The sequence below is a fragment of the Streptomyces albidus (ex Kaewkla and Franco 2022) genome (assembly GCF_013870515.1).
In the GTDB taxonomy this organism is placed as follows: domain Bacteria; phylum Actinomycetota; class Actinomycetes; order Streptomycetales; family Streptomycetaceae; genus Streptomyces; species Streptomyces albidus.
Window position 1 is genome coordinate 1 of sequence record NZ_JACBXA010000015.1, and the last position, 52,821, is coordinate 52,821.

Sequence of the window (52,821 nt, forward strand, 5' to 3'; positions counted from 1 at the left end):
GGCGTGGGCGGAGCTGCTGTGCCAGTGCGCGGAGCCTGGACTCGGTCGCCGGTGCCGTTCCCGTCCGGCACGGGGAACCGGGGCAACGCCTCGGCGACCGGCCGGTCGTGGCGGTGCTGGCCCCGAGCGCGGCCGGAGTCCTGGCGCAGGAGCCGGAGCCCTCGCCGTCGAAGCCCGATCCGGTCGACGGGCAACAGGCGGCGGGTTGGGGGGCGTTGAGCTGGCGCGAGCAGCAGATGGCGCGACTGGCGGCAGCGGGGATGACGAACCGTCAGATCGCTTCTCAGGTGCACCGCTCTGTCCACACGGTCAACTTCCATCTCCGCAGCGTCTTCCGGAAGTTGAGGATCACCTCGCGCGTGGAGATCTGCAGGCACCTGCCGATGGTCGGCGGCCCCATGCTGCGCGCAGGGTTGCCTCTGCTGCCGAGGAGCACCGCGGTTGTCGCGGGGAGTTCACCTTCCACGGACCGGCCGGCAGCCGAGCAGGTGGTGGTGCACCTCGGACGACGGCCGGAGACGCCAGGGGACACGTGAACGGCGCCGACTGCACCGGGCCGACCGCGTCGGTCCTGGAGATCGATCGCCCTACCGACCTCGGCACTTACGTCGAGCCGAACGTCTGGATGCGGCACCTGTGAGCTCGCCGTTCGAAGCGTAGGGACGCTTCGCCGCGGCCATGCGCCCAAGTCCGGGAGCTGCCGCAGCACTTCCTCGACCCCCTGATACCGCGGTCGTCCGGCAGCCCGTTGAGGCTCCAGCCCAATGCCGTTGCACGGACAGTGAGTTGCAACCCGATCCGGATCGACGGGAGCCGGTGGTATCTCTTGAACTCATGACGAAGCCCCGCAGGGACACCGGCAGTGACGACCCTCAGGTAGCCGAAGCAATTGCTGCGGAGTACGAGACGTTGTCGCCCGGATGCCGAGCCGACTCCGACCGGTTGCGCAGGTTCCTCGCTCCGGACTTCCACGAGTTCGGGGCTTCCGGGGTCGAGATCGAGTTCGAGGGAACCGCCGAGCGCGTCGCGGCAGAAACCGATCCGGCCGGCGAACCGATCACAGTGGAGCGCATGCGCGGGTTCCGGTTGGCAGACGGACTGGTGATGGTGAAGTACACGGCGAAGACCAAGAACCGGTGGTCGCACCGGACCTCACTGTGGCGGCGAGTGGCACCGGGGGAGTGGCAGATGTTCCACAACCAGGGCACGCCGACAAAGAGTCCGAACCCGTAGCTCGGCGCACACCACGGGCCGCACGTTCTCGATCTCGTCGTCGATGACCACGAGGAGATCGGCGGCGTCACCTTCGCCCGGCCCGGCCCGGCATCGCTTGTGCCTGCCGCTCGGCGACGAGTCGGCGAGCGGCAGGCGTTCTGCGGAGGTCGGTCAGACGAGCACGTTCTTGTGGAAGACGTTGGCGTACCGGTTGATGTTGCCGACGCTGGTGCGGGACGCGAATCCGAAGCACAGGCGGACCTCACCGCCCGACGTCCGGGTGATCGCCATGCCCTCCGGCTCGCGGAAGATCAGTGACTTCCCCGCCTTGGTGAGGGAACGTTGGACCACCTTGCCGGTGTTCAGGTCGGTGGCCGTCACGAACGAGTTGATGTCGGCGGCGTCGGCGTGGCCGTCGCCGTCCAGCGTGTACAGGTAACTGCCGAACACGGCGTAGCCCTGGAACGTCACCGATCCGTCGCCGAGCTTCGGCTGGGTGATCTTCGCGAGTTCGTCGGTGAACGTGCCGTTCTCGATGTCCATGCTGGAGAAGTCGTACAGCCGGTAGGTCATGCCGCCCGACTCCTTACGGCGGACCAGGATGCGGCTGTTGACCGGGTCGGTGGCGCAGGTGATCGTGTCGCTGCCGGTGAAGAACTTCTTCACCCCGGACGGAGCCTCGCCGTCGACGAACTTGAACCGGGCCAGCGCCGTGCCCCGGCCGCTGTCGTCGCCCGCGTCCGAGTCGCACTCGACCCACACGAAGGAGTCCGAACCTTTCGGCTCCACCCCGATCGAGACACCGTGCCCGGCGTTGTCGAGGTGCATGGTGCCGGTGATCTTGCCGGATTCGTCGAGACGGTTGACGCACAGGTCGTCGCCCGAACTGCCGTCGCGGACCTGGGCGATGAACATGCGCCGGTTCGCGGTGTCGAACGCCATGCCCTGCATCGCGTGGTGTCTCTCGTCGAGCATCACCTTGCGGAAGACGTCGTAGGAGGGCTTGGACAGATCGAATCGCTTCGACGCCGGCACGGCGGCCGAAGCCTTGCCGACCGTCAGCGCCCCGGCGGCGCCGGTTGCCAGGAGGGCCGCGCCTCCTGCCCTTAACATGCCTCGTCGTGAAAACTTCTGTCCCGACATCGGTTCCCCCGTCGTCGTGTTGGTGGTCGGCCGACCCCGATCATGGCGTACGGCAGCCGGTCGTGCAGCCAGGTGTCCGAACTCGGTGAGCTGTCGTGCGGCAGGACCGACTGCTTGATCGTGGGGTTGACACGTGCTCCCCGTATCCACGGGGAGTCCGGCGGAACTCGAGGACGTCGACTTGGGCTGCTCCAGTGCGCACCGGGCCCCATATCGGCGTTAACGCCGTTGAAACGCCCCCGGCATAGCCTGCCTCAACCCCTGGGGCCACGTGCTGGTCGTGGGGAAGAGGCGAGGAGCGCAGGGGAGACGATGCAGCTGACACCGCACGAGCAGGAACGCCTGCTCATCCATGTGGCCGCCGACGTCGCCGCACGGCGCAAGGAGCGCGGTGTACTGCTCAACCATCCCGAGGCCGTGGCACTGATCACCTCCCACGTCCTGGAGGGGGCACGGGACGGACTGTCCGTCAGGGAGCTGATGGATTCGGGCCGCGAAGTCCTCACCCGCGAAGACGTCATGGACGGGGTGCCCGAGATGCTCGGCAACGTGCAGGTGGAGGCCACCTTCCCCGACGGTACGAAGCTCGTCACCGTCCATCGGCCCATCCCCTGAACCGGACCTGGCACGAGCGGAAGGAGCGTGGCGACGTGATACCAGGAGAGATCCTCCACGGCGAAGACCCGGTGATCCTCAACGAGGGGGCCGACATCACTCGGCTCACCGTGCTCAACGTCGCCGACCGGCCCGTACAAGTCGGTTCCCACTACCACTTCGCCGAGGCCAACCCGGGATTGGAGTTCGACAGGGTCGCTGCCCGTGGCAAGCGCCTGGCCGTCGCCGCAGGAACAGCCGTCCGATTCGAGCCCGCCGTCCCTGTCGAAGTCCGACTCGTGCCGCTCGGTGGCCGGCGCGTGATCGCCGGACTGCGCGGAGAGACGAGTGGAGCGCTCGAAGACGGCGAGACCGTATCCCTGGCCGGAGATGCCGATGACCGATGAGGGCAGCGCGCTTCCCCGGGCGCTCTACGCGGACCTGTTCGGCCCGACCACCGGCGACCGGGTACGGCTCGCCGACACCGATCTCCTCATCGAGGTCGAAGAAGACCGCTGCGGAGGCCCAGGACGAGCGGGAGACGAGGCGGTCTTCGGAGGCGGCAAGGTCATCCGCGAGTCCATGGGACAAGCGCGCACGACACGCGCCGAAGGTGCGCCCGACACCGTCATCACCGGTGCCCTCGTTCTCGACCACTGGGGCGTGATCAAGGCGGACGTCGGCATCCGAGACGGCCGGATCACCGCGCTGGCCAAGGCCGGGAACCCCGACACCATGGACGGCGTGCACCCCGAGCTCGTCATCGGACCCGAAACAGAGATCATCGCCGGAAACGGCAAGATCCTCACCGCCGGCGGCGTCGACACCCACGTGCACTTCGTCTGCCCGCAACTCATCGACGAGGCCCTGGCTTCCGGAGTCACAACCCTTCTCGGAGGCGGCACAGGACCGGCGGAGGGCACCAAGGCAACCACGATCACACCCGGTCCGTGGCACCTGGCTCGAACCTTCGCCGCCATGGACGACATGCCGGTCAACATCGGGCTGCTGGGCAAGGGGAACACCGTCTCACCGGAGGCGCTGCACAGCCAGCTGCGCGGCGGCGCCGCGGGATTCAAGATCCACGAGGACTGGGGAGCGACCCCCGCCGCCGTCGACGCGTGCCTCACGGTCTGCGACGAGACCGGCGCCCAACTCGCCGTTCACACAGACACGCTCAACGAAGCAGGCTTCGTCCAGGACACCCTGGCCGCCATCGCAGGCCGAGGCATCCACGCGTATCACACCGAGGGCGCGGGAGGAGGCCACGCACCCGACATCATCACCGTCGTCGGCCACCCCAACGTGCTGCCCTCCTCGACCAACCCCACCCGGCCCCACACCGTCAACACCATCGACGAACACCTCGACATGCTGATGGTCTGCCACCACCTCAACCCGGCCGTCCCGGAGGACCTCGCCTTCGCCGAGTCCCGCATCAGGCCCTCCACCATCGCCGCCGAGGACGTCCTGCACGACATGGGCGCCATCTCGATCATCTCCTCCGACTCCCAAGCCATGGGCCGCATCGGCGAGGTGATCCTGCGAACCTGGCAGACCGCACACGTGATGAAGAAGCGACGCGGTTCCCTGCCGCGCGACGGCCGCTCCGACAACGCCCGCGCCCGCCGCTACGTCGCCAAGTACACGATCAACCCTGCCGTCGCACAGGGCCTCGACGCACACCTCGGATCCGTCGAGCCGGGCAAGCTGGCGGACTTGGTGCTGTGGGAGCCGGCCTTCTTCGCGGTGAAGCCCCAACTCGTGCTGAAAGGCGGGCAGATCGCCTACGCGCAGATGGGCGACGCAAACGCCTCCATTCCCACACCCCAACCCGTACTGCCCCGCCCCATGTTCGGAGCCACGGGCCGAGCTCCGGCCGCCAACTCACTCAACTTCGCCAACCCCGCGGCGCTGGAGGACGGGCTGCCCGAACGGCTCGGCCTCGGCAAGCAGTTCGTCGCCACACGCGACACCCGCGCCGTCACCAAGGCGGACATGCGCGAAAACGATCGACTCCCCGACGTCGCCGTCGACCCCGACACCTTCACCGTCACCATCGACGGTGTGCCCGTCGACCCCGCTCCCGCCGAAGAACTCCCCATGTCCCAGCGCTACTTCCTCTTCTGACGCGGCACACGGAAGGACGCGCCGATGATCTCCAACGCAACCAACACGCCGGTCAGGGCCGCGAGATGACCACGGCAGCCCTTCTCGTCCTCGCCGACGGACGATTCCCCGCCGGAACACACGCACACTCCGGAGGAGCAGAAGCCGCGGTGCGCGCCGGCCGCATCGTCGACTCCGCCACGCTCGCCGACTTCTGCCGAGGCCGCCTGCACACCTCGGGCCTGGTCGCCTCCGGCCTCGCCGCCGCAGCCGCCGGCGGCCACAACCCCCGCGACCTCGATGAGGCAGCCGACGCCCGAACTCCCTCACCGGCCCTGCGCCGTACGTCTCGAAAGCTCGGCCGGCAGCTGATGCGGGCCGGTCGCGCGGTCTGGCCCTCGGCAGCGCTCGACGACCTCGCACAGGCCTGCCCCGGCGGTGCACACGAGCCCGTGGTACTCGGCCTCCTCGCTCTCTCCGCCGGGCTTTCCCCGCTCGATGCCGCCCACGCCGCGGCCTACGAGTCGGTCTCGGTCCCGACTACCGCTGCAGTGAGGCTTCTTGGCCTCGACCCCTTCGAAGCCTCAGCGGTACTCGCCCGACTTGCCCCATCCATCAACAAGATCGCCGAAGGGGGAACACAAGCCGCGCGCAGCGGCATCGACGCCCTCCCGGCCGCCGCCGCACCGCTGCTGGAGATCACGGCGGAGGACCACGCCACCTGGCCCGTGCGCCTCTTCGCTTCGTAGATCCGCCGCGGCGAACGTCTCGTCGCCGCTGGCGCCCGGAGCGCCACTCATCCATCAGCAACACGATGCCCCTGCAAGGAGTCGCCGCAATGCACCTGGACCCTCCCGCCCCGTTCCCGCATCGACACACCCACAGCGCCCAGCCGGCCGGCGCAGAGCCCGCCCTCCGCAACGGGGGACTCCGGGCCCTGCGCGTCGGTCTCGGCGGGCCCGTCGGCTCGGGGAAGACCGCCACCGTGGCGGCGCTGTGCCGGGCACTGCGCGAGGAGTTCTCCCTCGCCGTGGTGACCAACGACATCTACACAAGAGAAGACGCCGCGTTCCTGCTGCGCGCCGCAGTGCTGCCGCCAGAGAGGATCGCTGCCGTCGAGACCGGTGCCTGTCCGCACACGGCGATCCGCGACGACATCTCGGCCAACCTGGAAGCCGTCGAGGACCTGGAGCACGCCGCGGCCTCCAGCGGAGGGCTCGACCTGATCCTGGTCGAGTCCGGAGGCGACAACCTCACCGCCACCTTCTCCAAGGGCCTCGTCGACGCCCAGATCTTCGTCATCGACGTGGCGGCTGGTGACGACATACCCCGTAAGGGCGGCCCCGGCATCACCACCGCGGACCTCCTCGTGGTCAACAAGACCGACCTCGCTCCGCACGTCGGCTCCGACCTGGCAGCCATGGCCCGCGACGCCGAGGCACAGCGCGGCAGCCGCCCCGTCGCCTTCACCTCGATCAAAGCTGAGGACGGCGTGTCACCGATCGCCGACTGGACGCGTGCCCGGCTCGCGGCCTGGAAGCAGGAGACCGTAGCCCTGTGAGCCGGGTTGCAGCCGGAGACGGGCCAGCGACGACGGCCGGGGGAGTCGGCACAAAAACCAGTTCACCGCTGCCTCGTGCCTTCGCAGTACGAGCCGATGCCCGCGTCACGGCCGTCGCGGACGGCCGCGGCGGGACCGCCGTCCCGCTGGTCAGCGGCACGGGACCACTCACCCCCCGCCTCACGCGAGCAGCGCAGGACGGGGCGTCAGGCGAAGCGAGAGTCACCCTCGTCGGCGCAATGAGCGCCCCGCTCGGCGGCGACCAACTGACCCTGGACGTGCGGGTGGAGGCCGGAGCGAGGCTGCGGATGGACACCGTCGCGGCCACTCTCGCACTGCCAGGACGCCACGGTGACGCCGCTTCATACGACATACGGCTGACCGTCGGAGAGCACGCACAACTGCGGTGGCTGCCCGGGCCCCTCATCTCGGCCTTGCGCAGCCACCTGCACCAGACCATCCACGTCGATCTCGCGCCAACCGCTCACCTGGAACTGCGGGACGTCTCCGTGCTCGGGCGCACCGGCGAGGAACCAGGCCGCCTCACCACCGGACTCACCGTCCACCGCTGCGGCCGCCCACTCCTCGACCAGCAACTCGACACCGGCCCTGGCGCGCCCGGCTGGGACGGCGGCGCCGTACTGGGCGGGCACAGGGCCGTGGGTCAACTGCTGGTCGTCGACCCGGATATGTCCCATGAGCCCGCGCCGCAGTGCCTGCTCGGCCCCGATGCGGTCGTCACGCCGCTGGAGGGACCGGGGGTGCTCGTCACCGCGCTCGGTGCGGACGCCCTGGCCGTGACACCGCTGCTGAGATGGCCGCCGAGGCCTGCAGATTGACCGGGAGACAGGGTCAGCGGTCCTTGGTCGTCGGCCCGGGCGGAGCGGACCATGTGAGCCGCGGGGTCACGGTCCGCACCCGTTGCGAAGGGCCAAGTGAGTCGCCACCTGCTCCCCGCAGTGCGGGTACTCCGGATCTCCGTCCGGCCAACGCCAGTTGTTCTCCGCCCCCGTCGCCCTCGCCAGCCGCTCCGCCAGGACTTGCCCTGCCAACCGGTGCGCTTCCCACTGCTCGTCGGTCGCCGGCAGACGCGCCCCCACTCGCTGTGACGGCCGTGCCGGTCCGACCATGCCCTGCAGATCGGTGCCCAACTGCGGGGAGATACAGAGGTATTCGGAGTTCAACGAGCCAGGCAGCTCCCGCGCGGGCTCTGCCCGCCCGCTGAGGCACAGTGAAGCGTCCCCAGACCGGGAAGGCGCCGTAGTCGTGGAACACGTCCAGCCGGTACAGACCCTCCGGGCGACCCAGGGGGCACCGGTAGGGATGACGCCGGAATTCGTCCACGACCACCTCCATGACCGCGCTGCTCGACTCAGGCACGACGGGGCACCGCCAGCAGGTCCAGGACCTGGATGACCGACAGCCTGATGCCGCCCCGTCGCCGAGGCGGCATCACCGGACAGCTCGGCGAACCATGCGGCTACAGCACTAGAACAGGTGGGCCTGTTCCACGTGCTTCACCTCGATGTGCTTCTTGCCGAAGGCCCTGTTGAGGATGGGCTCCGCTTTCGCGGGGTCGTCGACGCCCACGGACACGAATCCCGAATCGTCCACGACGACTCTGCGCATGGTGAAGCTGCCGTCCCAGCGGTGCATGTCCGCGCTGATCCGGGCAGCCAGGGCGTCCAGGTCCCCTCTGCTGACATCGGAGTCGCGCGAGGGTTCCCCGACGGCCGACACGGTCTCACCGCCGAGGTCACCGACCTGGATTGCACCGAGGACCAAGACGGCCGTCATGACGCCGCCGCCGGCGAACTTGACACTCCTGCGCTTCTGCATGAGCCCCCTTCCGGGCCGATCAGCGGTCGGACGTGGAGGTTCGCGGACGGGTTCCGTGCGACGCGCGGATCCGTTGGCCGCACGCGCCGGAGGATCACCCGGCGTCGCTGCGGCGGTAGACAGTCGCCTCCCAGGGTGCGAGTTCGCTCAGGCGCTCCGAGCGCGGGCCGACGTTGCTCATGAGCACTTCGGCGTCGGACCACTCGGCCGCGTCAGGCAGTTCGACGGAGACCGGGCTGCCGGTGAAGTTGGCGAGGACGAGCAGCGCGGTGTCACCCAGCCGCCGCGTGAACGCGTACACGCGGTCGTCGTCCGGGAGCAGCATGGTGAAGTCGCCGTGGGCGACGACGGGTTCGTCGTGGCGTAGGGCGATGAGCCGCTGGTAGTGCTGGAAGACCGAGGCAGGGTCGTCGAGTTGAGCCGCCGCGTTGATCTCGGTGTGGTTCGGGTTGACCGCGATCCACGGGGTTCCGGCCGTGAAGCCCGCGTTCGCAGACGTGTCCCACTGCATGGGCGTACGGGAGTTGTCGCGGCTCATCGGCCGCATGGCGGCGACCACTTCGGCCGAGCCCGCGCCGGCGGCGACCGCCTCGGCGTGGTGGTTCAGGGACTCGATGTCGCGGAAGTCGTCGATGGTGTCGAGCGGCGCGTTGGTCATGCCGAGTTCTTCACCCTGGTAGATGTACGGCGTGCCGCGGTGCAGGTGGAGCACCGTGGCCAGCATGGTCGCCGAGCGGACCCTGTGCTCGCGGTCGTCGCCGAACCGGGACACGATGCGCGGCTGGTCGTGGTTGTTCCAGTAGAGGCTGTTCCAGCCCGTCTCGGCCAGGCCGTCCTGCCACCGCCCGAGCGACGCCTTGAGGTCGCGGAGCTTCAGTTCACGGCTGTCCCACTTGCTCGTCCCGTGGTCGAGGCCGACGTGCTCGAACTGGAACACCATGTCGAGTTCGCGGCGCTCCGGGTCCGTGAACAGCCGGGCCTCCTCGACGGTGACACCCGGCATCTCACCCACGGTCAGGATCGGCCGGTCCCGGCCGGCGAAGACCTCGCGGTGCATTTCCTGCAGGTAGTCGTGGATGCGGGGCCCGCACAGGAACGAAGGTCCGCCGTCGCCGTAGGTGTCGCCGTCGCTGACGACGCCGTCCGGCAGCGCGGGGTCCTTCGAGATCATGTTGATGACGTCCATCCGGAAGCCGTCGACTCCGCGGTCGAGCCACCACCGCATCATCTCGTATATGGCAGCTCGGACTTCGGGGTTCTCCCAGTTGAGGTCAGGCTGACTGCGCGAGAAGAGATGCAGGTAGTACTCACCGGTGGTCTCGTCGAAACGCCAGGCCGGCCCTGAGAAGACCGCCCGCCAGTTGTTCGGCTCCGCCCCGGGCGTGCCCGGGTCCGTGCCCTCTCGTGCCGGCCGCCACCAATACCAGTCGCGCTTGGGGTTGTTGAGCGAGGACCGGGATTCGGTGAACCACGGGTGCTGGTCCGAGGTGTGGTTCACCACGAGGTCCATCACCAGCTTCATGCCACGCTCGTGCACCCCGGCCAGCAGCTCGTCGAAGTCGGCGAGGGTGCCGAACGCCGGGTCGATGTCGCAGTAGTCGCTGATGTCGTAACCGTTGTCGTCCTGCGGCGACCTGTAGACGGGGGACAGCCACAGCACGTCGACGCCCAGCTGGGCGAGGTGGTCGAGACGTCCGGTGATGCCGCGGAGGTCGCCGATTCCGTCACCGTTGCTGTCCGCGAAGCTGCGCGGGTAGATCTGGTAGACGACCGCGGTCTTCCACCAGGTCCGGTCGGTGTCGTGCGCGTCGGTTTCGGTGGTGAGGATCGAGGTCAAGGTGCTCTCTCAGTCGTGCGTCGATGCGGCCGGCAGCGGATGGAGACGACGATCCGGTGTGTCCGTACCGTCGGATCGCTCGTGGCGGTCGCCGGTCGGTCGTCGTCTCCTCGCTGCCCCGTGTCTGGTCGTGACCGGGTTCCCCGGTCGTGTGGTCAGTCCTTCACGGCCCCTGAGGCGATGCCGGCGATGAACTGCCGCTGCCCGACGACGTAGACCACGAGTACGGGCACGATCGCGATCATGGACGCCGCGAAGACCAGCCCCCACTGGGTGGAGTGCTGCCCCTGGAACGCGGCGATCGCGATGGGCAGCGTGCGCTTGTCCGGGTTGTCGATGACGGTCAGGGCCCACACGAACTCGTCCCACGCACCGAGGAAGGTGAAGATCGCAGCCGTGGCCAGCGCCGGGCGCACCAACGGCAGGTAGAGGCTGACGAACTTGCGCACCGGTCCGGCGCCGTCGATCGTCATCGCGTCGTCCAGCGCCTGCGGCACCCGTTCGAAGAACGCGCGGAGCAGGAAGGTGGTGAAGGCGACGGCGCCGCCGGAGTAGAACAGCACCAGCCCGTTCAACGAGTCCAGCAGCCCGAGGTCCGACGCCAGGATGAACTGCGGGACGATCATGATGATGGCCGGGATCATCAGGCCGCCGAGCAGAGCGGCGAACGCGGCCCGCTTGCCTGGGAAGTCGAACCGGGCGAACGCGTAGGCCATCGTCGATGCCAGCACCAGCACGACGAACGTGGTGGACACGGCGACGTACAGCGAATTCAGAAAGTAGCGCCCGAAGTTGTTGCTGCTCAGCGCCGTCGTGTAGTTCGAACTCGTCGGGTCTTCGGGAATCAGCCGCGGCGGGATCTCGAACAGGAACGCGTTCGACTTGAACGACGTACCGGCCATGTAGAGGAACGGCAGGATCAGCACGAGGCTGCCGAGCGCGAGCAGCGTGACGCGCATCGCGGTGGAGACCCGCTCGCGGGTGTACGCGCCGGCTTGTGGAGTGGATGTCATCGGCGCGCTCCGATGGCGTCGTCGCGGAAGAGATGGAACTGGACGAATGAGATGACCGCGATCACGATGGCGAGCAGGAACGACAGCGCCGAGGCGTATCCGAAGTCGAGAAAGTCGAAGGCCTGCTTGTACATGTAGGTGAGCGGCACTTCGGTGCTGCCGGCCGGCCCGCCTTCAGTCATCAGCAAGATCGAGATGAAGACGTTGAAGCCGCCGATGATCAGCATCACGATCACGAAGAGAAGCGTTCTGCGGATGGCCGGCAGCGACACGTTGACGAACCGCTGCCAGGCGTTGGCACCGTCGATGGCCGCGGCGTCCTTGAGCTCGGAGCTGACCCCGGTGAGGGCGGCGAGGAAGATGACCATCGACCACCCGACGCCCTTCCAGATGCCGAGGGCGCACACCGCGAGCAGTCCCGTCCATCTCTGTTGCAGCCAGGGGACGTTGTGGTCGACCAGGTGCAGCATGTCGTGCAGCACCCAGTTGATCGCTCCGCCGTCGGTGGTGAACAGGTACTTGAAGAGCAGGGCCACCACCACCCAGCTCGTGACGACCGGGAGATAGAACAGCACCCGGAACAGACCCCGTGCGGGCAGTCGCGCGTCCAGCAGCACGGCCAGGAACATCCCGATCGCGATCTGGCCCGGCACGGTGACCACCAGATACACGCCGACGTTGGCCATGCTCAGCCAGAACTGGCCGTCCTGGAGGCCCCGCAGGTAGTTGTCGAAGCCGATGAACCGGCTCTCCTGCGTGGGCACGACGGCCCAGTCGTAGAAGCTGATCTGGAGCGACCGGCTGAGCGGATAGGCGACGACCAGGCAGAAGAGCGCGACTCCGGGGAGGAGGAACGCGTACGGGGTGAGGTCGGTGCGCCGGCGTGACTTCCCACGCGGCGGTGTGCCGCGCGGGGCGCCGCCGAGCAGCCCGACGGTCTTGCGTGGTGTGTCCACGATCGGTCCTGCCACCGGTCAGCCCCGGGCCAGGAGCGGATCGATCTGCGCGACCGCTTCGTCGAGCGCCTTCTTGACGGGCACCTCGCCGCGGATCGCCAACTGGACCTGCTTGCTGAGGATCTCGTCGACCTTGGTCCAGGCCGGCGTCGTCGGCCGCGGCCGCGCGGTCTCCAACTGCTTCATGTACGGCTCGTAGGACGGCTCGAGCTTGCTCATCTCCTCGCTCAGCGACTTGAGCACCGAGATCTGCCCGGTCTCGGCCATCAGCTTCTGCGCCTTCGGCGTGAGCAGGAACCGGGAGAACTCCGCGGCGAGCGCCTTCTCCTTCGACGCCGTGGTGACCACGACGCTCTCGCCGCCGACCACGCTGACGCTGTCGGCGTCGCCCTTGGGGAAGGGTGCGCCCTTCATCTTGAACTTCGGGTACTGCTTCTGCACGGGCGGGTAGATCCACGGTCCTTCAACGGTGGTCGCGTACTTGCCCTTTGCCAGCCCGTCGGCGGCGGGAGTGGCGCCGGCGCCACCGAGGACGAGCTTCGGGAGCCCCTTGGCCTTGTACAGGTCGACCAGGAGCTGCACGGCCTCGACAGACTTCTCGCCGTTGAGGTAGCCGTCGCTCTTCGTGATCTCCTTGTTCGTCATCTCGCCGCCGTTGGACCAGATGTACGGGAGCAGGTTCCAGCCGCTGGTGTCGGCCTCCGCAAGGACGAAGTCCTTGCGCGCTGCGAGCTTCGGGGCCGCGGCCCGGAGGTCGTCGAACGTCTTGGGCGGGCCGTCGACGCCCGCGGCCTTGAGCGTCGAGTCGTTGTAGAGCAGCACCTTCGTGTTGGTGTCCAGCGGCAGGCCGTAGTGCTTGCCCTTGTACAGGTTGGTCGCCAGGGGTCCTTCGAAGGTCTGCCCGCTCAGCTTCTTGAAGTCCGGAAGCGCCTCGCTGAGCGGGACCAGCACGCCGAGCTCGGCCAGCTCCGGCACCCAGATGAGGTCCGACCGCACCACGTCCGGCAGGGACTGTCCGGCCGCGGCGGTGACCAGCTTCTGATGCAGCTTGTCGTACTGAACGGTGACCGGCTTCACCTTCGCGCCGGGGTGTTCCTTCTCGAAGGCCGGGATGACCTTCTTCTCCAGCTGCTTGACCTCGTTCCCGCCCGCGCCGTACGCGTGCCAGAAGGTGATCTCGCCGGACACCTTCTTCCCCGGGGGCAACTTCTCCACGGGGTCCTTCGACTGTCCGCCGGCCCCACCGCCGGTGCCGCACGCGGCCGCGCCGAGTATCAGGGCGGTCGCCACCGTCAGTGCACGCGTTCGTTTCATGCGCCGTTCTCCTCGAGCATCGAGACCCGTGGCCGGAAGAGCCCGAGGTGGGCGGGCTGGCCTTGATAGATTGATGAGGGTCATTTATTAATGAGCTTCTGGAGCATGCTTCCGTATGCTCACGGAGTCAAGAGGGGGACGGGTGAACATTCGTGAGCCGGCGGCGACCTCACCGCTGCTCCGCCGACTCAACGCCGGTGCCGTTCTGGACGCGTTGCGCGCCTCAGGTCCCGCCACCGGCTCCGAGCTCATGGCCACCACAGGGCTGTCGCGGCCGACGGTCCACACGGTCTGCGATCACTTGATCAGCAGGGGCTGGATCCACGAGATCGAGCAGCGCCGGCCCGAGCGCGGCTCGGGTCCGGGCAGGCGCGCGCGGCAGTACGAGTTCAACGCGACGGCCGGATTCGTGCTCGGCATCGACCTCGGCCAGAACAAGGTCACCACCGTCGTCGCCGACCTGCGCGGTGACTCCCTGGCGCAGCACACCCGCCGCTTCCGTGGCACGAACATCGGAGCCCGTGCCAGGCTCAACCAGACGCACCGCGCGATCGAAGCCACCCTCGACGAGGCCGGATTGGACAAGTCCGCCGTACTGGCCATCGCCCTGGCCGTGCCGGGTCCCGTGGACGACAGGGGCCACATCGTCGCGGAGGAGGACTACCTGCCCGGACTCGCCAAGATCGACCTCCGGGAGGTCGTGGGCGACGGCTTCGACGCGCCCGTCCTCGTCGAGAACGACGCCAACCTCGCCGTCCTCGCCGAGCGTTGGCGCGGCTGCGCGCAGGACATCGACAACGTCGTCGAGCTACTGGCAGGCGAGCGGCTCGGATCCGGGCTGTATCTCGGCGGCCGACTCATCCAGGGCGGTCACGGAGCCGCCGGAGAGCTGAAGTTCCTCAGCATGGTCGAGGGTGTCGGAAACACCGACGGCATCGCTCTGCTCGCACGCACCCTCGGCGCCGAAGCAGTCGCCAAGGCCGTCGTCGAAGGGCCTGCGAAGCCGTCGGCGAAGGCACCGGCACGCCGCGCGGCCCTCGTGGAGGCCGTCGACGGCGACCCCGACCGGATGACCGCCGAGCTCCTGTTCGTAGCTGCGAGCGACGGCGACCCCTTGGCGCTCGCCGTCGTGGACGAGGTGACGGGGCGGATCAGCCGCGTCATCGCGCTGCTCCACACCTTGCTGAACCCTGAACTCGTCGTCATCGGCGGTGCGGTCGCCCTCGCCGGCGACGTGCTCCTCCAACCGCTCCGGCGCGCTGTCGGTGAACTCGTCACGGACCCACCGAAGATCATGAACTCGGCCCTCGGCGACCACGTCGTCGTCACGGGCGCAGTGTGCCGGGCACTCGACCACGCAGCGCTGGAGCTCTTCCAGGACGTCCACGGTGCCCGCAACGGTGGTTGACGCAGAAGGCGAGCCGGACCCGGTGCCCGCGACGCACACGTCGCCCGGCCGGCACCCCACCGCACCGGCCGCCACTGACCCCGACCGCTGGGCGCGCCGGGGGAGCAGGGGCTACCGGTGAAGCGGGGTCGAGGGCGGGAGTGAAGGTCATCCGCGCACAGGGCGGCGGCGTCGAGACCGGGCGGTACGTTGCAGTCATGCACGCGACCCAGGTCTCTCACCATGTGAACGCACCGCGTTCGGCGGTCTACAGGGCACTTCTCGACGCGAACGCGATCTCGAAGTGGCGGGTGCCCGCCGGCATGACCAGCTTCGTGCACGAATTCGATGCCCGCGAAGGGGGAGCGTTCCGTGTCTCGCTGACGTACGCCGACCCTGCCGGCGAAGGCAAGTCGGCCGCACACACCGACACCTACCACGGTCACTTCGCCGAACTCGTCCCCGACGAACTGGTCGTCGAAGTCCTCGAGTTCGAGACCGCGGATCCCGCTCTGCGCGGAACGATGACGATGACCACCGCACTCACCGACGCGGACGGCGGCACGGACGTCCTCGTTCATCACGCTGGAATCCCCGACAGCGTCCCCGCCGCCGACAACGAGTTGGGCACGCGCATGGCGTTGGAGAACCTCGCCCGCCTCGTCGAGGCAGACGTATCCGCCGGTGGTGAGCACTGAGCCGCCGGTGTCCGCTTCGCACACGGCCGGCCCGTGATCGAGAGTCGGCTCCTGCGGTGAAAGTGCCCTTCACCGCCCTTCATCGCCCGTGAGGCTGTCGAGCCAGGACTGCCAGGCGGCGGTGCGGGACTCGCGGTCCACCGTGACGCCGTAGAAGTACTGGACCGTGCTCACCATGTGGTGCAGGTCGTCGGCCATGAAGCGGTAGAAACCGTGCTCGGTGCGGATGCCGAGCAGCATCGTGTCGCGCTGGTCCACCACACCCTCGATGGGTTCGAGGCCCTCCGGGGTGAGGCGAACCCGCTCGCCCAGCGCCGGAGCCGCGCCGAGCCGAGCGATCAGGTCGGCCCACAACGTCTCGCCGGGCAGAGTGGTGAACCCGGTGGCGACCACGTTGGCCACCGGCAGCCCCGGGAAGTACCGGAAGTACTCGGCCAGGTTGTGGAAGAACATGCCCCAGCCCTTGCCGAAGCCGTCGTACTCGGCCTCCCAGTCGTCGCCGAAGAATCCGCGCTGGACAAGGCGGAGAACAGTGGTGCCGCCTTCCCTGCCCTCGACCAGGAACTCGAACGTCATCGAGGGTTCGCCGTCCGGGCCGGGCGCTCCGTAGACGACCCGCCTGCCCGGCTCCCACTCCAGCACCTGGCCGGCCTGGGTGTTGCCGCCGCCGAAGTCCCCCTCCAGCTCCCCGTCCGTGTGCTCGTGCGGCACGAACCAGACCGACATGCCCTCCGGGGTCGAGATCGCCTGCCAGACCTGTTCCGGGGAGGCGGCGAGCTCGATCTCCTTCTCCAAGCGGCGTTCGTCCACGCTGATCAGTCCTGCTGGGCGAGGACGATGAAGTTGCCGCAGGTGTCGTCGAACACCGCCTGCGCGCCGAAATCGGTCTTCGTCGGCTCCTGGGTGAACCTGACCCCGAGACCCTTCATCCGCTCGTAGTCCTTCTGCAGGTCCGTGCTGCCGAGCATCGTGTACGGCATGCCCGCGTCGTAGAGCGCCTTCTTGAACACCTGCGCGGCAGGCTTGCCGTCGATCTGGATCCCGGGGTTGCCGTCCGGTTCGAGCAGCAACTCGACGCCGTCCGGCGCGTCGGGCGAGACGACGGTCAGCCACTTGGCGTCGCCGACCGGGATATCGGTCTTCTTCACGAAGCCCAGCGCGTCGGTGTAGAACGCCAGGGCCTTGTCCTGGTCGTCGACCAGGATGCTGGTCACCGGAATGAACATGATCAACCCCTCTCTTCTGGTTTCTCTTCTCGTTGAACTGTGGGATGCACGGCGACCACGATCCGGTGCGCCCGCCCGCCGGCAGCGGACTCGTCGTGGTACTTCGAGACCAGCGACGTCACCGCCCCCGCCAACTCCTCGGCGAACGCGGCGCGGTCGGCCGCGGAGGCGAACCGGACCTCGCCGTCGACTGCGAACGTCGCGAGCCGCTTGCGGGCCCTTGCCGCGCCAGTGATCAGCTCGCCCACGTCCCGTACGAGCCGCGCGGCCACCGCGAGCAGCCAGCGCGCCGACATCTGGTCGCGGGACCGCGCGGGGTCGGGCTCGACCGCGGCGAGGACGCTCGGCGAGATCACGTACGAGGTCGCCGTCGCCCGCAGCATGCGCTCGGTGCAGTTGCCCTTGCGCCGCTCCTCGACCAGCTCGACCAGCCCGTGCCGTTCCAGCGCGCGCAGGTGGTAGTTGACCTTCTGCCTGGTCAGCCCGACCCGCTGCGCCAGTGTGGTGGCCGAGCCGGGTTCGGACAGCTCGGCGAGAAGCCTGGCGCGCACCGGGTCCAGCGAGACCTCGGCCGCTCCGGGATCGTCGATGACCGCTACGTCGTGCATGGCCACACCGTCACACCGACAACTTTTTTTGTCAAGGCTGGCGCCTGCACGCCCGGCCGGCTCGCCGCATGCCGAGTCCGCAGGTCGCGCAGGGGAGTCAGGGCCGTCACCGGCGCGGCGAGCATGCCGTCAGCGGCCGTGCACTGGGCCCGACCGGAGTGCCTTGCCCGGGCGCCCACGACCCCTGAACGGCTGGGGACTTGCTCGTCCAGCGGTCCGAGAAATCGTTCGCCGCGGCCCGTTGAGGCGTGCTGAGGTGGCTCCGTGACCACTTCTCCGCCGCCCTCGCCGTACGACGGATCGCAGCCCGGCGGCGATCCGTCGCCCGGAGCGCTCGTTTGGGCCGCCGGACTCCTCGGCTCGGGCACCGGTTCCGCCGTGCGCGCCATTCGTCCCCTGAGCGGCGGGAGTCACGCCTCCACACACCTGCTGCAGGCCGCCGACCCGGAACAGCAGGCCGTGCTGCGGCGTTTCCCGCGCGGCGACGACTCCGCGGCCCGCGAGGAGAAGGTCTTGACCGCACTCGACGGCATGGGCGGTTTTGCCCCGCGTCTGCTCGGCGTCGACCCGCACGGTGAACACTGCGGTCTACCCGCCGTCCTGATCACCCGCCTCCCAGGGCGGGCAGACATCACCCCCGCCGATCCGGACGCCGCCGCTGCTGAACTAGGGCGCGCTCTCGCCCGCCTGCACGCCGTCCCCACCACCCGGCTCACCGAGTTCCGTGACGGCGTCACCGCCATTCGCAGCAGCTCGGGCCCGGCGGCGGAGGTGCTGGACGGGCACGCCGACCGGCTCGCCGCCCAGCCGCGAGTGCTGACCCACTTCGACTACTGGTCGGGGAACGTGCTGTGGAAGGGCGGCGAACTCACGGGAGTGATCGACTGGGACGGGGCGGGCCTGGCGCCGCGCGGGTTCGATGTCGGCTGGTGCCGGCTCGACCTCGCCCTGCTGTACGGCCCCGACACCACCACCGCCGACACCTTCTCGGCCGCCTATCGGGAGGCGTCCGGCACCCCGCTGCTCGACCCGGCGCTGTGGGACCTCCACACCCTCGCCCGCTCCCACCGCACCGTCGAGACATGGGTCCCCAACTACGCCGGCCTCGGCCGCGCCGACCTCACCGCCCGGGAGCTCCGCCGTCGCCACACCGGGTGGACGGCCCGGTGTCTGGGCGCTGTCGACGTCGAGGCGTCGGACCACCGGGGGAGCCGACGGAGTTGATCAGTCCTTCAGAGCCGGTCATCGCCGGCGCATCCGTCCTTAGGCGCGGCCCCGGGCCGTACGATTCGCTGCCGCCGGGCCGTTGAGCCCGGCGCGGCCGCTCAGCGACCGTCGTGGAGGTTGCGGCGCAGAAGCGGGAGCAGACGTTCCCAGTGGCGCTCCAGCGCGGGCGGGCTGTACGAGGCGGTGTCGGACATGGTGAAGCCGTGCGGGCCCGGATACACCTCGGTCGTGTAGGTGACGCCCGCCTCGTCCAGGGCCTGGTCCAGCCGGACGATGTCCTCCGGAGGCATGGACGTGTCGTTCTCGGCGTGGCCGAAGTGGAGTTCGGCGGTGATGCCGCCGACGTCCAGGTGCGGGCTCTCCGGCGTGTCGTTGGCGAGGCGGGCACCGTGGAAGCCGGCTGCCGCGGCGACCCGCTCGGGGTTGGCGGAAGCGGTGCGAAGGGCCAGGGCCGCGCCCATGCAGTAGCCGGTCACGCCCACCTTGCCGGCGCTGACCTGCTCCTGGTCCGCCAAGAAGTCGAGATAGGCGCGCGAATCGCGGATCGCGTCGTCCGGGGTGTGCGCCGCCATGACGGGCATGACCTTGGCGATGAACGCCTCACGCCCCTCCTGCTCGCGCATGTCGGGCAGCGGGAAGAGGGGCGCCCGGCCCTGACGGTAGAAGACGTTCGGTGCGAGGACGTAGTAGCCGTGAGAGGCGAGTTGTTCCGCCAACTCCCGGATGACGGGCCGCAGTCCGATCACGTCCATGTACATCAGTACGGCCGGGTACTGCCCGCCTCCGGCCGGGTACGCCGCGAAGGCGTCCGCCGTGCCGTCCGGAGCAGGGATGTCGATGCCGAGGGACGTGGTTTCCATCGTTCTGAGATCCTTCCGCTGCGGCAGCTGAGCCGCAGTCCGTACTATCACTGCCGCTCGGCACGCGGTGCGGGCGGCCCCCGGAGCGCGGCTCGACCGGCGACGGCCCCGGGCCGTGCCCCGTCTCACGTGCCGGTGCCGGCCGCCGTCGTACGCGCGACGATCACCTCGATGCCGTCCAGGATCCTGTCGAGCCCGAAGCGGAAGTCCTCGTCGGGCTCCTGCCCTTCGGCACTCATTTCGAACACCCCCGCGTCGAGGACCCCGTGCAGCGCCGGGAACTCCTCCGGGCCGGTGAGCATCGAGAGCTGTCGGGTGTAGGCGGACAGGACGGTCTCCTCGGTGTCTCCGGACGCGCGCATGGCCGCCGCCAGCTGGCTCTCCAGGAGCGCCTGACTGCGCACGAACTGAGTGACCAGCAGCAGTGAACCCAGCTGTTGACCAGGGGCGAGGCCCGCGGCGCGCAGGCAGCGCAGAGCGGCCTCCATCCAGCGCACCGAGTTCGGCGTCACGGGCGGCCCACTGATCGCGATCTCAGCGGACCACGGGTGGCGGCGCGCGACCGCCATCTGCTCCTCGGCCCAACGGACAAGCCCCGACCGCCAGTTCTCGTCGTCCGCAATCGCGGGCGCGGGGCCGATGACGGCGTCCCCCATCAGCGTCACCAGCTCTTCCTTGGCCGACACATAGCGATAGAGCGACATGGTCGCGACGCCGAGCTCCTGGGCGACCCTGCTCATCGACACGGACCCGAGCCCGTCGGCGTCCGCGACGGTGACGCCCGCTTCCACGATCTCCGTGAGGCTCAGCGCGCGCTTCGGCCCCTTCTTCGGCTGCTCCCGGAAACCCCAGGCCAGTTCGATGCTGGCGGGCAGCCCGGTCGCGGTGTTCTCGCTCATGGCCTCGCTTCATGCAGACGTTGACAGCCGCCGATTCTCTGCGTACAACATACACAGTAGCTAATGCGTATGACATACGCAGAGATGAGGGGCGGGGCATGGACGAAGCGATCGAAGCAGTGGGGGTGGTGAAGTCCTATGGCGCGGTGCAGGTTCTCAAAGGTGTGGATCTCTCGGTACGAAGCGGCAGCGTGGCCGCACTTCTCGGTCCGAACGGCGCGGGCAAGACGACCATGGTGCGGATCCTGGCCACACTCACCACGGCGGACGCCGGGGAGGCGGCCGTGGCGGGCTGCGACGTCCGGCGAGAGCGCAGCGAGGTGCGCCGCAGGATCAGCCTGACCGGGCAGTACGCGGCACTCGACGAGCTGCAGACCGGCATGGAGAACCTGCGCATGATGGCCGGGCTGACCGGCATGAACGGACGGAAGGCCAAGGCTCGCAGCGCCGAACTGCTCGGGCAGTTCGACCTCGAACATGCCGCGGACCGGCGGGTGAAGACCTACTCGGGCGGCATGCGCCGCAGACTGGACATCGCCGCCGGCCTTGTCGGCAGCCCTTCGGTGATCTTCCTGGACGAGCCGACCACCGGGCTCGACGTGCGCAGCAGGCACACGATGTGGTCCGTGGTCTCACAACTGGCCCGCTCAGGTGTGACGGTGCTGCTGACCACGCAGTACCTCGAAGAGGCCGATCACCTCGCGGACCGGGTCGCGGTGCTCGATCAGGGCAGGATCGTGGCCGAAGGCACCCCGGCTCAGCTCAAGCAGCGGGTCGGCGGGCACAGGCTGGACCTGACGACGACCGACCACGCCGCCTTCAGCCGCTTGCGCGCCGAGTTGGGCGCGAGGGCGATGGCGGCTGACGCGCGGGAGCTGACGCTGAGCGTCGCGACCGACGGCACAGCGGCCGAAGTGCGGAGCCTGCTCGACGAGTTGGACCCCGCTCATGATGCGATCGACCGGTTCAGCACCCACGGAACCTCCCTGGACGATGTGTTCATCGCGCTGACCGGACGCGCCGCGGTCGCCGGCGACGGCGGCGGACCCGCAAGTCCCGGAGGCTCCGAAAGAGAGGCCGCTCATGTCTGACGCGACCAGCACGAGGGAGGCCGGTCACGCGGTGGACGACGCCGTCCGGCACTTCGCGCCGCTCCAGCAGACGTTGATCATGTCGCGGCGCAGCGTACGGCTGACCATGCGAGAGGTCGACGGGCTGCTCACCTCGCTCTTCCTGCCCGTCATGATCATGCTGCTGTTCGTCTACCTCTTCGGTGGCGCCATCGAGACGCCGACAGCCCAGTACGTCGACTTCGTGCTCCCCGGCGTGCTGTTGATGTGCACGGGGTACGTCGCCGCGTTGACGGCCACGAGCGTCACGCGGGACATGAAGGAAGGCATCATCGACCGCTTCCGGTCGATGGGGGTCGCGGGCGGCTCCGTGCTGACGGGCCACGTCGCATCGAGCCTGGTGCGCAGCTGCTTTGCGTCCGTCCTGATCGTGATCACGGCGCTCCTGATCGGCTTCCGCTCGGACGTGGGTGCGCTGAAGTGGCTCGGCGTGGCGGGCACGCTGGCGATGTTCGTGTTCGGCATCTCGTGGCTGGCGGCGGTGTTCGGGCTGCTGGCCAGGACCCCCGAGGGCGCGAGCGGGTTCAGTTTCGCCATCATGTTCCTGCCCTACGCCAGCAACGGATTCGTGCCGATCGAATCGATGCCGGGATGGATTCAGGGCTTCGCCGCGAACCAACCGGTGACGCCAGTCATCGACACGCTGCGGGGCCTGCTCCACGGCACCCCCGTCGGGTCGAGCGCCTGGACGGCTGCTGCCTGGTGCGCGGGCATCACCGCGGTGTCGCTCGTCCTCACGGCGTGGCTCTTCCGTCGCCGTACCGCGTGAGGCTGGCTCCCTGAACGGGCGGGTGAGCAGTCGTCAGCTCCAGCCTGACGACTGTTTCGCGTCAACTCACGCCTGACAAAAGCAGGTTGCCAGGTTCTGCATGACAAGTCCCATGCCGTCAGCCGTAGCCTGACGGCATGACGGACACGGTGGACCCCTCACTTCTCACCGACCCCGGGCCCCTCTCGCCTCGCGACGAAGCCCGCCTCGCGCACGTCGGCACCCTCCTCGGCCTCGTCGAAGCAGCCCTGAAACAGGTGCCGGTCACTCCCGATCCCGACACCGAGCCGGGTGCGCTGCTGTCCGCCGCCTTGCAGATCAAGAAGCGCGCCGCCCAGCTGGTCAGTACGGCGGTCGTGGCGGAGCGGGAACGCGGCACCTCCTACGCCGTGCTCGGTCACGTCGCCGGAATGTCCCGGCAGAGCGCCCACACCAAGTGGGCCAAGGAACTGGACGCCTGGGCCAGGACCGGCCGCACCCGCAAGCCCCCTGAGAACCGCACTCCGCTCCAGGTGGCCGTCATCTACGAACCGTCAGTTCCGGCCTGGACGCCGTGCGGCTGCCCGGCTCCACGGGCGAGGACCAGATGCGCCGTGAGCGGGCCACCGTCCTCCACGAGCAGCGAGCCGTGCTGTTCGGAGAACTGAAGGCCCTGCGCGCGGAGTACGACCGCCTGCGCGGTGGCGCCCCGCGCGCCCGGGTGGAGAACCTGCACGCGACTGCGGCGACCTACGAGGAGTTGGCCGAACTCTACGATCAACTCGTCCCGCTGGAGCCCGCACTCGTCGAGGAGCACAGGGACGCAGCCGAACAGCACCGCCGCGAAGGTGCCCAGGCCCGTGACCACGCCGAGCTGATCGGGATGAAGGCAGGAGTCCCACAGAACTGACGCTGTCCTGGGCCCGGCCGTACGGATGGGAGGGCACCGGCGTCGTGCCCGTACCCGTCCCTGGTCGCGAACCACGGCGTCTTCGCCGATTCACCGATGTCGGGAAGGCGTCGGCCGAGCCCGGCGTCGACGGCAGAGTGAGTGCTTGATCGTCAGGCGGGTGCCTCAGGTGTCGGCCATCGGCTCGCGTGCCGTCTCCCGGACGACACATGCGCCGATCAGGGTGAACAGCATGGCGGCCGCGCAGTACACGACGACGATGTTCTCGGTGCCGGTGGTGCTGACGAGCCAGGCCACCACCAGCGGAGCGGTCCCGCCGAACAGGGCGTTCGCCAGGGTGTAGGCCACCGACAGCGCACTCATGCGCACCGTCGTGGGGAAGAGCTCGGACAGCAGCGTCGGCACCATGCCCATGACTCCTGCGGCGAAAATCCCGAAGAGTGCCTGGGAGAGAGCGACAGCCGCCAGGGTTCCACTCTGGGCGATCTTGAAGATCGGATAGGTGAGGATCAGCAGGCACAGTGCCCCGCCGATGATGAACGGCTTGCGTCCGAACCGGTCGGACAGCCGGCCCCACAGCAGGTTCGCCGCGGAGTAGACGAGCAAGCCGATGAGGGTTCCGCCCAGTGCGACCGGAAGCGGCACTCCGCGCTCGGAGTTGAGGTAGGCCGGTATGTAGTTGTGGAAGACGTACGTGGTGACCGTGCCGCCGGTGACGATCGCGGCACCCAGCAGGATCTGCTTCCCGTGACGGCGCATGGCCTCGGCGACGGGCATCGACGGCTTGCTGTCCATCGCGTGGCGGAGGTCGGAGACGTGCTGGTACTCGGGTGTCTCTTCCAGCTTCATCCTGAGGTAGAGGCCGATGGCGCCGAGGGGCAGCGCGAGGGCGAACGGGATGCGCCAGCCCCATGAGTGGAGCTGGGCGTCGTCGAGCACGGAGCTGAAGAGGAGGACGGTCGCGGTGGCGGCCGCCGAGCCGAGGCCGACGGTGGCCATCTGCCACGATCCGTACCGGCCGCGCCGGCCTGGTGGCGCGTACTCCACGATGAAGGTGGCCGAGCCGCCGAACTCGCCGCCGGCCGTGAAGCCTTGGAGAGCCCTGATGACCAGAAGGAGCAGCGGAGCTCCCATGCCGATCTGTGCGTAGCTGGGCAGCAGTGCGATGGCGGCCGTGCCGACCGACATGGCGAGAACCACCGCGGCAAGGACGTTGCGGCGTCCGGCGCGGTCGCCGAGATTGCCCAGGACCACGGCGCCGAACGGACGGGCGACGAACGCGACGCCGAAGGTGGCGAAGGTGGCGATCAGCGCCGCCTGAGGGTCGGCGGAGGGGAAGAAGACGCGGGCCAGAATGGTCGCCGAAGCTCCGTACAGGACGAAGTCGTACCACTCCACGAAGTTGCCGATGGCGCCGGCAACGACGGCCCTGCGGGAAACGGCCTTCTCGGGCCGCCGCACGGCGGGCGCTTCGGCGAAGTCACTGTCACTGATGGTTGGTTCGTGCGCCATGGTTGCTCCTTGTCCTGTGCGACGCGCCCGTGTCACCCGATGTCGTCGGCGGAATCGAGACGCCCGGTTCTGGCGATGCGCTCGAAGACGTACGCACTGCGTTTGGGCACGCGGGCGAAGTCCTTGTCCCGGTCGACTGCGATGAGGCCGAACTTCGGTCCGTACCCCGCGGACCACTCGAAGTTGTCGAACGCCGACCAGTGGAGATAGCCGCGGACGTCGACACCTTCGGCGCGCGCCTGGGCGAGGGCGGCGAGGTGGGAGGTGAGGTAGTCGACGCGCTCCGCGTCGTCCTCGGTGGCCATGCCGTTCTCGGTGACGTAGAGGGGCAGGCCGGTCTCGGCGGCCCGATGGAGCATCTGCCGGAATCCGTCGGGGTGCACCGCCCAGCCCATCTGCGTCGTTCGCGTCCCGGCGGGGGGTTCGGAGAAGAACGTCGGGCAGGCCGGGTCGACCCATTGCTTGCGGTAGTACTGAACCCCCAGCCAGTCACCCCGGTCGGGACCGACGAGCCCGTCGAGGTACACGTCGACGATCTCCTCCCGCATGGCGCGGTGGAACGCCTGGCAGCTCTCGTCGTCCTCACGGGCGGGTGCGAGCAGCGGCAGTTGCACGACGAGACCCGTCCGGGACTCACCCGCGCCGGTTCGCATCGCCCGCACCGCTGCCCGGTGCGCCGCAAGCAGCACAAGCCCGACGCGCTGCCAGAGCGCGGCGTTGGTGACGCCGGGCGGATACCGGCCTTCTAGATATCCGTGCAGGGCCACCATCTGCGGCTCGTTCACGGTGCAGACGAACGGCATGAGGTCGCCCAACTCGGCGGCGACGCGAGTGCAGTACCGCTCGAACACCTCGACCGCATCGGGAGCGAGCCAGCCGCCCCGGTCCGCGAACCACCGGGGGACGGTGAAGTGATGGAGCGTGACGAAGCCGGTCAGTCCGGTCTCCGCGAGTGCGGTCAGCACGCGCCTGTAGTGCGCCAGGGCCGCGGCGCTGAACTCTCCGGGGGCCGGTTCGATCCGGGACCACTCCAGCGACAGCCGGTGAGCGTTGTGCCCCAGGGACTTCAGCAGTGCGAAGTCGTCGGCGTAGCGGTGGTAGTGGTCGATGCCGTCGCCGGACGACTCGAGGGCCGCCGTGGAGGGGTCGTGTTCGAAGTCCCACCAGTCGTTGTTGACGTTGCCGCCTTCGACCTGATGGGCGGCTGTGGCGCTTCCCCACAGGAAGTCGGTGGGGAACTCGGCTCCGGGCTCCGGAGCACTGGCCTGGGGAGTCGTCACACTCTCTCCTCGGTTCTGCGGACGGCACGGGCGGCGAAGGGTTGCGGGCGAACATATGACCCTGAGGGACTTAAGTCCACCCTGTGGTGCAAAAGAGTTCCCCGCGGGCAGGGAATCGTCCCGGCGGCATAGAGTTGGAAGGGGTCGTGGCCCAAGAGGCTCTGGCCACGAACCAACCGGTGGATGCCGACAGGGATCGATGAGAAGAGGGAAACGACTTGGAGCGTTCGCGGCCGACGCCTCTCACCGACAGCCTGTTCTGGGTGCTCAGCCTGCTGCGGTCGACGGACGGGATCACGCGCCCGGAGCTCGCCCGGCAAACGGGACTCACGCGGAAGGTCGTCGTCCAGCGCGTCGAGGACCTGATCGTCTGCGGCCTCGCCGAGGACGGAGCGATGGCCAGGTCCACCGGCGGACGCGCGCCCCGTGAGGTCAGGTTCCGTGCGGGCGGCGGGCACCTGCTCGTCGCGGAGCTCACGGCCACCAGCGTCACCGTGGGTGTGGCCGATCTCCGGGGCGCGGTTCTGAGCCAGACCGACCAGGAGCTCGATCCTGCGGCAGGTCCGGAGGCCGCCCTCACGCGTGTCGAGGGGCTCTTCGACGAGCTCCTGACGAAACGGCCCGCCGGCGCGCCACCGATCTGGGGCATCGGCATCGGTGTACCCGGCCCTGTGGCCATCGCGACCGGGCGGCCCATCGGGGCGGTCTCAACCACCAGTTGGGTCGACTACCCCGTGCGCGACCGCTTGGCCGCCCGCTACGACGTCCCGGTCTGGGTCGACAACGAGGTCAATCTGATGGCTCTCGGCGAGACCCGCGCCGGTGTCGCCCGCGACCACTCCGACATGCTCTTCCTCAAGATCGGCAGCGGAATCGGCGGAGCCGTCGTCGCGAACGGCGCCCTCGCCCGGGGCTCCGGGGGCTTCGCCGGGGAGATCGGGCACGCGGTTGTCTCGTCCGATGTCACCGAGCCGTGCTGGTGCGGCAGAACCGGTTGCCTCACGCAGGTCGCCGGAGCCCGGGCGCTCGGCATCCAGGGCGAAGAGGCAGCGGTCGAGGGCCGCAGCCCCGTCCTGGCGGCCATCAGGGCGCAGGGACGCCGGATCGGCCCCCAAGAGGTGTTCACCGCGGCCCTCGCCGGCGACAAGACGAGCCATGAACTTCTCAGCACCGTGGGCGAGTTGATCGGCAGGGCCGTCTCGGTCGTCGTCAACATGCTCAACCCTTCGCTGTTCCTGGTCGGCGGAGGACTGGTGCGTATGGACGACCCTCTGATGACAGCACTCCGACGAACCGTCGACGACCTGTCGCTACCCGATGCGGTCCATGACCTGCAGTTCGCCGTATCGCCCCTGGGGAATGCCGCGGGACTGATCGGCGCCGCCTACATGGTCGTCGACGACCTGCTCTCTCCCCGGCTCCTGGATGTGTGGAGCGCCCACGGGTCTCCGGCCGGTCTCGCGAAGACGGTTCACGACCTTCCCAGGCCGTGAACCGGCCGACATCGTCAACGGCACTCATCTCTCCGGGACCTGCCGGCCCGGCTCGTGCCCGCCGCAGGCGGATCACCGACCTCACTCACTCAAGGCGGGAGAGCCGGCGGCCGGTCGTCCGTACGCGCAGCCGGCGCTATGCGAGGAGTTGCTGCAGTTCCTGACAGGCTCGCTCAGCCCGCTCGCCCGTCCCCCTGTGCGCGACGAGGCGAGGAAGGCTCTGAACCGGGTGGTCCAGGTACCGGGCGGCTCGGTCGGCCACCTGGGCGGCGTCCTCGACGAGTCCGTGCCCGACCAGCATCGAGACCGCCTTCGGCCACAGCTCCACGGTGTCCATGAGTTCGCGCACCGTCCTCGGGGTGGGCTCTGATCCCGAGCACGGGTCCGGCACGGTCCACGAGTGCCGCCCATGGCGCACGGTGACGGGCTCCTGTCCCGGCGGATGCACCGTGGCGCGTGTGCCGACGGGCACCACGACGTCGAGAGAGAACTGACCGTCCGCGCGCTGCCACGCGACCGAGGCCTCGCCGTAGGGCGTCAGATGCCGCGCCGAGGCGTGCGTCAGGGGAAGGCGCGGTCGTGGCCTCACGGTGATCTCCCGATAGCCGGGTGCGGCCGGCGCGAGTCCGGCGACCACGCGATGCATCCAGTCCGCCACCGCTCCGAGCGCGTAGTGGTTGAACGACGTCATCTGGCCGGGGTTGATCGAGCCGTCCGGCAGCATGCTGTCCCAGCGCTCCCAGATCGTCGTGGCACCCATGCCGACCGGGTACAGCCACGACGGGCAGCCCCGCTCCAGCAGCAACTTGTATGCCAGATCGGTCCGTCCGGACGACGTGAGCGCGTCCGTGATCATGGGCGTGCCCACGAAGCCGGTGCTGATGCGGAACCCGTTCATGCGCAAGAGATCCGCGAGCCTGCGCGCGGCGCACTCCCGTTGGGAGGCCTCGGGCAGCAGTGCCCATTCCAGGGCCAGCGCGTATGCCGTCGGCGCGTCGCTGAGCATGCGGCCCGAGCCGGTCACGTACTCGCGGGCGAACGCCTCCCGGGTGCGGGCGGCCAGCGACGCGTATCGCTCGGCCTCCTCCTCACGTCCCAGCAACTGCGCGGTCTCAGCGACGATCTCCGCAGACCGGGCGAGGTGCGCCGTGGCGACGAGATCGGGGTCCGTCTGCGCGGCGAACGGATTGTCGGGCGGTGCGGTGGGGTCCAGCCAGTCGCCGAACTGCCATCCTCCGGCCCGGACGCCGTCCGTGGTCAGCGACGCGACCTTGTCCACCCAGCCGCGCATGCTGGGGAGTTGCCGCTCGAGGATGCCGACGTCGTGATAGCGCTGATACAGCACCCACGGCACGATCGCGGCCGCGTCGCCCCAAGCGGCGGCTGTGGGGCTCTCCTTGTTCACGAGCTCCTGTGGATGAGGGATCTCCGGGATCACCCACGGCACCGATCCGTCCGCGTGCTGGTCGGCGGCGACGTCCGCGAGCCAGGAGTCCAGGAATCCCGCCGTGTCGAAGAGGAAGCTCGCGGTGGGCGCGAAGACCTGGATGTCGCCGGTCCAGCCGAGCCGCTCGTCCCGCTGCGGGCAATCCGTCGGGATGTCGAGGAAGTTGCCGCGGGTGCTCCACACGACGTTCTCGTGGAACCGCTCCAAGTCCGGCTCGGAGCAGGAGAACCATCCGGTCCGCCGCAGCTGCGTGCCCACCACGACTGCTTCCACGTCGGCTGCCTGGAGGTCGGCGACGCCGGTGACCTGGGCGTACCGGAAGCCGTGGTAGGTCAGGCTCGGCTCGAGCACCGCTTCGTCGGCGTCCGCGAGGACGTAGCCGGCGGTGGCCTCGGCTGTACGAAGCGGACGCACGCCGAGTTCACCGTTCTCCAGGACCTCCGCGTGGTGGACGAGGACCTCGTCACCCGACTTCGTGTTCCGCACGCGAAGCCGCACCCAGCCGACCACGTTCTGGCCGAAGTCCACCAGCGTCTGCCCCGACGGCGACCGGAAGACCCTCTCGGCTGCGACCACTTCGGTGATCCCCACCGGCGGTCCGGTGGGCGCTGTGAGACGGCTGAGGTCTGCCTCGACGATCTCCACGCCGTCCTTCCTGGAGTCCGCTCCTCGCAGGTCGGTGCGCTGGCCGTCGTAGATCTCGTTGACGACGATGCCGCTCTCGCGTGCCGTCCACTCCTCGTCGGTGCCGATGACCTCTCGCGTGCCGTCCAGGTAGGTCACCTCGAGCTGGGCGCACAGGGCCAACCGGTCGCCGTAGTTGGCTCGTCGGCCACCTGACAGGCCGATTCGGCCGCGATACCAGCCGTTGCCCAGCAACACCTCCAGCGTGTTCTCGCCCTCCTGGACCAGGTCCGTGACGTCGTAGGTCTGGTACCGCAGGCGGTTGTGGTAACTGGTCCAGCCGGGTGCGAGCACCTGCTCGCCCACCTGGCCGCCGTTCAACGTCGCCGCGTAGACCCCGTGTGCCGTGGCGTAGATGCGGGCAGACGCGATGCCGGAGCGCAGGGGCACGCTGCGCGAGAGGATCGGGGCCCGCTCGCCGATGGCGCCGATGGTCCTTGGGCTGATGAAGCGGCCGGTCCAGTCCCCGGGTTCGAGCAGACCCGTCTCCACGGTGGATGCGGGGCTGAAGTCCGTCCACTGATCGCCGGAGGCCACACGTACGCGTACGGACGCCCGCGTGCGAGCGGGGAGCGGCTCGAACGGCCAGGGGACCAGGACCTGTTCGTCCGAGTCGACGCGGACCGTCGTCGTGCCGTCCAGTTCCAGTTCGTACGCGGTCTGCTGCCACATCGGGTCGTCGGTGCCGATCTGCCAGGACAGGCGCGGCGACGGCGTGCCGATTCCGAGCGCGGAATCGAGGTGCTCGAAGCGAACGGGGCTGATGGTCACGGACTTAGCATTCATACCGGTGCACGCTCCGATTCGATCTGCTCCAGTGACTTGCCGGACGTGTCCGGCATGAAGAAGTAGCCCACGGTGCCGCTGATCACCAGGAACACCACCAGCAGCGCCGCGACGGGCTCGATCCCGGTGCTCGCGAGCGCGGGGACGAAGAAACTCCAGATGCCGAGAAGGACCCGGGCGGTGCCGAAGGTGAGGCCCTGGGCGGTGCCGCGCAGGATGGTCGGGAACAGCTCCTGGCTGAAGACCTTGTACATCGCCTCACCGGCAAGCGCGGCGCCCACGGCCCAGAACACGATGTTGCCGATGATCACCGGAATGGTGAAGGGGAAGATCAAGTAGATCGTGAAAGCGGTGACCTGCATCAACGCGCCGATGCCCCACATGCGCTTGCGGGTGGCGTGGGAGCGGTCGGCAAGCCGCATGAACAGCACGAGTGTCGCCACCAGTCCGAGGCCGAAGCCGAGGGCGGTGAGTCCGACGCTGACTGCCTGGCTGCCGGCGTCGAGCGACTTGATGATGTACGGGTTGAAGATCCCCTTGGTGCCGGCGGCGAGGTTCCAGAACGCGTAGATGGTCACGGTCCACAGCAGCGCCTGCAGATTCGCGCCGCTGAACAGGTTCCGGAGTTTCTGCTGGACCGGAGCCTGGGACGCGGAGGCCTTCTCCCACCGGGGGGATTCGGACAATCCCTGGCGCAGGGCCCAGGTGATGAGCGCGACCAGGACCAGGTGCAGGAAGACGATGCGGATGCCGAGCATGCCGAGCGGCGCGAGGGCGAAGGCGAGCAGCAGCACGACCAACGGCCCGGCGTTCCAGGCGAGGTGGGTGAAGCCCAGCAGCTTGCCGCGTGCCTTGGCGGGCGAGAACTCGCCCACGAGCGCCAGCGAGGCCGGTACGTCGGCGCCCACTGCGACGCCCACGATGAAGGTTCCGATGAACAGCATCGGCGAGTTGAACGACAGCGCGATCAACAGCACCCCCGCCGCGTACACGAGCAGGTCGTACTTGTAGATCCGCTTGCGGCCCAACTTGTCGCCCAACCGGCCGCCGATGAAGGCGCCGAGGGCGCAGCCGAGCGCGTTCGGACCGATCGCGGCGAGTGCCCCGACGGCACCGCTGCTGAGGCCGAGTTCGGATTGGAAGAGGGACAGCCCCGCACTGAGCGCGACGATGGAGCCGGCGTCGATGTACGAGGCCATCCCGGCGAGAATGGCCCACTTCCACTGCTGGCGGCTGATCGTTCCGTCTTCCGCCGGACTTGCGCCGACCCTTTCCGGGGATGCCATGCCGGTCTCCTAGTCCTTACTGGTACTACATATTGAAACGTATTAATCGGGGACCGTAGTTGCCGCATACATGGCTGACAACAGTCTGGACGCGCTTGCATGAATCACTTACTTCGCTCCTCGGCATGAACCGGTACACAGTTGCCCGGCCGACCCCGGGCGAGCACGCGGGAGGCATCAACGCACCCGATGAGCAGCGGTGATCACACGGACTCCGCGCCGGGGGTGCTGCTCAGGCGGCGGCCGGCAAGGGGGCGTGGGGGAGTGCACCGATGGCCTCAGCGGCCTGGGAGCCCCACTCCATACAACGTGAAACGTTTTCACGTGCGCGGGAGTAGAGTGCGAGTGTGAGAGCAGTCGGGCAGTGGTAGCCGGGGCAGACGGGAACACCCGCATGGTCAGCATCAAGGACGTGGCGCGCCGGGCGGGCGTGTCCATCGGCACCGTCTCCAACGCCCTGAACAGGCCCGACCGCGTTTCCCCGGCCACCCGCGCCCGCGTGGCATCGGCTGTCGACGAACTCGGTTACGTGCGCAGCGAATCCGCGCGCCAGCTCCGGGCCGGGCAGAGCCGCATCATGGCTCTGCTCGTCCTCGACATGGGCAACCCGTTCTTCGTGGACATCGCCCGCGGCGCGGAACAGGCCGCTCGCGCCGAAGGCTTGGGCGTCATGCTCTGCAACAGCGAGCAGGACAAGACAGCCGAGGAGCTGTACCTGTCCCTGTTCGCCGAGCAGCGCGTGCGCGGCGTGCTCATCACGCCCGCGGACGAGACCGGTACGACGATGAAGTCCTTCCAGCGGCACGGCATCCCCTACGTCTTCGTCGACCGGGTGGTTGCCGCGCACGAGGCGTGCTCCGTGTCAGTGGACGACGTCGCCGGCGGCGAGCTCGCCGTACGCCACCTGATCGAGGGCGGGCACACCTCCATCGCCTATGTGAGCGGGCCACCGCACCTCGCCCAGTGCCAGGACCGTCTGACAGGCGCACTGAAGGCCCTCAGCGACGCCGGACTCCAGCCGGACTCCCTCACCGTGCTGGAGAACAGCGCCGACGGCGTGGCATCCGGCCGCGACGCCGGCTCCCGCTTCCTCGGCGTCCACCCACGACCCACAGCGATCTTCTGCTCAAACGATCTGCTCGCTCTGGGCGTGCTGCAGACTCTGTTCGCGGCTGGCGTGCGCGTGCCCGACGAGGTCTCGATCGTGGGCTACGACGACATCGAATTCGCTGAAGCCGCCGCGGTTCCGCTGACATCGGTGCGCCAGCCGGCTGTGACGATGGGCAGGACGGCGGCCGAGCTGCTGATCCACGAGACCGGCGAGAACCCGGAACACGTCCACCAGAGGATCGCCTTCCAGCCTGAACTCGTCGTCCGCAACTCCTCCTTGCCCGGCCAGCGATGAAGGACGGTGGCCCTCAGCCCCGAAGGAGGCCGGTACGCCGCAGCCACGACTCGACGTCGGCATCGGCTTCCCGGGCCTTCTCACCGCGTACCGCGAGCCCTTCCCCGATGGTCGCCCCGGGGCAGGACGCCGCGTAGTCCCGCTCCACGGTGCCCAGTCCGCTCATCGCATACGTCGTGAACGGAAAGACCTTCTTCCCGCGGAAGTCGAACTCCTCGGTGAAGGTGGACATGATCATGGGTGCTCTGACGTTCCAGATCGGACTGCCCAGCAGCACCCTGTCGTAACGCTCGATGGAGGACGGCAACTTGGCGATGGCAGGCCGCAAGTCACCGTCCTGCTCGCGGGAGTTGCGCGCGACCGTCGTGTCGTAGTCGTCGGGATAGGGGTCGGCGGCCTCGATGCTGTGCACGTCGCACTCGATGCGCTCGCCGATCATCCGGGCGACCACCTCGGTGTTGCCCGTCTTCAGGTCTGTGCGCCCGCCGTAGTGGTAGTTCTCGCCCGGACGGGAGAAGTAGGCGAGCAGGACACGCTTCCTGGACGTGGCCTTCGCGCCGGGCCGCTGAGCGGATTCCGGTGCGCTCCCGCCACTGGGCGAGGGCGTGGAACAGCCGGTCGTCTGGGCACCGGTCATGGCGGTTGCTCCTCCCAGAAGTACGCCACGGAGGACGGCGCGTCGCCTCATCACGACGGGTTTCCTTTCTCGGCCCCGGGTTCGCCCGTCGTCTGCGCCCCCGCCGGGGATGGATACGGACGCATCGGGATCCGGACGCGCGGCAGGCCCTCCGCACGATCAGCTCTGTTGTGGTCAGGCGGCTGCTCAGGTGTGCCGGTCAGGCGTCCAGGCGCCGATTGGCGAGCCAGTCGACCATGGCCGGGTCGCGGTGATCGAAGAACAGCGAGTCCCCGGTCTCCAGGGTGGCGATCGACGCCATCTGGTCGTCGGTGAGTTCGAAGTCGAAGACGTCGAAGTTCTCCGCCATGCGCTCGGCATGGACCGACTTGGGAATCGCGACGATGCCGCGCTGGATCAGCCAGCGCAGCGCGACCTGTGCCACTGACTTGCCGTGCTCGGCCCCGATCTCGCTCAGCAGCGGGTTCGTGAAGAGGTTGTTGCGGCCTTCGGCGAACCCGCCCCACGACTGGATCTGGACCCCGCGCTCGCGCATGACCTCGTGGTCGGCGGCGCGTTGGAAGAACGGGTGGGTCTCGATCTGGTTGACCGCGGGTGTGACCTCGTTGTTGACGACGAGGTCGACGAGCCGGTCGGGGTGGAAGTTGGCGACGCCGATCGCCCTGGCACGGCCTTGGCGCTGCAGGTCCTCCATGGCGCGCCACTGGCCGTACACGTCCCCGTAGGGCTGGTGCATGAGGTACAGGTCGAGGTGGTCGAGACCGAGCTTGTTCAGCGACGTCTCGAACGCACGCTTTGTGTTCTCTTGCGCGGGGGCGTCCTGGACCCACAGCTTGGTGGTCACAAACAGCTCTTCACGCGGGACGCCGCTGTTCTTGATGGCGCGGCCGACGGCCTCCTCGTTCTGGTAGGCGGCGGCGGTGTCGAGCAGCCGGTAGCCGGCCGCGAGGGCTTCGGCGACGGCTTGCTCGGTCTGCTCCGGCGGGACCTGGTAGACGCCGAACCCGAGGATCGGCATCTCGACGCCGTTGTTCAGGGTGACGTTCTGCATGGGATCTCCTTCTGTGCGGGAAGAGCGGGCGCGCGTCCGAGTCAGCGCTCGAGCATCCGCAGGCCTGCTTCCGTATGCGTGGCTCCGGCCGCCGCGGGGAGGCCCGTCAGCCTCTCGAGTTGTCCGGCGGTGAGCCGGATTCCCTCGGCGGCGGTGTTCTCCTCGACCCGGCGGACGCGCTTGGTTCCGGGGATGGGAGCGATGTCGTCGCCCTGAGCCAGCAGCCAGGCCAGGGCGACCTGGGCCGGGGAGGCACCGGCTTCGGCTGCCACGGCCTGGACCTCGTCGGCGATGCGCAGGTTGCGCTGGAAATTCTCGCCGGTGAAGCGCGGGTTGCCGTGCCGGAAGTCGCCTTCCTCGAAACCGTCGGTCGAGCGGATCGTGCCGGTCAGGAAGCCGTGCCCCAGCGGCGCGAACGGCACAAGACCGATGTTCAGCTCACGCAGCACCGGCAGCACCCGTGCCTCCGGATCCCGAGTCCACAGCGAGTACTCCGACTGCACAGCGGTCACCGGATGGACGGCGTGTGCGTGGCGGATGGTGTCGGGCCCGGCCTCGGAGAGGCCGATGGCACGGACCTTGCCCTGGTCGACCAGCTCGGCCAGCGCGCCGACGGTCTCCTCGATCGGGACGTCCGGGTCGACGCGGTGCTGGTAGTACAGGTCGATGCGGTCGGTGCCCAGCCGCCTGAGCGAGCCTTCGACGGCGGTACGGATGTTGGCCGGGCTGCTGTCCAGGTTCCACGGGCCCCCGCCCGCATGGGAGACGAGGCCGAACTTCGACGCGAGCACGACCTGGTCGCGGCGCCCCTTGAGGGCACGTCCGAGGAGTTCCTCGTTGGAGTAGGGGCCGTAGATCTCGGCGGTGTCGATCAGCGTGACGCCCAGCTCCAGGGCGCGGTGGAGAGTACGGACGGATTCCGCCTCGTCCTTCCCGGAGTCGGTGTACCCGTGAGACATGCCCATCGCCCCGAGACCGATCCGGGAAACCTCCAGGTCACGCAGCTTGATGTAGCGCATCGTCTCTCTCCGGTTCCTCGCGTTCCAGGGTTCCACTCTGGCCTCGGCCGCCCTGTGACCGCTCGCTCTGCCGGGCTCTGCGGACATGCTCACCGCGCGGTGCGAGGGCGTCCGGAATCCACCTTGGCGTCTTTCCGCCCGCTGCGGCAGGCCGGGATCTTCGGGGGTCATGACAGGGCCCCCCTCGGCAGTGCCGAGCAGGTCAGCGCGGTGTGACACTCGAACCATGGCACCTGAGCGGACCTCCACCGGCAGCGGTGACATGGAGCTGGGCCGATTCCTGCGGGCCCGTCGAACCCGGACCAGCCCGCACCAGGTCGGCCTCACCGTCGGTACCGGTGTGCGCCGCACCCCCGGGCTGCGCCGGGAGGAACTCGCCACGCTTTCCGGGATCAGCATCGACTACTACGTACGACTGGAGCGCGGCAAGGAGACCCGCCCCAGCCCGTCCGTCCTCGACGCCCTCGCCCGGGCCCTGCGCCTGGACGACCAGGAGCACCACCACCTGCGGGAGCTTGCCGCACGCGCCGCGCGGTACGCCCCCGAGCCGCCTCCCGCACCGAGCCGTACCGTGCGCCCTCACCTGAGACTCCTGCTGGAGTCGATGCGCCCGAACCCGGCGTACGTCGTCAGCCGCAGCATGGACCTCCTCGCATGGAACCCCGGCGGCCTCGCGTTGTACGCAGGCCTGGACGACTGGCCCGCCAAGCAGCGCAACCTGGCCCGCTACCTCTTCCTCCACCCGGCCGCCCGCGACCTCTTCCCCGAGTGGAACAACCAGGTCCGCGCCTGCGTCGCCCGCCTGCGCGCGACCGCCGGCACCGCACCGGACGCCCCCGACCTGACCAACCTCGTCGGCGAACTCCTGCTCAAGAGCCCCGACTTCGCCAAGCTCTGGGAACGCTACGACGTGACCGGCCGCAAGCCGGCGCACAAGACGTTCCACCACCCGCACGTCGGCACGATCACCCTCACCGCCCAGTCCATGGAGCTGGAGGGCACCCCGGGCCAGCGCTTCGGCGTCTACACAGCCGAGCCAGGCACCCCCGACCACGACGCCATGCTCCTGCTGGACATGACCGCACCCCGGTCGGCCCCGCACCCAGCAGAGCAGGACCCGGAGCAGCCACCCCGGCACCCCTGACCCGCGGCCGTCCGACGTCGTGATCACGAACAGACAGCGGGGCACGGTCAGCGGCCGACCCGGCCGGGAGTCCCGAGTCGCGCAGTCGGTCCAAGTGGCAGGACGAGCCCCGTACTTGCAACCCTGCCGTCAGGCGGTCCACAGCCGATGGAACTCCTCGGACGTGATGACCTCGAGCGGATCCTCGTCGGGATCGATCGCCTGGTCGGTCAGGAAGCCGTGCTCGTCTTCCAAGTGCTTCCAGCTGTATCGGAAGAGCTCGCCGGCAGAGGTGAGTTCCGCTTGCTTGACGACGGTCAACTCCCTGCCGCGGTAGACGGCTTCGAAGTACCACAGTCCGCCTTCGTCGTCAGCGTGGCGAAAATGGAGACGCCGTGTCGCCGCCTCATCGAGTCCCCGGTAGCTCGCCACGACCTCTGCTTTGATGCGCGCACGGTCAGCCACACGGGCATCGTGCCAGCAGGCGCACCTGCCTGACGTCCGTACGGCCAGAGCGCCGGAAGCAACAGCGGCAACAGACGATGGGCTGCCGGTGCGGAAGGATGACGCCATGGCGGATGACTCCACAACGCTCGAACTGACCCGGTCCGAACTCCGCGAGGTCGCCGGATACGCGGTGGCGTGCGCGCGTCCTGCGTTGGCGATCTTCGAGCGGGAACGCCCTGACGATCAGCGCCCACGCGCCGCGATCGACGCGGCACAGGTCTTCGCTGACGGAGGCGAGCGGACCAAGGCGCTACGTGACAACGCGTGGGCGGCGCACCGGGCGGCTCAGGAGACCCGCGATGCGGGACAGTCCGCGGCGAGCGACGCCGCACGCGCGGCCGGCCACGCGTGCGGCGCGGCGTTCCTCCACCCTCTGGCGAAAGCAACTCAGGTCAAGCACATCCTCGGTTCGGCCGCTCATGCCGCACGAGCACTCGAACTCTCCGCCGGAGACGATCCCGCCGTCGGAGCCGGCCACATCGCGCAGTCACGGATCCTTGCGCATCCCGTAGTCGTGGACGTCCTCAGGCGCTACCCGGCCGCCCCGCACGGCGGTGGGCGGATCGGAGAGCTGATCCGTCAGTTGGACACGTCGCTCCGGTGATTCGCGCCCCTGAGCTGATGGACGTGGTCGGACGCCTGCGCGGGCGCCTGCGTGCTGTGTTCCGTACCGAACGCGAGCAGGCGGATGAATGAGGGCGGCGGAGGCGGGCACACGGAGGGTCCGTCTCTCGTGGGACGGAACCGGGGCGGCCGCAAGGCTGTGGCGGTCAAACGGCCGCCCCGCAGCAGGGTGTCGGAGGCTGCCGCCGACAGACTTGTGACGAGGTACTGCCGGGGCACCTCTGCACCCTGGAAGTCCAGCGCGGAAGTACACAGCCCACGCGTGCAATCGGGGTCGGCCGCCGAGGCGGCAGCAGGCCGGCCGTCAGGTCAGGGGACGATCCGCACCGCGCGGAAGTCGTATCCGTCCTGCCCCGGAGCCTCCCAGACGAGTTCGACGCGCTGACCGTTCTCCAGAGCCCGGAACCCGTTCGCTTCGACGGCGGAGAAGTGGGCCCAGCAACCGCCGGGAGTCTCCGAGGAGTCGAGCACTCCCCAGCCCTCTTCGTCGTTCCACTCGCGCACGATCGCAGTCGTCATGATCGCGAGGCTACGTGACCGCCCGGACACGGGAGCACGGACCCCTGTCCAGCAACGGATCCAGGCGCGTCGAACTCGGCCCTCGGCGTGAGGTGCCGTCCCAGGAGCGGAGAGGCCGATGAGTCAGGCCGCCGTCCGCGGTCTTCCTCGGGAGACATTCCATTCCTGGAAGGGAGAACCCGATGCGCCAGCCGACCGCCCATCCCGATCTTGCGAAGTTGGACGTACTCGTCGGCGAGTGGGACATGTGGGCCGCCGGCCGCACCGCCGGGCCCGTACGCAGCGTGTTCGCCTGGCTGGAGGGCGGGACGTTCCTCGTCCAGCGCACGGACGTGACTCCCGAGACCACCCTGCCCGCCGAATGGGAGGGGCACGCGCCGTTTCCCACCGTCGCCATGACCGGATACGACGACTCCGCCGGGGAGTTCACGATGCTGTACGCCGACGGACGCGGCGTCGCGCGCGTGTACGGGACCAGCGTGAGCGACGGCGTCTGGAAGCAGTGGCGCACTGCCCCCGGCTTCCATCAGCGGTTCACCGGCACCTTCGGCGACGGGGGCGACACGATCACCGGCGGCTGGGAGTGGTCCGGCGACGGCTCGGTCTGGGAGTGGGACTTCGACGTGACGTATGCGCGGTCCGGCTGACAGGTGGCCCAGCCGGACCGCGCCGCTGACCTCGGCGTGCCGGCGGGCCGGTGGGGGCGTCAGTCGGTGTCGCGCGGGTCGAACGAGCCGGTGTCGACGATCAGCGGCTTCGGGAACGCAGCCGCGATGCCGTCCCACTTCACGAACTTGAAGTTCGTCCCCTCCCGGTCGCCGTCCACCGGAGTGGCCTCGCCGTCGTGGGTGACCAGCACCCCCTTCGGAAACTGCTTTCCCAGCGGGACGTTGAGCGCCATGGCGCCGTCGGAGTGCTGCACTCCGTCGGCGGCCGGGCCGTCCGTGACGGTGAACGACCCGACGTAGGGGGCGCGTGCGCCGCGTCCGTAGACGGCGAAGGTGTCGTCGCCCTGGCTGGAGGCGAGCACGTAACCCTTGCCGTCGGCCGCGTGATAGACCGTGACGCCCTCGGCGTCGGCGCTCAGACGGCTGCCGCCGTGGCCCGGGTCGTTCGCCCAGTCCAGTACGCACTCCTCCTTCGAGGTGTCGTACGTCCAGGGCACGCCGTACTCGCGCACTCGGTCGACGAGGGCAGGGGTGCCGAACTCCTCGTCGTCGAGTTCGATCTGCCACAGGCCCACATCCTCCTGGGCCGCGTAGAGCACCTGCTTCTCCTGGTCGACGGCCATGCCCTCGACCTGGGCGCCCTCGCCCGGGTCCGCGCACGGCTTCCACGGCTTCCCGCCCGGCAGCGTGAACGAACCGGGCAGGCCGACGGCGTCCTCGGCGGCGTAGCCGATCCTGCCGTCCTGGTCCTTGAGCTTCAGCAGCTTGAGCCCGGTCTCCTCGCGCCGGGAGACGACCGCGAAGGCGTCGCCGTCGTCGGTGTACGCCGCGAGGCCGTACGCGTTGCGCTGTTCGTCCACCTCTGCCTCGTCCTTGGAGAAAACGGGGCCGACGCCGGCTGCGGTGATGTCCTTGAGCGGAGGCTTCCCCGCTGCCACGGCCGCGGGGTCGATCGCGTAGGCACGCAACCGGTCGCGGCCGCGGTCGCTCACGAGGGCCAAGTCGGTCCTGCGGCCGTCCAGTTCGAATCCGTAGACGACGTCGACGTTGTTGAACCGGCCGGGCTCCGAACCCTCACCGGGTGCGGGCGGTGCATCGACGTGCTGCAGCCTCCGCCCGTCCAGCCCGTACACGTCGAGACCGGCGTCCTTGAGCGTGGCCACGACGAGGCTGCGGCCGGAGTCCTCCGGGTCGACCCAGACCGCGGGGTCGTCGGCGTCGGCGTTCCCGCCGGCCTCGTCGTCGTGAACCGCAGCCGTCTCGACCTCGGCTTCGGTCCGCACCGGCTCCGGGGCGCCGACCGCCTCGGCAGCAAGTGCGGTGGCGACGAGAAGTAACGCCGCCAGGGCGGTCGCGCCCCGGAGGGCGGTGGAACGGGCGGTCATGGCACGGGCGGTGGAAGGTCTCACAGCTCTCCTCGGGACGGGTACAGACGCGTGAGCCTGTACCTGACTGGTGAACCGCCCTCCACCGCCGGGCATCTGAGACCCGATCAGGACATGACCGTTGTGATCACGGTGGGTCGATTCCTGAAGGGGCTCAGAAGGCGAAGACGCTGCCGCCGGTCTTCTTCATGGTGCAGGAGTTGGCGAAGGTGTGCTCCCAGGAGACCCGCTGGCCCTCCCACACGCCGTCCGCGGTGACGACGACCGGGTCCCAGATCCGCGTGCACACCGCGCCGGGCGCGCTGTCAGCCGCCACGAGCTGCTGGAACTGACCGTCGACGGCGCGTACTTCGGCGCAGGCCTGGTCGGCGGCCGGGTGGCTGCCGCTGGATCTCGGCGCGCAGCTCAGCACCACGGCCCGCTGGACTCCGGCGGCGGCCGCCTCCGAGCCCTTTCCGACGGTCAGGACCAGCGCCGAAGGTGCGTAGAGGCTCTTCGCCTCCGTGGAGTCGGCGTGTGCCACGCCGCCGCCGATGCCTGTCACGCAACCGAGGGCGACCGCAGCCGCTGCTCCCAGAGTCTTGATCCCGTACCGCATTTCGAACACTCCTTGGTGTGGGTTCCCGTATATCGGACGGACAGGACTCTGGCGCAAGTCAGGCGCAAGCGCACATCGAACGATCGGTTCCGGTCGTGAACCACCGGTGGGGTGTTGGCTGATTCTGGAAAGGGCCAGCTCGGGGGCGGTATTGGTGGCCCTCGCGAGGTGTCCAGCATATGGACAAATTGGTTGTCGTTTAATCCAAAACATCTTTCTGACCTGCGGAAAGGCCCCAACGAATGTCGTTGAGGATGACGCATCTCGACCGGAAAGCACCGCTTGTGAGAGACATCTGACGCTTGACGAGGGATGAGCGTGCCGCGTGCTGATGTCCCGACTCGCCACAACAGCCCGGCATGATGCGTGATCGTTCCGCTCACCACTTGTGCGCGGTTGTCCGCCCGGCGCATGCGGCACACCCGGTGGCTCCAACTCCCGGTGCCGAGCCCGGCGCGGGCCTGTCCGAGACCTGCTTGCAAGTCCGGATCCGGTCGGCGTCAGACGGTGAGGGACAGTCCGTCGTGGGCCGTCTCCCACCCGTCGAGGTCCAACTCGAGGGCGGCGGGGGAGAGATGCGTGAGGACGAGCCGGCGGGTGGTGAGGCGGTCCAGGTTCTCGCGGAGCGCCTCCAGATCGAGGTGCCAGCGGACGGGGGTGGGGGAGTAGCCCTCGCAGAGGAACAGAGCGGTTTCCGCCGAGGCGTCGATGAGGGCGTCGGTCCACTCGGTGTCGCCCGAGTAGGCGATGCTCGCTCCTTGGGTGTCCTCGACGCGGATCGCGTAGGCGGGGGCTCCCGAGGCGTGACGCACCTCGAAGGGGAGGACTGTCAGCCGGCCCGTCGACAGGGGTGTCCGTTCCGCGTGTTCGGCGACATGCACGGCGAACCGTCGCTCCGCGGTGCTGGAGCCGGGGAAGCACACTTCCATCGCCTCGTTGAGTCGGTCCCGGGTTCCGGGCGGCCCGACCACCGTCAAGTCCTGCGTGCGGCGCCGGAATTGACCGTCGAGGATCAGGAAGGGCAGGCCGCCGAAATGATCCGCGTGAAGGTGGCTGATCAGTACCGTCTCGATCGAGTTCGGGTCGAAGCCCTGCTGCCTCAGCGCCACCAGGCTCGTGGCGCCGCAGTCGACGAGCGTGTGGGAGGGGACCTCGGGGTCGTCCGGGCCCAGCGCGATGCACGTCTGGAACCGGCCACCTGAGCCGAAGGCGTCTCCGCTTCCCACGACCGTGACCCGCATGGTCCGCTCCTCTCCCTCGGTTCTCGGGGCTCCCCGGTGGTGAACCCGCAGGCCCGGGATTGTGCCTGCTCATCTCCGGTCCCGACAGCGGCGCGGCCGGGGCGGACGGTCACGAGCCTCAACTGCCGTCCGTCGCACCGCCGTTCAGATAGCGGCCCGGCGAGGTGCCGAGGCGTGGCCTCCGGTGACGACTACGGATCCGCAGTGCTTCCCGGCGTCATCGTGGCCGGGTTGGGCTCCGGGTTGGGCTTTCCCGCGCTGGCCGTCGCCGTGACCGAGGGCGCAACGGAGTCGGACGCCGGTCTCGCCTCGGCTGTGCTCACCGCTGTTCAGCAAGTGGGCGGAGCTGTCGGCCTCGCTGTCGCGGTCACCCTCGCCGCACACAGTGGTCCGGGCGCCGCGCCGACCGGGCCGGCGGAGGCCGCAACCGAGGGCTTCGCCATCGCTCTCACCGGCCTGGCGGCTCTCCTTGCTGCGGGTGCTGCCCTGGTGGGCTGCCTGCTGCGGTCGAACGGCGGCCCTCCTCGGGGCCGTTCCGGAGCGGATGCCGCCGCCGAGGACGTGGCGACGGGCCGACGCGAGACTGCGCAGCCGAAGTCGCCGGGCTCCCCGGGCTCCGGCAGGGGGTGAAGAACCGCATACGTCCGTTATCGTCGCCGCGTGCGACTCCTGCTGATCTCGGACACCCACCTGCCCAAGCGCGCGAAACAGCTGCCCGGCCGGCTGCGGGAAGAAGTGCCTCACGCCGACGTCGTGATCCACGCCGGGGACTGGGTCGACACCGACACCCTCGACCTGCTGGAGTCCCGCGCACGGCGGCTGATCGGGGTGTACGGCAACAACGACGGGCCCGAACTCCGCGCGCGGCTGCCCGAGGTGGCCGAAGCGGAGCTGGGTGGCCTGCGGTTCGCCGTGGTGCACGAGACCGGATCCGCCCAGGGGCGTGAACGGCGCTGCGCGGACCGGTTCCCCGGTGTGGACGTGCTGGTCTTCGGCCACAGCCACATTCCCTGGGACAGCACGGCGGACGACGGTCGCTTGCGGTTGCTCAACCCCGGCTCGCCCACCGACAGGCGGCGCCAGCCTCACTGCACGTACATGACCGCGGAGGTCGGCGAAGGCGAACTCTCCCGCGTGCGGCTGCACCGGCTCCCGCCGCGCAGCTGAACGCGCAGACCGCCGGGCGGGGGAGGGCGCTGTCAGACCCCGTGGCTACGGTCGGAGCCATGACCGATCCGACGACGCACACGCAGGGCCACGCAGCACCGGGAGAGGGCAGGCCGGTGGCTCCCGGCACACCGGCGCCGTCCGTCTTCGTCACCGACCGCCCCGACGCCGAGGACGTCGCGCTGATCTCGGACGCACTCGACGAGTTCAACGTGCGGGAGACCGGCACCGATGACCGCCGTTCGCTCGCGGTGCTCGTCAGGGACCCGGCGACGGGCCGAGTCGTCGGCGGGCTGACAGGCCGTACGTCCCTGGGCCTGCTGTTCGTGGACCTCTTCCATCTTCCGCCCGCGCTCCGCGGCACCGGCCTCGGCAGCGAGATCCTGCGGCAGGCGGAAGACGAGGCCCGCAGGCGTGGATGCCGCGCCGGCGTGCTCTACACGATCAGCTTCCAGGCGCCCGGGTTCTACGGCAGGCAGGGCTGGCGCGTTCTGGGCGAGGTCCCCTGCGATCCTCCGGGCACGAGCCGTGTGTTCATGACGAAGGACCTGACGTAGGGCGACCGGCCCCGACCCGGCTCAGAACCCGGAGGCGTACTGCCAGAAGTCCCGCACCAGGGCGGGCGGCGTCGGCCCCGACAGCTCGACCTGGCTGAGCAGCACGGTGACCGTCCCGCTGGACGGGTCGATGTGCGCCGCGGTTCCGGTGCCGCCGACCCAGCCGTAGCGTCCAGGGACGTTCCAGCGGTCGGTCTTCTCGACGTCCACCGAGCCGCCGAAGCCCCAGCCCTGACCCTCCAGGAAGAGCCGGCTCTCTTCGCGCTGAGCCGGCGTCAGGTGGTCGGTGACCATCCGGCGTACGGAGCCGGGCGACAGCAGCCGCCGCCCCCCGACGGTGCCCTCGGCGAGCAGCATGCGACCGAACGCGCACAGGTCGTCGACGGTCGAGACGAGCCCCCCGGCACCCGACTGGAAGTCAGGCAGGGTGGCCCACTGCCCGCCGGGCCCGTCGACGAGCTCGAATCCCCCCGATGGGGCGTTGCGGTAGTAGGCCGTGAACCGGTCGCGTTTGCCGGCCGGCACGTGGAATCCGGTGTCGGTCATGCCGAGGGGATCGAACAGCCGCTCCGCCAGGAACTCGTGCAGCGGACGCCCCGAGGCGCGGGCGACGAGCACACCCTGGATGTCGGAGCAGGTGTTGTAGAGCCAGACCTCGCCGGGCTGGTGCAGCAGCGGAATGCGGGCAAGCGCCGCCGTCCACTCGTCCGGCGCCGCGACGCTCTGCGGCTCCTGAGGCCCCTGCTTCAGGTCTGACAGCAGCGGTTGGACTGCGGGCAGCTCGAAGTCGGCGGGGAAGCCGTACCCGGCGCGGAAGGTGAGCAGATCGAGGACGGTGATGTCTCTGGTGGCGGGGACCGTGTCGTCGAACGGGCTGGACGGCGTGCGCACGACCGGAGGAGAGGCCAGCTCCGGCATCCAGTTCTTGACCGGGGCGTCCAGCGAGATCCGGCCTTCGTCCACCAGGATCATCACCGCTGCGGCGGCGACGGGCTTGGTGACCGAAGCGATGCGGAAGATCGAGTCCCTGGCCATCGGAGAGGTGCCGTCGGCGTCGGCGGATCCGGCGGCCCCCACTTCGGTGCGGTCACCGCGAGCCACCAGCCCCACCGCTCCCGGCACGGACCCCTTGCTGACGTGCGACTCCAGGACATCGTGCAGATCGGTCATGCGTCCCTCCAAGGTGCGGTCGGAATTGCCGACCCGCACGACGCCCGGTTTTCATCGCCGGAGCCTGAACGGCCGTATGCGTCGGGCCCGGACGATCGGGCGAGGAAAGGGGCCGAGGCGAGTCCGGTCGTCATCCACCGGCGAAAAGCTTCAGTCTCTCCTCCGGATTCCACGACAGCGAATGCGGACAGGGAGAACAGCGGAACGAGAGCGTCGGGAAAGACTCCCGAGCTGAGCACGAGGTGCCAATGAAAGGCCTGCGCACAGGCCTTGTCCACGCCCGGGACGCAACAAGCCCTCAGAGAAATTCACGTCACGTCACGACCCGCATGTGAATTCGCGTCAGTGGCGACCGTCAGGGCTGTGACGTGCGGGTTTGCCCGAACTGGGACCCTGGTGCGGCTTGTTGCACACACCCGGAATTGTTCCGTTGCCCTGAAAGAGTGCACGCGCGGGCATGACGCCACTTCAGCAACCGAAAAGCGTCGGTACCCTTTTTGTCACCTGATCTTGACGTGACGGAGGGAGGCGAACGGCGAAAGCTTTGGCGGGCCCGCCGTCGTCTCCCTCTCGTCCGTCACCAGGTACGCAACTGCACCCTCAACCTAGGAGGAGGCATCCCGATGACGTCCGTAGAAAGTACCGCAGGGAAGGCACCGGAAGACATCTCCCGTGTCACCTGGCGCACGAAAGTGTTCACTGCGGCCGCCGCAGTCGCCGTCGGAGTCCCGGCCGTTCTGCTCGGATACGGCGAGTACGTCGCGGCGATCGGCACACTGCTCGGTGCCGCCGGCGGCATCAGCGTGACGGTGGTGAACATCCGCCGCTGAGGCCGGTGTTGAGAAGTGGCCCCCGGAGCGGACTCCGGGGGCCACTCGCGTTCTTCCTGTCCGGGCCTCGTTCAGGCCGGTGATACCGGTGACCTGGGTGCTCGTGGGCGCGTGCGTCAGTCCGCCAGGTCCAGCGCCGCCCCGATGATTCCGTCTGCGTCGATCCCGTGATGGCGGTGCACGTCGGCGAGGGTGCCGCACTGCCCGAATCCGGTCACGCCCAACGACCGGCTGGGCACATGGTTGATCCCCGCCAGGAACGCCAGCGTGTGAGGGTGACCGTCGAGGACGGTGACCAGCGGCCTGGCCCGCTCGTGGGGGAAGAGCTGCTCGAGGATCCAGTCAGAGCCCTCCTGGAGTCCCTGCCGCGCACGGACGGCGCGGAAGAGGAGGTCGGGGCTGGTGACGCAGACGACGTCCGCGCCCACCCCGAGTTCGTCGAGCCGCTCCGCCGCCGCGAGAGCTTCGGGAACCATCGCCCCGGTCGCGGCGATCGTAAGGGACGGATCGCTGTGGCGGCGCAGCATGTAGCCCCCGGCGACCGTCTGCTTGCGGCGGCGCTCCCGTGCGGCCGGATCACCGGGCACGGCGGCCAGGGACTGGTCGACCGTACGGGTCGAGAGGCGCAGGTACGTCGAGTTGCCGCCGGGCTTGCCCAGGCATGCCAGACCGGCGAGCAGGCACCACTCCATGTCGACGGCGAACGCCGGCTCGTACGCGGTGCAGCCGGGCTGCTCAAGTCCGATGGAGGGGGTGATGACCGACTGATGGGCGCCGCCTTCGGGCGCGAGGCTGACCCCGGAGGGCGTCCCCACCAGGATCGACTGCCCGCCCGCGTACATCCCGAACGACCACGGTTCCAGGGCCCGTCCCACGAACGGGTCGTAGACCACGCCGATCGGCAGCAGCGGCGTGCCCCACCGGCTCCACGTGGCGCCCAACTCCCCGAGCAGACCTACCAGGTTGGTCTCCGCGATCCCCAACTCGATGTGCTGTCCGCTGGGGCGTTCCCGCCAGTGCAGGATCGTCTCGGCGTCGTCGTCGAACCAGTCCCTGCGCTCGGTCGGTGACCATGTGCCGACCTTGTTCAGCCAGCCGCCGAGGTTGGTGGTCGAGGCGACGTCGGGGCTGACCGTCACGACATGACCGGCCGCCTCCGGAGCTTCCCGCGTCAAGTCCAACAGCGCCCTGCCGAGGGCCTGTTGAGTCGATCCGCTACCGGAGGGGGTCCGCCTGAAGTCCGTCGGCAGCGCCAGGGGCTCCACCTGCGGCGTGGGGTGGCGGCGCAGGCGGTCGGCCGTACGGTCGCAGAGTTCGGCTTCGGCACTGCCGGGGGTGAAACGGGCCCATGGCTGCTGCGGATCGGCACCCACGGCGTCCGCGAGCTGCGCCATCTGCTCACCGGTCAGCAGCGCCGAGTGGTTCTGCGGATGCCCGGCGGTCGCAAGGCCGTGGCCCTTGACGGTGTAGGCGAAGATGACGGTCGGACGGGTGTCGTCGATGGACGCGTAGGCGTCCGTCAGCGCTCCGAGATCGTGCCCGCCCAGGTTGCGGATGACCGCGTCGACGGAGGCGTCGTCGAGTTGGGCGAGGAGTTCGGCGATGCGATCGCGTCCCTCGCCCGTGCCCGGCAGGCGTTCGCGCAGCTGCTCGGGGGAGCACCGAAGCAGCCTTTGGTACTCGGGGTTGGTCATCTCGTCGATGCGCGTGCGCAACGCCTCGCCGCCGGGCTTGCTGAACAACTCCTCAAGGAGACGGCCGTACTTGACGGTGATCACCTGCCAGCCCGCTGCCGCGAACATCCCCTGCAGACGCGTCGCCGAGATGTTGGGCACGACACGGTCCAGCGACTGCCGGTTGAAGTCCACGATCCAGACGACCTCGCCGAGGTCGGCCACGCCGGGATCGAGGATCGCTTCCCAGCAGGCGCCCTCGTCGAGTTCGGCGTCACCGATCAGGGAGTACTGGCGCCCCGAACTGCCGCCCTCGAAGCGGGCGTTCACATACCGGCGGGCGACGGCACCCCAGATCGGCGCGGTCGCGCCGATGCCGACCGAGCCGGTGGAGTAGTCGACCGGGTCCGGGTCCTTCTCGCGGCTCGGGTAGCTCTGCAGGCCGCCGTAGCTGCGCAGCGTGGTCAGGTAGGACTCGTCCAGCTCACCCAGCAGGTAGTTGACGGCGTGCAGCACGGGGGAGGCGTGTGGCTTGACGGACACGCGGTCCTCGCGGCCGAGTTCGTGGAACCACAGCGAGGTCATGATCGACGTCATGGACGCGCTCGACGCCTGATGGCCGCCCACCTTCAGCCCTGTGGGGTTGGGACGGACGCGGTTGGCGTGGTCGATGATCGACGTCGCGAGCCACAGCACGCGCTGCTCGACAGCCCTCAGCACATCGAGGTCCCTGTCAGCCGGGCCGGTGACCGGTGCGGGCAGCGGGTCCGCTCCGGCGGTGTTCTCCGTGGTCTTCATGCCGTCCGTCCGAAGCAGAGAAGTCAGCAGATTGCATATGAATGACAGCAGGACGATGATGAACGCACAAGCAAGGCGCGTTCAGTTGAGCAATCTGCTCAGTGTTGTCACTCGGACGAACAGCGAGGTTGAACATTGTGACAGGCGAGGAGCCCCTCGACGCCGTCGATGCGAAGTTGCTGCTCGCCCTGGCGGACGAGCCCCGGGCACCGGTGATGGCGCTGTCCCAGCGGCTCGGGCTGTCCCGCAACACCGTCCAGGCCAGGCTCGGCAAGCTGGAACGCCGGGGGGCCCTGCAGTCGTTCGAGCGTCGCATCGATCCGGCTGCGTTGGGATATCCGATGTCGGCGGTCATCACCACGCGGGTCACGCAGCGTCGCCTCGAAGAGGTCGCCGACGCGCTCAGCCGGATCCCCGAGGTGGTCGAGGTCGACGGCCTCAGCGGTGACACGGACCTCCTGGTGCGGGTCGTGGCCGTCGACGCCGACGACCTGTACCGGATCGCGGGCCAGGTCCTGGCCAGTCCGGGCGTGGAGCGTACGAGCACGGCCCTGGTCATGCGCCGGCTGGTCGGCCACCGGCTTGCGCCCCTTCTCGAACGGTCAGCGGAGCGGCCGGGATCCCCGGCGGACTGACCGGCGCAGGCGGCTCGTTCAGTGAGTCTTCGCCGACTTCGAACATGGCGGTCGGAGGCTCTGGTGTGGCGCTCGCTCGGAGCCCCCAGCGTCAACTCCCGGTGCGGTACGCTCTCGCGGCCCACGGCCGGGGACGGCATCCGCGAGGGTGGCAGCCAGGTCTCCGTTGTCTGTAGCGTGCGGAAGTGACCAGAAGCGAGCGAATTGCGGACCAGCTGGACCGGCACTGGACCAAGAACCTGCGGCCGCGGCTGCAGGGTCTTGCCGACGAGGAGTACTTCTGGGAGCCGGTGCGTGGCTGCTGGAGCATCCGCCCACGTGGCACGTCGGCCGCACCGATGCCGGAAGGTTCGGGGGAATGGACGATGGACTCCGCGTCCCCTGCCCCGGTGCCGGCGCCGGTGACCACGATTGCCTGGCGGCTGGCGCACGTCGTCGTCTCCTGCCTGGGCTATCGGGTCGGATGGCACTTCGGCGGCCAGGACGTCGACTCCCAGACATTCGCCTACGCGGGGACCGCTGACGAGGCGCTGGAACAGCTCGATGAGATGTACGGGAGATGGAACGCGGGGGTCCGCGAGCTCTCGGACGCCGACCTGGAGAACCCGCCCACGGTGGGTCCCGAGCGGTTTCCCATGGAGGGCATCGTCCTGCACGTCAACAGGGAGCTGATCCATCACGGCGCCGAGATCTCCCTGCTGCGCGACCTCTACCGCTGGCAGGACGGAGCCGCACCACGCCGAGTCTGACTTTCCGGTAGCGGTCGATCGAGCTGCGGAAACCCACGTAACTCCGTGACGCTCCGTGGCTGCGGGCTTCAGTGACGCAGGTCGCTGCCCTGGCTGGGGGGCAGCCCGGCCCGGGCCTCGACCTCTTCGGTGCTGTAGGCGCCGGGGCCGTTCCACTCGGCCAGCAGGACGGTGGCGTCGTCCCGCAGCTCGCCGTGGTGGTAGTCGAGGATCGCGCGGATCAGGCGCCGGAGCGTCTCGGGTACGGGCAGGCCCTCGGCGTGCTGCCGGATGAGGAAGTTCAGGAACCGGGCCAGGCCGAACTCCCCTCCGGCGCTGCGGGCTTCGGTGATCCCGTCGGTGTAGAAGACGATGCGGTCGCCCGGCTGCAGGGACTCCTGGCAGAGCGTGGTCTCCACGTCGAAGTGGGTGCCGAGGGGCGGGCTCGGCTGGCATTGCAGCTGGGCCACCCAGCGGCCCTCACGGATGATCACCGGGGGGTAGTGGCCGTGGTTCGTCCAGGTCAGCAGACCGGTGCGGGTGTCCAGGTCGGAGAGTACGGCCGTGGCGTAACGGTCCCCGGCGAACTGCTCGTAGAGCACCTGGTCCACCGCCTCCGCGGCCTCCACCAGTCCGAGGCCCGCGCGGCGACGGCTGCGGCAGGCGGCCATCGCGAGGTTCGCGGTCAGCCCGGCGGCGGTGTTGTGTCCCATCGCGTCGTAGATCGCGAGGTGGACGATCTCGCCGGAGGTCGCGTAGTCGAAGGCGTCACCGCTGACGGCGTACGCGGGCTCCATCATGGCGCCGATCACCACGCGGTCGTCGGCGTAGGCCCGCGGCGGCATCAGCGTCCACTGCATCTCTGCGGTGACGTCCATCGGCTCGCTCCGTACGAGACGGGCGTGGGCGTCGCTGTAGTCGCGCTTGCTCACCACGAGCAGGGCCACGAGCCCTGCCAGCGCCTTCATGCTCTGCCGCGTGTCCGTGTCATCCGTGGCGGTACGGATCCGGAGCAGCCCCAGGCGCTCGGTGCCGTCCAGCAGAGGGACCCACCACAGGAAGTGCCCCGAGTGGTCCTCCGCGTCCGGGGTGCCCAGAAGGATGTTGCCGTGCTGGTAGGACTCCCCGGGCAGGGAGCCCTCGACCTGCAGGGTCCGCTCCTCGCCCGGCCTCGCCTTCAGGCCCGGGCCGGTCAGCAGACGCAGCACTCGTTCCTGCACGTCGACCAGGTAGATGCGAACGTCCCACAGCTTCACCGCCTCCGAGGCCTCGGCGACCCGGGCGGCCACCCGCTCCAGCGGCATCACGTGGCTGTCCGCGAGCAGCTCTCTCAGGACTCGGTCCCGTGCTTCCGACACTGCTGTGCCCCTTCCGCCGACCCGGCCGGGGTGGGCCTCCTCCCATTGTCCTGCGTGCCGAGGCGGTCCGCAGCGCGTGATCGGCCCGTCGCGTATGCGCAGGTCGACGCCGACACGCCCCGTTCCCGGATCACGCGGGCGAGCGCCCCGGCGGCCCGCGGTCCCGGAGAGGCCCGTCAGCGCCTGCGCAGCGCCCCCGCGGTGACGCCGGTGCGCTCGCGCAGCAGGATCCTCAAGGTGTTCGGATGCTCGTAGCCCACCTTCCGGGCGATCGTCTCCAGCGACAGATCCGTGGTCCGCAGCAGGTGGGAGGCCTGCTCGACGCGCAGGTCCTGGACGAAGCGGACCGGTGAGGTGCCGAGCGTGCGCTGCACGGCCCGCTGGAGAGTGCGCTCGCTGACGCCGAGTGCCCGCGCTCCGTCCCTGATGCTGATCGGCTCCGAGAGGTGATGCCGCGCCCAGCGCTCGAAGGCCGCCACCGTCGGGTCGCTCTGCGCGAGAGCGCTGGGGATCGTGTACGCGGACTGGGACGGGCGCTCGTCGATCACCAGATAGCGGGCGACGAGGTCGGCGAGCGCGGGGCTGCTCATGCGGACGACGGCCAGGGCCAGGTCGACGTGACCGAAGGCGGCGCCCGCCGTCGTCACCCCTCGGGAGGCGGTCACCATGCTCGTCTCCTCCAGGTCGACGGCGGGGTAGCGCTTGCGGAAGACCGGTGCCAGCCACCAACTCGTCGTCGCCCGGCGCCCGTCGAGCACCCCGGACTCGGCCAGCAGGAAGGTCCCCGTACAGGCCGAGGCGACGGGGACGTCGTACACTGGTTCCTCCACCTCCTCACTACCTCAACCATCACTCACACCTACCGTCCGCGAGGGAGCCGGCGTAACGGTCGGCGACCGCACGGCAAAGGCGCAGCAGCGAGGGGGTGAGCACCCGCTCCGGCGAGAGGACCTGTGCCAGCGGAGCCAGCGCCCCCGGATAGTCGCTCTCGGCGACCCGCTCCACGATGAACCCGTTGATCAGGCGCCCCCCTTCGCGCCTGCCCTCCTTCTCCCCGGCGCCGAAGCGCACGCGCACCCGCACCCCGGGCTGTGCCTCCTCGTCCATCGCGGCGGGGACGGCGTAGTCGAAGTACCGGTCGAGATGGACGAGCCCCTTGTCCACCAGGACCCGGGCCACGGGCGACTCCTCAGCCAGCTCCGCACCGCGCCAGGTGCGCGGCCGCGCACGGGGCGGCTTGCGCTGCCGCACGGTCTCCCGCAGCAGCGCGAGCTGCTCCGGCGCGTCCGTCGGCTCGGCTGTCGAGGGCTCCTGCTGCCCGTTGTCGCTGCTCACAGCTTTCAGTCTTAGCAGACGGTACGGACAG

Annotated in this window: 53 protein-coding genes and 1 pseudogene; 26 read left to right on the forward strand and 28 right to left on the reverse strand. The window is 69.2% G+C overall.

The window, feature by feature from the left end:
- Together H5J26_RS30875 and H5J26_RS04745 are read left to right on the forward strand one after the other, a co-directional pair.
- The coding region (locus H5J26_RS30875) for a helix-turn-helix transcriptional regulator (protein WP_210771010.1) at positions 1-536 on the forward strand (536 nt) is incomplete at its 5' end.
- Positions 537-834: 298 nt separating this feature from the next.
- On the forward strand, positions 835-1,233 hold the full coding sequence (locus H5J26_RS04745; protein WP_181764408.1) for a DUF4440 domain-containing protein: 399 nt from the start codon (positions 835-837) through the stop codon (positions 1,231-1,233).
- A gap of 153 nt (positions 1,234-1,386) precedes the next feature.
- Here the strand turns inward: H5J26_RS04745 and H5J26_RS04750 are convergent, their stop codons facing one another.
- A complete protein-coding gene (locus H5J26_RS04750; protein ID WP_210771011.1) occupies positions 1,387-2,328 on the reverse strand; it encodes a teichoic acid biosynthesis protein C in 942 nt (313 codons plus the stop codon).
- 342 nt (positions 2,329-2,670) lie between these two features.
- On the opposite strand from H5J26_RS04750, the gene H5J26_RS04755 reads away from it, so the two are divergent.
- The 6 genes from H5J26_RS04755 to H5J26_RS04780 all read left to right on the forward strand — a co-directional run bounded on the left by H5J26_RS04755 (position 2,671) and on the right by H5J26_RS04780 (position 7,461).
- On the forward strand, positions 2,671-2,973 hold the full coding sequence (locus H5J26_RS04755) for an urease subunit gamma (RefSeq protein ID WP_181764410.1): 303 nt from the start codon (positions 2,671-2,673) through the stop codon (positions 2,971-2,973).
- A gap of 35 nt (positions 2,974-3,008) precedes the next feature.
- Positions 3,009-3,359, forward strand: coding sequence for an urease subunit beta (locus tag H5J26_RS04760; protein ID WP_181764411.1), 351 nt, complete (start codon positions 3,009-3,011; stop codon positions 3,357-3,359).
- A complete protein-coding gene (locus H5J26_RS04765; RefSeq protein WP_181764412.1) occupies positions 3,349-5,082 on the forward strand; it encodes an urease subunit alpha in 1,734 nt (577 codons plus the stop codon). The genes H5J26_RS04760 and H5J26_RS04765 overlap by 11 nt, the downstream gene beginning before the upstream one ends.
- Positions 5,083-5,147: 65 nt before the next feature.
- On the forward strand, positions 5,148-5,810 hold the full coding sequence (locus H5J26_RS04770) for an urease accessory protein UreF (protein ID WP_181764413.1): 663 nt from the start codon (positions 5,148-5,150) through the stop codon (positions 5,808-5,810).
- 89 nt (positions 5,811-5,899) lie between these two features.
- Positions 5,900-6,622 (forward strand): urease accessory protein UreG, encoded by a 723-nt coding sequence (gene ureG, locus H5J26_RS04775; RefSeq protein WP_181764414.1) that lies wholly within the window; start codon positions 5,900-5,902, stop codon positions 6,620-6,622.
- 239 nt (positions 6,623-6,861) lie between these two features.
- On the forward strand, positions 6,862-7,461 hold the full coding sequence (locus H5J26_RS04780) for an urease accessory protein UreD (RefSeq protein ID WP_419183752.1): 600 nt from the start codon (positions 6,862-6,864) through the stop codon (positions 7,459-7,461).
- Positions 7,462-8,110: 649 nt separating this feature from the next.
- On the opposite strand, the gene H5J26_RS04785 is transcribed toward H5J26_RS04780, so the two are convergent.
- From H5J26_RS04785 to H5J26_RS04805, 5 genes are all read right to left on the reverse strand, one after another.
- Complete coding sequence (locus tag H5J26_RS04785) at positions 8,111-8,461, reverse strand: hypothetical protein (protein WP_181764415.1); 351 nt, start codon at positions 8,459-8,461, stop codon at positions 8,111-8,113.
- 94 nt (positions 8,462-8,555) lie between these two features.
- On the reverse strand, positions 8,556-10,298 hold the full coding sequence (locus tag H5J26_RS04790) for a glycoside hydrolase family 13 protein (RefSeq protein ID WP_210771012.1): 1,743 nt from the start codon (positions 10,296-10,298) through the stop codon (positions 8,556-8,558).
- Between the two features lie 155 nt (positions 10,299-10,453).
- The gene (locus H5J26_RS04795) at positions 10,454-11,311 is read right to left on the reverse strand and encodes a carbohydrate ABC transporter permease (protein WP_181764416.1); all 858 of its coding nucleotides are present in this window, start codon (positions 11,309-11,311) and stop codon (positions 10,454-10,456) included.
- Positions 11,308-12,267: a sugar ABC transporter permease gene (locus H5J26_RS04800; RefSeq protein ID WP_309237777.1), complete on the reverse strand. Its 960-nt coding sequence runs from the start codon at positions 12,265-12,267 to the stop codon at positions 11,308-11,310. The genes H5J26_RS04795 and H5J26_RS04800 overlap by 4 nt, the downstream gene beginning before the upstream one ends.
- A gap of 18 nt (positions 12,268-12,285) precedes the next feature.
- Complete coding sequence (locus H5J26_RS04805; RefSeq protein WP_181764417.1) at positions 12,286-13,581, reverse strand: extracellular solute-binding protein; 1,296 nt, start codon at positions 13,579-13,581, stop codon at positions 12,286-12,288.
- Positions 13,582-13,723: 142 nt separating this feature from the next.
- Here H5J26_RS04805 and H5J26_RS04810 point away from each other — a divergent pair, with 142 nt between their 5' ends.
- Entirely contained in the window at positions 13,724-14,989 is a 1,266-nt protein-coding gene (locus tag H5J26_RS04810) for an ROK family transcriptional regulator (RefSeq protein WP_181764418.1), read from the forward strand.
- 197 nt (positions 14,990-15,186) lie between these two features.
- Entirely contained in the window at positions 15,187-15,666 is a 480-nt protein-coding gene (locus H5J26_RS04815) for an SRPBCC family protein (protein ID WP_181764419.1), read from the forward strand.
- 69 nt (positions 15,667-15,735) lie between these two features.
- Here H5J26_RS04815 and H5J26_RS04820 read toward each other — a convergent pair whose 3' ends face one another.
- From H5J26_RS04820 to H5J26_RS04830, 3 genes are read right to left on the reverse strand one after another with little or no spacing between them, the layout of a single operon-like run.
- Positions 15,736-16,476 (reverse strand): SRPBCC family protein, encoded by a 741-nt coding sequence (locus H5J26_RS04820; RefSeq protein ID WP_181764420.1) that lies wholly within the window; start codon positions 16,474-16,476, stop codon positions 15,736-15,738.
- 5 nt (positions 16,477-16,481) lie between these two features.
- Positions 16,482-16,892, reverse strand: a complete 411-nt coding sequence (locus H5J26_RS04825; protein ID WP_181764421.1) for a VOC family protein — start codon at positions 16,890-16,892, stop codon at positions 16,482-16,484.
- A gap of 2 nt (positions 16,893-16,894) precedes the next feature.
- Complete coding sequence (locus H5J26_RS04830) at positions 16,895-17,500, reverse strand: ArsR/SmtB family transcription factor (RefSeq protein ID WP_181764422.1); 606 nt, start codon at positions 17,498-17,500, stop codon at positions 16,895-16,897.
- Positions 17,501-17,764: 264 nt separating this feature from the next.
- On the opposite strand from H5J26_RS04830, the gene H5J26_RS04835 reads away from it, so the two are divergent.
- Positions 17,765-18,724 (forward strand): phosphotransferase family protein, encoded by a 960-nt coding sequence (locus H5J26_RS04835; protein WP_181764423.1) that lies wholly within the window; start codon positions 17,765-17,767, stop codon positions 18,722-18,724.
- A gap of 101 nt (positions 18,725-18,825) precedes the next feature.
- On the opposite strand, the gene H5J26_RS04840 is transcribed toward H5J26_RS04835, so the two are convergent.
- Entirely contained in the window at positions 18,826-19,587 is a 762-nt protein-coding gene (locus tag H5J26_RS04840; RefSeq protein ID WP_181764424.1) for a dienelactone hydrolase family protein, read from the reverse strand.
- Positions 19,588-19,712: 125 nt separating this feature from the next.
- On the reverse strand, positions 19,713-20,486 hold the full coding sequence (locus H5J26_RS04845; protein ID WP_181764425.1) for a TetR/AcrR family transcriptional regulator: 774 nt from the start codon (positions 20,484-20,486) through the stop codon (positions 19,713-19,715).
- A gap of 98 nt (positions 20,487-20,584) precedes the next feature.
- Between H5J26_RS04845 and H5J26_RS04850 the strand changes: the two genes are divergently transcribed.
- The 4 genes from H5J26_RS04850 to H5J26_RS04865 all read left to right on the forward strand — a co-directional run bounded on the left by H5J26_RS04850 (position 20,585) and on the right by H5J26_RS04865 (position 23,274).
- On the forward strand, positions 20,585-21,577 hold the full coding sequence (locus tag H5J26_RS04850) for an ATP-binding cassette domain-containing protein (protein ID WP_181764426.1): 993 nt from the start codon (positions 20,585-20,587) through the stop codon (positions 21,575-21,577).
- Positions 21,570-22,385, forward strand: a complete 816-nt coding sequence (locus tag H5J26_RS04855) for an ABC transporter permease (RefSeq protein WP_210771013.1) — start codon at positions 21,570-21,572, stop codon at positions 22,383-22,385. The genes H5J26_RS04850 and H5J26_RS04855 overlap by 8 nt, the downstream gene beginning before the upstream one ends.
- Positions 22,386-22,522: 137 nt before the next feature.
- Positions 22,523-23,032 (forward strand): hypothetical protein, encoded by a 510-nt coding sequence (locus H5J26_RS04860; RefSeq protein ID WP_181764427.1) that lies wholly within the window; start codon positions 22,523-22,525, stop codon positions 23,030-23,032.
- The gene (locus H5J26_RS04865) at positions 23,014-23,274 is read left to right on the forward strand and encodes a hypothetical protein (protein ID WP_181764428.1); all 261 of its coding nucleotides are present in this window, start codon (positions 23,014-23,016) and stop codon (positions 23,272-23,274) included. The genes H5J26_RS04860 and H5J26_RS04865 overlap by 19 nt, the downstream gene beginning before the upstream one ends.
- A gap of 165 nt (positions 23,275-23,439) precedes the next feature.
- Here the strand turns inward: H5J26_RS04865 and H5J26_RS04870 are convergent, their stop codons facing one another.
- Both H5J26_RS04870 and H5J26_RS04875 read right to left on the reverse strand, forming a co-directional pair.
- Positions 23,440-24,786 (reverse strand): MFS transporter, encoded by a 1,347-nt coding sequence (locus H5J26_RS04870; protein ID WP_181764429.1) that lies wholly within the window; start codon positions 24,784-24,786, stop codon positions 23,440-23,442.
- Between the two features lie 32 nt (positions 24,787-24,818).
- Complete coding sequence (locus tag H5J26_RS04875; RefSeq protein WP_181764430.1) at positions 24,819-26,066, reverse strand: glycoside hydrolase family 1 protein; 1,248 nt, start codon at positions 26,064-26,066, stop codon at positions 24,819-24,821.
- Positions 26,067-26,284: 218 nt separating this feature from the next.
- On the opposite strand from H5J26_RS04875, the gene H5J26_RS04880 reads away from it, so the two are divergent.
- Complete coding sequence (locus H5J26_RS04880; RefSeq protein ID WP_181764431.1) at positions 26,285-27,559, forward strand: ROK family protein; 1,275 nt, start codon at positions 26,285-26,287, stop codon at positions 27,557-27,559.
- Between the two features lie 136 nt (positions 27,560-27,695).
- Here the strand turns inward: H5J26_RS04880 and H5J26_RS04885 are convergent, their stop codons facing one another.
- On the reverse strand, positions 27,696-30,461 hold the full coding sequence (locus H5J26_RS04885) for a glycoside hydrolase family 78 protein (protein WP_309237778.1): 2,766 nt from the start codon (positions 30,459-30,461) through the stop codon (positions 27,696-27,698).
- An 11-nt stretch (positions 30,462-30,472) separates the two neighbouring features.
- A complete protein-coding gene (locus H5J26_RS04890) occupies positions 30,473-31,762 on the reverse strand; it encodes an MFS transporter (protein ID WP_181764433.1) in 1,290 nt (429 codons plus the stop codon).
- A gap of 394 nt (positions 31,763-32,156) precedes the next feature.
- Here H5J26_RS04890 and H5J26_RS04895 point away from each other — a divergent pair, with 394 nt between their 5' ends.
- Positions 32,157-33,167 carry a LacI family DNA-binding transcriptional regulator gene (locus H5J26_RS04895; protein ID WP_181764434.1) on the forward strand — a complete coding sequence of 337 codons (1,011 nt, stop codon included), beginning with the start codon at positions 32,157-32,159 and terminating at the stop codon, positions 33,165-33,167.
- Positions 33,168-33,180: 13 nt separating this feature from the next.
- Here the strand turns inward: H5J26_RS04895 and H5J26_RS04900 are convergent, their stop codons facing one another.
- From H5J26_RS04900 to H5J26_RS04910, 3 genes are all read right to left on the reverse strand, one after another.
- Positions 33,181-33,804, reverse strand: coding sequence for a flavodoxin (locus H5J26_RS04900; protein WP_181764435.1), 624 nt, complete (start codon positions 33,802-33,804; stop codon positions 33,181-33,183).
- A gap of 199 nt (positions 33,805-34,003) precedes the next feature.
- Complete coding sequence (locus tag H5J26_RS04905; protein ID WP_181764436.1) at positions 34,004-34,855, reverse strand: aldo/keto reductase; 852 nt, start codon at positions 34,853-34,855, stop codon at positions 34,004-34,006.
- A 41-nt stretch (positions 34,856-34,896) separates the two neighbouring features.
- The gene (locus H5J26_RS04910) at positions 34,897-35,874 is read right to left on the reverse strand and encodes an aldo/keto reductase (protein WP_181764437.1); all 978 of its coding nucleotides are present in this window, start codon (positions 35,872-35,874) and stop codon (positions 34,897-34,899) included.
- 226 nt (positions 35,875-36,100) lie between these two features.
- Between H5J26_RS04910 and H5J26_RS04915 the strand changes: the two genes are divergently transcribed.
- Positions 36,101-37,018 (forward strand): helix-turn-helix transcriptional regulator, encoded by a 918-nt coding sequence (locus tag H5J26_RS04915; protein ID WP_181764438.1) that lies wholly within the window; start codon positions 36,101-36,103, stop codon positions 37,016-37,018.
- 129 nt (positions 37,019-37,147) lie between these two features.
- Here the strand turns inward: H5J26_RS04915 and H5J26_RS04920 are convergent, their stop codons facing one another.
- Complete coding sequence (locus tag H5J26_RS04920) at positions 37,148-37,462, reverse strand: hypothetical protein (RefSeq protein WP_181764439.1); 315 nt, start codon at positions 37,460-37,462, stop codon at positions 37,148-37,150.
- 106 nt (positions 37,463-37,568) lie between these two features.
- On the opposite strand from H5J26_RS04920, the gene H5J26_RS04925 reads away from it, so the two are divergent.
- Positions 37,569-38,108 (forward strand): putative immunity protein, encoded by a 540-nt coding sequence (locus H5J26_RS04925; RefSeq protein ID WP_181764440.1) that lies wholly within the window; start codon positions 37,569-37,571, stop codon positions 38,106-38,108.
- Positions 38,109-38,437: 329 nt separating this feature from the next.
- Here H5J26_RS04925 and H5J26_RS04930 read toward each other — a convergent pair whose 3' ends face one another.
- Positions 38,438-38,647 carry a cold-shock protein gene (locus H5J26_RS04930; protein ID WP_181764441.1) on the reverse strand — a complete coding sequence of 70 codons (210 nt, stop codon included), beginning with the start codon at positions 38,645-38,647 and terminating at the stop codon, positions 38,438-38,440.
- Between the two features lie 182 nt (positions 38,648-38,829).
- On the opposite strand from H5J26_RS04930, the gene H5J26_RS04935 reads away from it, so the two are divergent.
- The gene (locus H5J26_RS04935) at positions 38,830-39,294 is read left to right on the forward strand and encodes a hypothetical protein (RefSeq protein ID WP_181764442.1); all 465 of its coding nucleotides are present in this window, start codon (positions 38,830-38,832) and stop codon (positions 39,292-39,294) included.
- Between the two features lie 59 nt (positions 39,295-39,353).
- Here H5J26_RS04935 and H5J26_RS04940 read toward each other — a convergent pair whose 3' ends face one another.
- From H5J26_RS04940 to H5J26_RS04950, 3 genes are all read right to left on the reverse strand, one after another.
- Positions 39,354-40,700: a phytase gene (locus tag H5J26_RS04940; RefSeq protein WP_181764458.1), complete on the reverse strand. Its 1,347-nt coding sequence runs from the start codon at positions 40,698-40,700 to the stop codon at positions 39,354-39,356.
- A gap of 154 nt (positions 40,701-40,854) precedes the next feature.
- Positions 40,855-41,298, reverse strand: coding sequence for a subtilase-type protease inhibitor (locus tag H5J26_RS04945; protein WP_181764443.1), 444 nt, complete (start codon positions 41,296-41,298; stop codon positions 40,855-40,857).
- Positions 41,299-41,798: 500 nt separating this feature from the next.
- The gene (locus H5J26_RS04950) at positions 41,799-42,539 is read right to left on the reverse strand and encodes an MBL fold metallo-hydrolase (RefSeq protein ID WP_181764444.1); all 741 of its coding nucleotides are present in this window, start codon (positions 42,537-42,539) and stop codon (positions 41,799-41,801) included.
- Between the two features lie 174 nt (positions 42,540-42,713).
- Between H5J26_RS04950 and H5J26_RS04955 the strand changes: the two genes are divergently transcribed.
- The 3 genes from H5J26_RS04955 to H5J26_RS04965 are packed head-to-tail and all read left to right on the forward strand — an operon-like array spanning position 42,714 to position 44,263.
- Positions 42,714-43,169, forward strand: coding sequence for a hypothetical protein (locus tag H5J26_RS04955; RefSeq protein WP_181764445.1), 456 nt, complete (start codon positions 42,714-42,716; stop codon positions 43,167-43,169).
- A 30-nt stretch (positions 43,170-43,199) separates the two neighbouring features.
- A complete protein-coding gene (locus tag H5J26_RS04960) occupies positions 43,200-43,706 on the forward strand; it encodes a metallophosphoesterase family protein (RefSeq protein WP_181764446.1) in 507 nt (168 codons plus the stop codon).
- Positions 43,707-43,765: 59 nt separating this feature from the next.
- A complete protein-coding gene (locus H5J26_RS04965) occupies positions 43,766-44,263 on the forward strand; it encodes a GNAT family N-acetyltransferase (RefSeq protein WP_181764447.1) in 498 nt (165 codons plus the stop codon).
- A 21-nt stretch (positions 44,264-44,284) separates the two neighbouring features.
- Here the strand turns inward: H5J26_RS04965 and H5J26_RS04970 are convergent, their stop codons facing one another.
- The gene (locus tag H5J26_RS04970; protein ID WP_181764448.1) at positions 44,285-45,433 is read right to left on the reverse strand and encodes a serine hydrolase domain-containing protein; all 1,149 of its coding nucleotides are present in this window, start codon (positions 45,431-45,433) and stop codon (positions 44,285-44,287) included.
- Between the two features lie 623 nt (positions 45,434-46,056).
- Between H5J26_RS04970 and H5J26_RS04975 the strand changes: the two genes are divergently transcribed.
- A complete protein-coding gene (locus tag H5J26_RS04975; RefSeq protein WP_181764449.1) occupies positions 46,057-46,263 on the forward strand; it encodes a hypothetical protein in 207 nt (68 codons plus the stop codon).
- A 116-nt stretch (positions 46,264-46,379) separates the two neighbouring features.
- On the opposite strand, the gene H5J26_RS04980 is transcribed toward H5J26_RS04975, so the two are convergent.
- Positions 46,380-48,734: a transketolase-like TK C-terminal-containing protein gene (locus H5J26_RS04980; protein ID WP_181764450.1), complete on the reverse strand. Its 2,355-nt coding sequence runs from the start codon at positions 48,732-48,734 to the stop codon at positions 46,380-46,382.
- A gap of 137 nt (positions 48,735-48,871) precedes the next feature.
- Here H5J26_RS04980 and H5J26_RS04985 point away from each other — a divergent pair, with 137 nt between their 5' ends.
- Both H5J26_RS04985 and H5J26_RS04990 read left to right on the forward strand, forming a co-directional pair.
- A complete protein-coding gene (locus H5J26_RS04985) occupies positions 48,872-49,369 on the forward strand; it encodes an Lrp/AsnC family transcriptional regulator (RefSeq protein WP_181764451.1) in 498 nt (165 codons plus the stop codon).
- Positions 49,370-49,554: 185 nt separating this feature from the next.
- Entirely contained in the window at positions 49,555-50,118 is a 564-nt protein-coding gene (locus tag H5J26_RS04990) for a DinB family protein (RefSeq protein WP_181764452.1), read from the forward strand.
- 68 nt (positions 50,119-50,186) lie between these two features.
- Here the strand turns inward: H5J26_RS04990 and H5J26_RS04995 are convergent, their stop codons facing one another.
- The 3 genes and pseudogenes from H5J26_RS04995 to H5J26_RS05005 all read right to left on the reverse strand — a co-directional run.
- A complete protein-coding gene (locus tag H5J26_RS04995; protein WP_309237780.1) occupies positions 50,187-51,455 on the reverse strand; it encodes a PP2C family protein-serine/threonine phosphatase in 1,269 nt (422 codons plus the stop codon).
- Positions 51,456-51,631: 176 nt separating this feature from the next.
- Positions 51,632-52,285 (reverse strand): GlxA family transcriptional regulator, encoded by a 654-nt coding sequence (locus H5J26_RS32190; protein ID WP_309237781.1) that lies wholly within the window; start codon positions 52,283-52,285, stop codon positions 51,632-51,634.
- 34 nt (positions 52,286-52,319) lie between these two features.
- Positions 52,320-52,790, reverse strand: a pseudogene (locus H5J26_RS05005) (primosome assembly protein PriA); the annotation flags it as partial.
- Positions 52,791-52,821 lie beyond the last annotated feature (31 nt).

What these genes read in the sequence shown, in the direction of transcription:
- H5J26_RS04950 (WP_181764444.1), bottom strand. Translation starts at nt 42,539, where the DNA reads ATGCGGGTCACGGTCGTGGGAAGCGGAGACGCCTTCGGCTCAGGTGGC.
- H5J26_RS04815 (WP_181764419.1), top strand. Translation starts at nt 15,187, where the DNA reads ATGCACGCGACCCAGGTCTCTCACCATGTGAACGCACCGCGTTCGGCG.
- H5J26_RS04860 (WP_181764427.1), top strand. Translation starts at nt 22,523, where the DNA reads ATGACGGACACGGTGGACCCCTCACTTCTCACCGACCCCGGGCCCCTC.
- H5J26_RS04830 (WP_181764422.1), bottom strand. Translation starts at nt 17,500, where the DNA reads ATGCACGACGTAGCGGTCATCGACGATCCCGGAGCGGCCGAGGTCTCG.
- H5J26_RS04805 (WP_181764417.1), bottom strand. Translation starts at nt 13,581, where the DNA reads ATGAAACGAACGCGTGCACTGACGGTGGCGACCGCCCTGATACTCGGC.
- H5J26_RS04900 (WP_181764435.1), bottom strand. Translation starts at nt 33,804, where the DNA reads ATGACCGGTGCCCAGACGACCGGCTGTTCCACGCCCTCGCCCAGTGGC.
- H5J26_RS04745 (WP_181764408.1), top strand. Translation starts at nt 835, where the DNA reads ATGACGAAGCCCCGCAGGGACACCGGCAGTGACGACCCTCAGGTAGCC.
- H5J26_RS04850 (WP_181764426.1), top strand. Translation starts at nt 20,585, where the DNA reads ATGGACGAAGCGATCGAAGCAGTGGGGGTGGTGAAGTCCTATGGCGCG.
- H5J26_RS04910 (WP_181764437.1), bottom strand. Translation starts at nt 35,874, where the DNA reads ATGCGCTACATCAAGCTGCGTGACCTGGAGGTTTCCCGGATCGGTCTC.
- H5J26_RS04795 (WP_181764416.1), bottom strand. Translation starts at nt 11,311, where the DNA reads ATGACATCCACTCCACAAGCCGGCGCGTACACCCGCGAGCGGGTCTCC.
- H5J26_RS04970 (WP_181764448.1), bottom strand. Translation starts at nt 45,433, where the DNA reads ATGACCGATCTGCACGATGTCCTGGAGTCGCACGTCAGCAAGGGGTCC.
- H5J26_RS04905 (WP_181764436.1), bottom strand. Translation starts at nt 34,855, where the DNA reads ATGCAGAACGTCACCCTGAACAACGGCGTCGAGATGCCGATCCTCGGG.
- H5J26_RS04870 (WP_181764429.1), bottom strand. Translation starts at nt 24,786, where the DNA reads ATGGCGCACGAACCAACCATCAGTGACAGTGACTTCGCCGAAGCGCCC.
- ureG (WP_181764414.1), top strand. Translation starts at nt 5,900, where the DNA reads ATGCACCTGGACCCTCCCGCCCCGTTCCCGCATCGACACACCCACAGC.
- H5J26_RS04770 (WP_181764413.1), top strand. Translation starts at nt 5,148, where the DNA reads ATGACCACGGCAGCCCTTCTCGTCCTCGCCGACGGACGATTCCCCGCC.
- H5J26_RS04925 (WP_181764440.1), top strand. Translation starts at nt 37,569, where the DNA reads ATGGCGGATGACTCCACAACGCTCGAACTGACCCGGTCCGAACTCCGC.
- H5J26_RS04765 (WP_181764412.1), top strand. Translation starts at nt 3,349, where the DNA reads ATGACCGATGAGGGCAGCGCGCTTCCCCGGGCGCTCTACGCGGACCTG.
- H5J26_RS04975 (WP_181764449.1), top strand. Translation starts at nt 46,057, where the DNA reads ATGACGTCCGTAGAAAGTACCGCAGGGAAGGCACCGGAAGACATCTCC.
- H5J26_RS04935 (WP_181764442.1), top strand. Translation starts at nt 38,830, where the DNA reads ATGCGCCAGCCGACCGCCCATCCCGATCTTGCGAAGTTGGACGTACTC.
- H5J26_RS04855 (WP_210771013.1), top strand. Translation starts at nt 21,570, where the DNA reads ATGTCTGACGCGACCAGCACGAGGGAGGCCGGTCACGCGGTGGACGAC.
- H5J26_RS04825 (WP_181764421.1), bottom strand. Translation starts at nt 16,892, where the DNA reads ATGTTCATTCCGGTGACCAGCATCCTGGTCGACGACCAGGACAAGGCC.
- H5J26_RS04840 (WP_181764424.1), bottom strand. Translation starts at nt 19,587, where the DNA reads ATGGAAACCACGTCCCTCGGCATCGACATCCCTGCTCCGGACGGCACG.
- H5J26_RS04930 (WP_181764441.1), bottom strand. Translation starts at nt 38,647, where the DNA reads ATGACGACTGCGATCGTGCGCGAGTGGAACGACGAAGAGGGCTGGGGA.
- H5J26_RS04785 (WP_181764415.1), bottom strand. Translation starts at nt 8,461, where the DNA reads ATGCAGAAGCGCAGGAGTGTCAAGTTCGCCGGCGGCGGCGTCATGACG.
- H5J26_RS04940 (WP_181764458.1), bottom strand. Translation starts at nt 40,700, where the DNA reads ATGACCGCCCGTTCCACCGCCCTCCGGGGCGCGACCGCCCTGGCGGCG.
- H5J26_RS04755 (WP_181764410.1), top strand. Translation starts at nt 2,671, where the DNA reads ATGCAGCTGACACCGCACGAGCAGGAACGCCTGCTCATCCATGTGGCC.
- H5J26_RS04980 (WP_181764450.1), bottom strand. Translation starts at nt 48,734, where the DNA reads ATGAAGACCACGGAGAACACCGCCGGAGCGGACCCGCTGCCCGCACCG.
- H5J26_RS04845 (WP_181764425.1), bottom strand. Translation starts at nt 20,486, where the DNA reads ATGAGCGAGAACACCGCGACCGGGCTGCCCGCCAGCATCGAACTGGCC.
- H5J26_RS04945 (WP_181764443.1), bottom strand. Translation starts at nt 41,298, where the DNA reads ATGCGGTACGGGATCAAGACTCTGGGAGCAGCGGCTGCGGTCGCCCTC.
- H5J26_RS04965 (WP_181764447.1), top strand. Translation starts at nt 43,766, where the DNA reads ATGACCGATCCGACGACGCACACGCAGGGCCACGCAGCACCGGGAGAG.
- H5J26_RS04895 (WP_181764434.1), top strand. Translation starts at nt 32,157, where the DNA reads ATGGTCAGCATCAAGGACGTGGCGCGCCGGGCGGGCGTGTCCATCGGC.
- H5J26_RS04750 (WP_210771011.1), bottom strand. Translation starts at nt 2,328, where the DNA reads ATGTTAAGGGCAGGAGGCGCGGCCCTCCTGGCAACCGGCGCCGCCGGG.
- H5J26_RS04780 (WP_419183752.1), top strand. Translation starts at nt 6,862, where the DNA reads ATGAGCGCCCCGCTCGGCGGCGACCAACTGACCCTGGACGTGCGGGTG.
- H5J26_RS04890 (WP_181764433.1), bottom strand. Translation starts at nt 31,762, where the DNA reads ATGGCATCCCCGGAAAGGGTCGGCGCAAGTCCGGCGGAAGACGGAACG.
- H5J26_RS04915 (WP_181764438.1), top strand. Translation starts at nt 36,101, where the DNA reads ATGGCACCTGAGCGGACCTCCACCGGCAGCGGTGACATGGAGCTGGGC.